Raw genomic sequence first — 40,884 nt, 5'->3', positions numbered from 1 at the left:
TTTGTTGCGGTTTGCAAAATAATATTCTGTATTTTTATCGGACAATAGTGATTTAATATCAATATTTCACTTATAATTAAATAATATTTTGTTATAGAGTAAAATGCATTTGTCTTTTAACGTATCTATTCAATATACAAGTCAGCCACAGCAAGGCTTTCATATCTTTTCAACCACTATTATCTGCCCGCATCAAGGACTAACAATCAGTTTCTTTCACTCAATTTATAGTTAAATCCTTATTTCTAACCTTCTGTATATAAACAATAGTGCGTAGTAGCTGAGGTTTCGACACATATAACAAGATAAAAAATATATTTGCCAAAATGCTTGACTTTGCTTTTTTTAGGTTTTATTTTTGCTTCACGGCAGTCGTTTAGTCGGGAGTCGGGAGTCGCCTGTCCGCCTTTGGCGGAAGAGTCGAGAGTCGAGAGTCGAGAGTCAAAAAAAGAAGTCAGAAGTCAGAAGTCAGAAGACAGAAGCCGACTTCTACTTTCATAATGACAAAGCTTGCTTCAATGATGATAAGGCATGCTTCAAAGATGATAGGGCTTGCTTCGGTAATGACAGGGCGTGCTTCCGTAATGACAAAGCTTGCTTCGGTAATGACACGACTTGCTTCTGTAATGACAAAGCTTGCTTCCGGAATGACAACGCCTGCTTCGGTAATGACAGGACTTGCTTCCACAATGACATCGCTTGCTTCAGTTATAACAGGGCACCCGGAATTTTAGTCAGACAACAGATAAATCCAATTATTCACTAAAACTTAATGTACTATGAGAACATCAAAGAAATTTTCATTCGGCGTAAGATTGCGGAAAGGTCAGGATCTGGTGGCCTACCTCAACGGCTTCGCGAACTACAACCCTCCGCGCCTTCTGGAGAGTCCCGGCGAGGTGAGCTCGCTGGTAAACAACATTGCAGGCTACAATGCTTCCGAAGCCGAACAGCTCGAGATTTACCGTAACGCCACCTTCGAAAGGGCAAAAGCATTCCGCAAAGGCAGCGGAAGCATCGACTCCATGGCAACCGCCATACGCAGTGCCGTCATCGCACAATACGGAACGCGCTCCGCTGAACTGAACAGCGTGAACATCATCCTCCGCAGACTCAGAAGCAACACCGTGATTAAAACCGAAGCCGAAACCGTACCCACCGAGCCGGTAGATTCAACCACCCCCAGGACACGCAGCCACTCCGAGCGCTCGTACGCTGCCACCACACAGATTTTCAACAATCTGGTAAGCACACTCGGAAAATTCAATGCGTATGACCCGGCCATTACCTCTCTTAAACTTCCGGCACTTCAGGCCGTAGGATTGAACCTTACAACACTCAACGATGCCGTGGCCAACAGCGTGAAAGCACTGAAATCGGCACGCGAAGCCCGCGACCTCGCCTTCAACGACTTCAACGAAAGAGTGCTCCGCATCAAAGCATACGTGAAAGCTCAGTACGGCACCAAGTCGGAAGAAGCTAAACTGATAGGAGGACTGGGGATTTGAAGATAGTCGGGAGTCGAGAGTCACGACTTACGACTCTCGACTCACGACTCACGACTATTATCTCACCAGCGTAATGTTCCCATGTTTCTTCACCTCGCTTCCGCCATACATCAGGGCGTTGAGATGATAGACATAAACTCCCGCAGGCATGTCTTTGTTCTTAAAGGTGCCGTCCCAGCCATAGTCTAATGCCGACGACTCAAATACCTTCTCGCCCCAGCGGTCGTAAATAACCAAGGTGAAGCTGGTAATCTCTTCGCCCTTCACAAACAGTTTGTCGTTGATGCCGTCGCTGTTCGGACTGAAGATGTTCGGAAGATAGATGACAGGCGTACCATGACAGTCGACCATTACATTCAGATCGGAGGAATGCATGGCCACACATCCGTGTGCATCGGTTACTGTTACCGCATAGGTTCCGGGACTGAGTCCTGCTGCCGAGGCAGTGGTATCGCCCGTATTCCACACATAAATGTACGGAGCCGTTCCCGAAACTATCTGCAGACTTACAGAGCCATTATCCAATGAAGGACAGGATGGAGCAACATTCGTCGCATTGATGGCAGGAACACTGTACACCGTAATCGTGTTTGTGTCCGCATCGCCGCAAAGGCCGGCAATGGTATAGGTAATGATGAAGTTACCACTGCCTGCCACCCCGGGATCAAAGGTGGGCGGAAGCTGTGATGTAATCCCCGTACCCGACCATACACCGCCACCGTCAACCGCCGACAGCGTCACAGGTGCAGCATTCGCACACATGGGCGTTACGGCAGCTATGGTTGCATTCATGTTCGGAAGTACACTTATATTAATAGTATCGGTGGCAGCACACAGATGCGCATCGGTAACCTGTACATAATAGGTACCGCTCGCAGTGGCAGTAATGGTTTGTGTATTGGCGCTGTTCTGCCACAGATATCCGGCACCCGGGTTTCCCGCGTCGAGCAGCACCGAGCCACCCTGACAGAAGCTTGTATCATTCCCCAGATTAACCACCGGAACAGCATAAACACGAATGCCCGTAGTATCCGTTGCACCGCACAATCCTGCAATGCTGTATGTAATAACGAAATATCCGGGACCGGCTGTCGCGGGATTAAAGGTTCCTGCAGATGCACTGGTGATTCCCGTTCCGCTCCACGTACCACCCGATTGTGCAGCGGTAAGATTAAAGGACGCGGCGCCTGCACATACCGGCGCAACATGCGTAATGGTGGCATCGGCATTGGGCACTACGGTTACATGGATGGTATCGGTAAAGGAACATGTTGTTTCATCGGTAACATTCACAAAATACGTTCCGCTTGCGCTGACGCTGAAAAACTGATTCGTTGAATTATCCTGCCACAGATACGTTGCACCGGGATTTCCTGCATTCAGCTGCAGGTTGCCGCCTGTGCAGAAGGTGGTATCGTTGCCCAGGTTCACCACAGGCAGTGGATTTACTGCAACATTCACAGAGGCAGTGTCGGTACAGCCCAGTGCGGAAACAGTTACCGAATAGGTATGATCTGTAAGCGGATTCACATTGATAAACGAGCCTGAACCGCCTGTGCTCCATGCATACGACGTACCGCCCGATGCTATCAATGCGATATTCTGACCTGCACAGATGGCAGTATCGGGAGTAATTGTTGCCGTTACAGAATTCACCGTTACCGTAACGGAATCGGTGGCACTGCATCCGTTGATACTTTGTATAGTTACGTGATAGGTGGTGGTGACAAGGGCCGAACACACCGGATTGGGGCTGTTTGCATTGTCGAGACCGGTTGCCGGCGTCCACTGAATATTGGAACCGCCTGTTGCATGCAGTGTAACCGATTGCCCCAGACAGATGGCGGTATCATTCGACAGTGCCGGTGCAAACGGAAACATATACACCACGGCAGCCACCCTGTAAGTACCCGGACAGGTTCCGGCATAATAGGTAGTGGTTGTGGTAACATTATTTATGACATAAGGATTTCCCGTGTACAGAAGATTACCGCCCACCTGTGCGTCGTACCAGCTGATAACGGCTCCCGGAGGAACGGTACCGCTGAGTGTGGCAGAGAGTGTTGCGACTTCGCCGGGGCATATGGAATCGTTGACTGTTGTGATTGCGAAGTTTTTCACGTAACCGTCGAGGGTACCTTTTCCACCTTTTGTTGCGCCGTTGGGCGGAAACTCAGAGAGTCCGAAGTCGGCGCCTGTAGTTGCAGTACACACACCGTTGGCACCGCCGTTGGCCTGTATCCATGGAGTACCATTGGAAACGGCAATGTATCCGCCGCCGCCGCCACCGCCCGGACCTTCTGCTTCTCCGTTACTGGTTGCGAGTACTCCTTTTGTTTTGATCTGGTCGCCGCCTTTGCCGCCATCGGCCATAATAGTAATGCCCGAAACGGTTCCCGTGGTACTTAAAAGAATGGTGCCTCCTGCTCCACCGCCGCCTGCGCCGTCAATGCCGGCATGTCCGAGCACGGGAGCATTTCCCTGAGCGTTAAAACCTGCCTGTCCGTTGGCAATAATCTGTCCCGAGCCGGAGATGTTTCCATACGTAACAAGGTATGCCATCCCTGCGCCGGTGCCACCGGCACCACCATAGCTGTCGTCCTGATCGCCGGCGCCGCCGCCGCCGCCCATAAAGAAACGACCGCCGTTATAATCGAGGTTACGGCCGCCCAATCCGCCTGTATTGCGACGGTAGTCGCCGCCCCAGAGGGAAGTATCGGGTTTCATGACCGTAGCATCCTGATTGCTGTATGAAAAAGAATATCCACCGCGGCCACCGCCGTCGGACACTGTTTTATGAAAGAGCGGCGCTTCGAGATTCCATGCCTGAATATACGCAGCCGTAGATGTATCGGGAATACCTCTGCCGCTGTTCCACCCATGGGCGTAACCACCGTTGGCACCTCCGCCCCCACCGGCATTGTGTGCGTTCCCTCCGCCTCCGCCGTTGGCGGGCGGATTGCGTCCGTAGCGTCCGTTACGAATATCGTACTCCGGACCCCATCCGGCAATCCCTTCACCTTTCATGGAACCGAGTGAATTATCGGTTGAAGCATACTGATACACGGCATAGCCGGAGTTGTTATCGGTTTCGAGTCCACCGCGAAATCCTTTTACGGAAACATTGATGGTCCCGCCGGAATTAATCAGCGTATTGCCCAGCACTTCTGTTGCCAGGATACCTCCGGTAGATCCATTCCATGCATCGCAGGTAAGTTCACCGCCTGAATTTATTGTCAGCGAGGTATAACGCGGAACACGGATAACCTCTACTCTTCCCGAAGCGGTATAATTGTTTTTCAGCGGACAGCTTAACTGGATGGATGTTGTGCCCGGCACGGCAAGGACTTCGGCAAACTCATTATTGCCGGTATTCAAATAATTATCGACATAGCCCCAGTTCCACCACCACTCGCCTCCTTGTATTGAAGCGCCCTGCACCTGTATAATAAAGATAAGATCGCCGGGGGCAAGTGTGCCCGGGAAACGTCCGTTGGTATTCAGCTGACTTGAGCCGACCGCCAGCGTGGTACTTCCCGACAAGGCATCGGAGGTAAGCACCGTATATTCATTCACGGCAACCGCCGCAGTGCTGATTACCTTCGCGCCGTCTTTTCCCCTTTGTGCAAAAAGGCTGAAGGAGGATGTGACGATGGCCGCGGCTATTACAAAACTAAAGAAACGCTTCATGGTGTTCAATTTCAAATATTCAAACATACTATTCCGTGACGTATTCATAATCGTACCTGATGGTATAAAACTGGTTCGCACTGTTCCCGTGATTGTCGATGTAGATGGTTGATTCCGCCATATCGCCCTGTTCGTTGTAAGTGCGTTCAATGCGGTGATTCAGCTCTTCGTTATCGTTCATCTCTTCCTGCAGAATGGTGTTGCCTTTTTCATCGTAGGTAGAGCGGGTGTGTTTGATACCGGCTGCATCTTCTTCTGTGATTTCCACTACGTGTCCGTTTTCGTCCTGGGTGTAGGCGGCTTTTTCTATAAGCTGATTTTTGGTATTGTACTTCAGCATTTGAGAGCGGGCACCTTTTTCGTCGTAGCGTAACACAATTCTGGTTTTCATCTTATCCTTCACGTGAACGGAAATGGTTTCCACGTGCCTGCCTTCTTCGTCGTAGGTATGAATATCTTCCGTGACAAGCACATTTCCTTCTTCGTACACGGCCTCGCGGGTCATGTTTTCACCGGCGTATTCGTACACTTCTTTCTGTTCCATTTCACCTTCATCGTCCATGATGACTTTTTCGAGCAGACGATTTTTGTCGTCCCACTTAAAGGTAATATGCGCTTCGCCGCCTTCCTGGTAGGTTATTTTTTCGGAAACCAAAATGCCCTGTTCATCATAGCTGAACCAGCGATGTTCTGCTTCTTCGTCTTCGTCGTAAAACAGCACTTCTTCGGCAACCAATCCTGCCTCATTATAAGTGTATCGATAGAGTTCAACCATATCGCCCTCGGGGTCGAAGGTGGCGGCTTTATCAAGTTTCCCTTCCTCATTGTATTCATTCAGCAGGGTTCGGTAGGCGGTATCTTCAACCCATTCGGAGTTTTCGGAATCGGCAGCGTCTGCCATCTTGTAGTTGATGCGGGTTTGTGTGAGCGATTTAATCTTTTGCATGTGCGCTTGAATGAGGGTTTTATTCTTCGTAAATTATTTTTTCAGCAACTGGTCAATTTGTTTCTGTTGCTGGTCAATGATGGTTCTCATTTCATTTAATTGCTTATCGTGATCTTTGATAATCTCAAGCAGGTAGATGGAGAGGCGATCGTACTTAACGCCTTCGGGTATGAAATCGGTTTTGGAATACTCAATGTTTCCGTCCTTATCTATAACCGGCTTTCCGTCGGCGCCCACCATAGGTTTTGCTTCATAGATAACCAGTGATGGCATTACCTGATCCACTTCTTCCGCAATAAGTCCAACATCGGGCTTACCCGTTGATTTATAATTATAAGAAACCGGACGCAGTTTGAAAATGGATTCTTTGTTGTACGTAATATCTTTAATATTGTCTTTATATCTGCGGCTTGAAGACAATTTATACACCGTGCCGCCCGATACTACCAGCGTGGTACCCGATGAGTTTCCCATACTTGTCGGCACATAGAAGTTCGAAGAACTGCCGACACGCAGACCTGATGAGTTGGGTGTAGTTCCCACGCCCAGACCGCCTGTTATATAAGAGTCACCGCTCACACTCAAATCATAGCTTGAGGACGGTGATGAGCCAATACCGACATTCCCGTAAACGCGCAGGTCGTATGATGATGAAGGTGTAGTACCAATGCCGACATAATCGGTGAAGTGTCCTGTACCGTCGACGCTGAGCGTATATGACGAACTGGGCGAACTTCCGATGCCTGTATTGCCGTTTACTCTGAAGCGGTATGATGATGATGGTGACGTATTCACTGAAACATAACCCGACGAAGAAACCATCAGTGCATCGGTACATTCGTAGGTACCGCCGCCGTTTCCGCGAATGGTGTAATCGGAGTTTGCAGTAGTTGTGCAGCTCAGAATTCCGCCGCCGCCACCGCCACCGCTTGCCCATGAGAGCTGTCCTGCACCATTGGTAGAAAGGAACTGACCTGAGTTACCATCGGCCATAGGCAAAGCATACAATGTTTGTGATGAACCTGTAGGCAGATAAAAGCCTGCATATCCGGGACCGCTGTTGAATTCGGAAATCCGCAGCATGCCGTTGATATCGAGTTCGGCTCCGGGATTTGTTTTCTTGATACCGATGGCGCCGTCGTCGCGGACAAAGAAGATGGAATTGCCCAGACTGTTCGTAACGTTGAATCCGGATGTTCCATTCGTAACGCCGGTACCTTTTACTTCAAGTTTGGAAGCGGGAACGGGAGTTCCTACGCCCACATTTGCGCCGTTATTAAAAATATTATCGCTGTTCACCACCCACGACGTACCATTCCAGTAGGTAGTATTTCCCGCTACGGTTCCGTTCGGAAGTCCTGTTCCTGAACCGGTAGGACCGGTAGGACCTGTGGGACCGGGAGTGCCGCCATTGCCCGAAACATTGGCATACAGTGCATAAGGAACACTGAGCAGCTGGGGTGTACCAATACTTGTATAATTGCTCATGCAGGCAGCATCGAGTTTTACTTCCAGATATTTGTTTCCGCTGCCCCAGTTGATATTATTAAAGACGCCGGCAATGTTTGTTCCGCCGCCAATCTCAAGATTAACAATACCGAACTGGTTGGTGGAAGCCGTATGATATTCGTGATAGATATCTGTTCCACCCGGTGTACCGTCGTGAACGATGAGGTAAAAGCATACAGGCGATGATACGATAACAGCGCCCATATTATCGCGGGCTACAGCCTGATAATTTATCCTTTGCGGAGCTTGTGCAAAAGACACAGCAGCATATAATATAACTACTGCCATTACTGCGGTTTTTGTAAAGTTTTTCATTGCTTTCCCCTTTTGTTTATGTGACAATTTGAAAATGATATTTTTTCTGTTACCTGTTAGTTATTACCTATTACCTGCTAATTAAACATATACTGCCATCCCAGTGTAAGCTGCCACCTCCATTTAAGGGGGCTTACCTCTGTCAGGAATTCTTCTTGTTTGTTGTAATTGAAATTGAGTTTAAGCATTGAATCGTAGCCTTTCATCATATACACGCATGAGGCGTCCACATGTTTGGTAATGCCTTTCACCAGGTCGTTGGCATTCATTTCCTGGTAGCGACCGCTGATTACAGTATTAATAGGCTTGATGTGATATGAGAGTTCGCCATACCATCCGCCCGCTCTGAAATAATCGGTATTGAGTCCGTAGAGAAATTCTTGTGTTTCGGGTTTCATGTAGATTTGATGCATTTCGAAGGTAGCCGACAGACCTTGCCACATGCCGTTCACATCAAAGCCGTAGACGTATTTGTCGCCATTAATCGTTTTGATAGGATAACCGCCGCCCGAATAACTTTGTTTGCGGGCATAGCGACCGTTCACGCCCACCGAGAAGGTTGGTTTTTTCAGATGTTCGGGATCGATATTGCGGTATTTGCCGCCGCCCGGCCAGTTAAATTCAGCGCGTGCGATATATTCGGGATTCCCGCTGAAATCATTCGGTGTTTTTATGCTTGACTCACCCATGCCGCTGTAGATACCCGCATATACATTCAGTTTCTTCTTCCACATTTTTTTCACGAAGGTGACACCTATGTCGCGCTGCGAAAAGTAATCACCTTTACATATCTCTGCACGGCGGAACCAGGGCGAATAGGCAAATGATACCTGCACGCTTCTGGAAAACGGGAGCTTCTGATAGCCTGCCACGATATCCATAAACTTCCATCCTTTATAGGTAACGTTGGCTTCCATCATTCCGGGGCTGTCGGGATCGTCGGTTGCGGAAAAGAGATCGGCAAAATCGACCTTCACGGCGAAGTCCCATTTCTTGTTACCGCCGTCAAGTTCAAGTTGCGCATCACGCAGATAAAAGGAGTTTTTACGGTGGTCGACAATACCCGGTTTGGGGGCATTATAATTATAAAAAGTGGTAATCATGCCTGAGATAAGCAGGTCGTTCTTACCATTCGAAATCTTATATTGTCCAAAACCCTCAATTGAGAATAAAACAAATAAAAACAATATCGCTATATACCGTATTCTCATCACAACAGATATTTATAAATTATTATTTCATGTTAAAAATAATCTCATAATTCAGATTTTACCCTCATCCGGGACTGCACATTATCATTAGCCTGCAGTTGGTTACCGGTAATTATTCATTGCTCATGGATCAAGACTTGAAAATATAAACTGTGGTTCTCTAATCCCTCTGTGTACCTCTGTGAAATTTTTAAAGAACTGACACGGAGAAACACTGAGATATCACGGAGTTACACAAAGAAAATCCAACCCTTGATTCGAATTATTCATTATTCATTGTTTCCGCCAAAGGCGGACAGGATTTTTTTCATCTTTTCATCTTTTCATCTTTTCATCTTTTCATCTTTTCATCTTCAAATTGACTAATTGTTTTATTGTTGAATTGTTTATTCGTTTTTTTCCCGCCAAAGGCGGACAGGCATTGATCATTGTTAATGATTGGGTCCGCCGGGTGTAGGAACAGCAAAAGTCTGCCAGTTATCGGCACCATCGCCATAACGTCCATAGCTGTAACCGCTGATGGTTTGAGCCGGATAGGCAATCTCATCAATTTTCACAAGCGAATCTTTTTCATTTTTAAAAAACAGTCCGATATCTTCACCGCTTGCGCTCAGATTGAAGTTGGTATGAATTTGTGTTGCCACAATATTCAATGTATCGCACCATACCACCAGAAAACCGTTAGCGGGAATTGTCCATACCGGCAGTTCATATTTAAGCGGTTCGAGTGAACCTTTGTCTGTACAGAACCATTTTCCCGATTCAAACGTTATCGGTTTATTGGACGTATTATAGAGTTCAAACCAGTCGGTTGCCTGATTGAACTCGTTCATATTCACCGAGCCTTTGGCAACAATTTCGTTCACTTTTATTACTCCGGGAACAATGGCAGCAGCTGTAGAATCAGCTATAACCGGTATGGGCTCAACATTCCGGTCTTTAGTACATGAGCTGAGGGCCGCAAGCGCGAGTACACAACCCAGCATCCAATTTATTCGAATCATACATTATATTTATTAACTCCCAAAAGTAAAAAGATTTCTGATATCTCTGCGAATAAGACACACCATTATGTACGACTCCATCCTGCATACGCAGGATGGAGTCGTTTATGGCCATTAAACCTTACTGTGCAAAAACAATCGTTTTCGTTCTGTAAAGCCCGTCAGCTGCAGTTACTCTGAGGAAATAAATTCCTCCGTTCAGGTTAGCGCGAGGGATGGAAAAGCTGTTACTTCCTGTAAGTACCCTGTTCATCACTTCGCGCCCGTTGATATCATACAGGCTGAGCACGGCATTATCAGGAGTTCCGGAAGGGAATTCAACAATAAAATGGTCGTTCGCCGGATTCGGATATACAAGCATCGGGCTTCCGGTAACGATTTCTTCAACGCCAAAGTCGCAGGGCTGGTGATACGGGAATCCGGGTGAACCGCCCCAACAACCGAGGAACCAGCTACCCGGTTCGCTCTTGTTCCAGAGAGAATCAATTCCTTCAAGTGTATAACCGGTACCGGCAGCATCGGGCCAGGGCAGGGCAGCATGATAAACCATGGCATTATAAAGAAGACCGGCAGGTTTATAAAGTCTGACGGCATCACGTGATGAACCGAAGCCAAAGCCGAAGGAGCCGCGCCATTCGCCAGCCCACACGTAAACAGCTCCAAACTTAGCAGCATCGCCCACCAGCACCAGGTAACCGTTTGCCGGAATGACCGTCGCGGCAGGAATAGCCCAACCGTGTGCGTCATTATCATCGCTGAGTTTCCAGTTAGAAACATCGATGGGAAGTCCGGTAACATTGTGCAATTCTACCCAGTCGCCGCCGTCAATGGCAACATTTGATTTATAATTCAATTCACTGAAAACAATATCATAGTTGCACGGCACAAAAGGCCCGCCGGGCGATCCGCCTACACAGCCATCGAACCAACTGCTTCCAAGATTCGGGTCAAGCGTATCATTTTTCAGCTCAAGAGTCGTACCTAAACCGTCGGCACACATGGGCCAGGGAATGGTATCATAATACTTCACTTCAAGGTACAGCACGTTTCCATTGTCGAAAAGGCTGATATTCTCGCTTGAATTATTCAGTCCGATACCGGTGGGTCCGAGCACAGGCACACCCGGATGAACCGCATGAAATTTAGTTGTATCTTCAGCCAGCACGAGGTATCCTCCGGCAGGAATAACGGTTGTAGTCGGTATCATAAAATCGTTAATCAGACTGCTGTCTTTAACATGCCAGCCGGAAACATCAATACTTCCTGTACCATAGTTATGCAGTTCAATCCAGTCACCTGATTTACGTGTTGAGTCGGGATGATAGCAAATTTCACTAATCGAAATTTTAGCTACGGTTGCCACTCCGTTAAACCTGGCAATAAGTGAATCGTTATGCGAAATATTATACGTAATGGATTGATTAGAATTTGCTGTTGAGAAGGTGGCACAAGGCTTCCAGTTGTTAAACGTAAATCCGGGATTGGGAATAGCGGTAAGAGTTACCGGATTCCCGTCGAAGTATACTCCTGTCCAAGGCAGTGAATCAGGAATGATAGTACTGATCTTGATTTTTCCGGCATTGGGCGGTTCCACGGCGAGTGTTACATTCTTCTGCCCGTTGAGGTTGAATTCTGCTTCAACAAAATCGCGGGCATAACTGAGCCTCCAGTCCCAGAAATTATGCATACGATTCACAACAGAATCCCATTGTGCCATGGAATGCACAGACAAGGCCGAATCGCCCCATTTTGCAATGGCACGAGGCATTTCGGGTGCAATGGAATCATGGAAGCTGTTGGTAAGCGCATGCATAGGTGCAGGCTGAAAGGTAGTATTCATGATATCGGCATAGCGATTGATGAAGTAATTCTTGTACGTAGAATTATTCAGCATTTTCTTCATCATATAGGTATAGAAATTCGAATCGGCGGGATGGAGGCCGGTGTATAGTTTATCTTTCCATGCAGAAGTGGTGCCCTGATCGAAATCAATAAATAGCATGCGCCAGCGTGCATTCGGTTTGTTCTCGCGCCACAGCTTGATGTTATTGGTCCAGTCGCCAATCCAGTCATCGTTCACGAGATATGTTTCAAGAATAAACCAGTCGGTAAAATTATCGAGATCCCAAACGGTATTCATTTGCTGAATTCCCGTTGAGCCTGAGAAACTATGCGACGACACATAATCAACCATATCATAAAATGCGGTCTGCGTGCCGGCCGGAACGAAATTATCAAGACCAACCACTTTAATAATATCCACACTATCGGGATTAACACTTCTGTTTTCTGCAAGATATTGTTCATCGGCAATTTCGCGGATGTTTCCAATACCCCAGTATGAGCCATTCAAAAAGAGGTTCACGGGATTATAATCCTGGATATCCTGACCAAGACTTGCAACGGCACGGTGGGTTATAGCATCACGGAAGTGTGTATTCATCCAGTCGCTGCCACTGTTCCTCAACCTGAAACTTTTAAATTTATTGATGGGCTTATCGGGAAACAGTTGGTAGTTAAAAGTGGAACTGTCGTAATACGTTTTGGCTTCAACAAGAAATGTTTTCTGCGGCAGAGCGCGTGTATAATTACCATCAATAGAAAGGTTATTGTCCATGGAAAACTTACGCTGATGGTCTTTCCCGAAGTATTCAATATGTCCTTTTACTCTTTTGCTCCACCAGAAATTGCCGCCCCTGTAAGGAAAGGTTGCGGCTGCATAAGGTCCTTTAACGTAAATCCCTTTTTCGGCATTCCAGAGATTGGCCGTTTCTGTTTGCAATGAGACCACGGGAAGTGTGGAGTTAAAATTGATAACATAGGTTCCGGTTGCCACTTCCCCCGACATCAACCCACTGCTTATAACTCTTGCCCGCAGCACCGTTGTAGAAGAAATGCTGACCGGTCCCGAATAAAGATTATCGGAAGTTGTGGGAGTATTTCCACTTTTGGTATAATAAATATTCGCTCCGCTGAGAGAACTTGAAATGCTTACCTGCACTGTGCCGGGATAAAAGCCGGGTGCCAGCGAGAATACCGGTTCCGGAGTAATGGCAGCGGCATAGTTCAATGTTGAATTTGTATAACTTGGTGTGGTTACGCTAGAGTAATTCCATGATGCGGCTCCGTCAGGAATACGCAGATACGAATAATCAACCGGCAGCGAAGGTACATTGACCTGATCGGCAACAACACCGCCTGCATCAGTAAGAGTAAGTGTTTCGCCCGAAGCGTCTATTTTAAAATTGGTCAATAACTGAATTTCTTTATTGAACCATGTAGGAGGAGAATTCCAGTAAGAATTCGCATCTTTTAATCCGATGGCCAGATACGGAATGGCAATCATGTCGGTTGAACTGATATCCGTATTGTGAATTTGCACCGCCAGTACATTGGTTCCATTGTGCAAAGCAGCAATAATATCCTGAGGATTTATCATGTGGCATTCGGGCAAACCTCCCTGCTCAATCATTCCTTCGTGCCTCACATCAGCAGTTTCGTTAAAGGGCGGAATATCAGGATCTACATTGTTGCGGCATATTTCCACATTGTTCAGATAGGCAACATAGCCATCGTCGTAGTCAATGGCAAGCAATGCCATCGCAATTTTTGAGACATCGGTAATGGTAAATGTTTTCCTCATATACAGGCTTACGGTGGCAGGAATGATTGTCACTGCATTGCCATCGCCATATCCAATAGGTGTAACGCCGTCTGTCCATCCAGAATCATCAAAGAATGAATGGCGCCATGTTGCAGGCGGTTCGGATGTACCTACAAAATATTTCCACGTATCACCCTGCGCGATGGGCATTTCCCAATGATTGCACACATAGGGCGTATTGAGTCCTCCTGCCCACACAATCAAATGTTCAGCCGGGTCAATGCTGATATCCGGAAAACGCCATTTATACGGATCGGTAGTATTGTCAGACAAACCCCACTGATTGAGACTCACAGCCGAAGCTCCGCTGTTAAAAATCTCAATCCAGTCATTGCGGCCATCAATGCCGTAAATGGTAGTAGCATTACCGCTTACCACTTCATTTATCAGTACCTGCGACATTGCAGAAGTGCACAGAACCAATAAAAATGCGAAACAAAGGGTAGTTCTTCTCATAAGAAGGGATATAATAGGAAATAATTATTACAAATATAATATGTTTTATACTGAGAAATAGTTAAAATCAATGTAATAATGAATTTGATAAAAGAAAAGTAAATATTTCTAATTGATTATCGTCGACCGCCACGGTATACACATCAAATTCAGGCACAACAAGCGCAACTATTGGGAGTGGATACTTTAAAATAATCACGTATCGCAAATATTTTGTTAAATTGATTGCATCTACTAAATTGGTATAGTATTTTTGAAACTCATTAAAAACATTTAATATGAAAAAATCTACCCTTGTATTATTTGCTGCGATACTTAGTTTCTGCAGTATTCAGATTGCAAGATCACAACCGGTACCTGAGATTTTATGGTATAAATTTGACGTCGCGGGAACCAGTGTGACCAATTATGCGAGCGCACCACCCGCCGGTACGGCAACAGGCACTCTGAACGGTGGTCTTACTCAAGGCGGCACAGGTCAATGCGGCCACACTCTTATTGGCACCGGTGCAGCAAGCAGTACCGACTATGTGAACACGGGATGGGCTACAAGTTTCCCGACCCGGGGATGGACAATTTCCTTCTGGACTTCAAACATTGGTCCGAGCGCTACGCTGTTTTATATTTTTGGGGATGCCAATTCAGGAAGTTTCCGTTGTTTTACCAATGGCGTTGCCGGAGCAAATAACTGGATATTGAGGGGTCCGTTCACAGATGTTCCGGTAACTGGAGCCGCCATTGTAGCACCCACACTCACTACGTTTGTGTATGATTCACTGGCAGGAAATATCAAAGCTTACGTCAATGGAGTACTTGTGAACACCGTAACCGAAGCTCCTATCACAATAAGCGGTGCCGGACCCTACAAGGTTTGCGGTTATGCAACAAATGTGGGACTTCCTGCCGCGGGTAATATGGATGAATACCGTATTTACAACCGTCCGCTTTCGGCAGCCGAGGTTATGCAGCTTATGTATCCTCATACCAGTTCAACGATTAACGTTACAAAATGTAATTCTTATACATCACCCAGCGGACTGCACACCTGGACGAGCCCGGGCACGTATAATGACACTATCCTTAATGTAGCAAACTGCGACAGTATCATCACCATAAACCTGAATATAATTACTGAAATCTTCAGGAATTTAACAGTAACTGAATACTTCTCATACACTTCTCCCAGCGGACTATATACCTGGACAAACAGTGGTATATATAACGACACGATTCCAAGCGTGGGCGGCTGCGACAGTATTATTACTATTGACCTTACTATCCGCACGAATCCTGAACCGGGTCTGCTGTACTACAAATTTGATGAAAGCGGAACCACCGTAACTAATTATGGTGTTTACCAGCCGGCAGGTACGGCAACCGCCACCCTTACGGGCACAATAACGCAAGGCAACAACGGACAATGCGGAGGTGCGCTGATTGGTACGGGTGGTTCAGGAAACGTAGATTATTTGAATACCGGATGGGCAACTTCACTCAACAATACATCCTGGACCATTTCTTTCTGGTCATCTGATATTGGAGCCGTTTCGCCGGCGACCTACATTTTTGGTGATGCGACTGCAGGAAGTTTCAGGTGTTTTACTGGCGGCGCCGCCGGAACAAACAACTGGTTGTTGAGAGGGTCATTTAACGAAGTTTATGCTAACGGTGCGGCAACCACAAGCCCTACACTTACGACCTTTGTGTATGACAAGAATCTGGGTAATATCAAATCCTATGTAAATGGAGTACTTAATTCTACCGTTGCACAGCCACCCCTTTACATCAGCGGTATGGGATTTCATGTTGGCAGTTATAATTCAGGTCCCGGACTTCCCCTGAACGGACTGATGGATGAATTCCGCTTTTATGACAGAGCGCTTTCTCAACCCGAAATTTTGGCGCTGCTTGATTTGTCCACGACAGGCTCAATGTCCACGACCGTATGCGACAGCTATGTATCACCCAGCGGCAACTATACATGGACAGGCAGCGGTATTTATAACGACACCATACCAAACATGGCAGGGTGCGACAGTATCATTACGATAGACCTTACCGTGAAACATGCCACTTCGTCTACGATTAATCCTGAGCAATGCTATAGTTATCTATCACCCAGCGGTAACTATACATGGACCACATCGGGTTTATATAATGATACCATCCCGAATGTTGCCGGCTGCGACAGCATCATTGCAGTGAATCTCACTATTGATAACAGTACTACCGGGGCTATTTCTCCGGAAGTTTGTTTCAGTTATGTTTCGCCCAGCGGGCTGCATACATGGACTTCATCAGGTATGCATGCTGATACTATACCGAATGTGGCCGGTTGCGATTCTATCATAAGTATCAATCTTACTATTAAAACAGTTGACACAGCAGTCACCCAAAGCGGAATAACGCTCACTGCTTCAGCATCCGGTGCAACTTATCAGTGGCTTGACTGCGATGACGCCTTTGCCGAAATAACGGGTGAAAACGCTCAGTCTTTTACACCCGATTCGGATGGCAATTATGCGGTTGCTGTAACTCAAAACGGATGTACGGATACATCAGACTGCCGGAATGTAAGCGGTACAGGTATTTCAACTACAGAAAAGGCAGGACGTATCAGCGTGCAGCCAAACCCAAGTACCGGACTCATAACGATTACGGCAGAATCGACACCTGCCTTAATAGAGATTTCGGATATCCGCGGCAGCAGAATAATGAAGATAGTCCCTTCAAATCAGGCGACCGTCATTGATTTAAGCGAGCTCGAACCCGGGATGTATATGGTAAAAGTACTTCTGGAGAAGAATGTTTATGTAAACAGAATTATCCTCACCAGATAACTTCTTATCTATAAAAAAAAGGCTGCCTGTTGAGGGCGGCCTTTTTTTTGTGCTCACTTCTTCAATTTGGGCTTGATTAATAAAATTCCGGCAATATATTTCGGCGGAATCTGAGTTGGCGGCACCTTGAAATCGAACCAGTCCCGGAGAGGAAAATCGAAGCCGTTGTCGTGAATATAATTGTACAAAGCTTTCGCAAGTCCGCTTCCGAATTTATCATGCGGGCCGCCCGTTTCATCGATGTGATTGCACCCGTTTTGTGTAAACGAATCAGCAGTTCCATCTACTTTTTGAACTCCGAATTTCTCAGGATGCATTCCAACGGTGCTGTGTACCGTCATGGCAAAACGATGCCAGAAGGCACTCTGAATAAGTTTTTGCTCAAATAGCTGACGTACTATTTCAAGTGAGTCTATTGTTTCTTGTGCTGTCTGCGTAGGAAAGCCGTACATCAGGTAAGCATGAATCATAATTCCCGATTTGCGGAAAGCATCTGTAACCCTTGCCACCTGCGCCACACTTACCCCTTTTTGCATTTTCTCAAGCAGGCGGTCGGATGCAACTTCCAAACCGCCCGACACCGCAATGCAACCCGACTTTGCCAGCAGTGCGCACAATTCTTTTGTAAATGCAGTTTCAAAACGAATGTTGGTCCACCATGTAATGCTTAGTTTGCGGCGCAGTATTTCCTCCGCCAGTTTTCGTAAAACTGCAGGCGGTGCCGCCTCATCCACAAAATGAAATCCTCGCTGACCGGTCTGTTTGATGATGGCCTCTATACGATTGCACAATACTTCAGCGTCGGCAGTGCTGTATCTTTTAATATAATCAAGAGAAACGTCGCAGAAGGAACAGCGGTGCCAGTAACAGCCATGAGCAAGTACCAGTTTATTCCATCGGCCGTTGCTCCACAGGTTGTGCATGGGGTTGGTAGTTTCCGTTACCGAGATATAATCATGGATTGGCAGCCCTTCGTAATCGGGTGTTCCACATTCGTTATGTTCAAAATCCTTTTCAGTTGCCGTATTCACAAAAATCACATTTCCCTCTTCAAGCAAAAACGTTCGTGCAAGCGGTTTCTCACCTTTTAAAATATGTTCTAACAATTTCAGTAAGCACAATTCGCCATCATCCAGGCAAACGTAATCAACAAGTTTGAAAAGACGTGCTTCGCTCAGATGTCGCAATTCAGTATTCACAAAGCCGCCGCCCATCACAACAGGAATCTGCGGATAGTGTTGTTTTATGTATGCCGCCGAGCGCAGCGCCATTATCAGATTTCCCGGAAACGGAACCGTGAAACCAATAAGCTTTGGCTGATGCTCTTTAACAGACGCATCGAGCAGTTCGCACATTATTTTGGTAATAAGCGAATCTGCTTTCAACTCATCCAGCACCATATCAAAACTGAATGCATTCAGTCCAATCTGTTCGGCATAGCGGCTGAATCCGAATCGACTGTCGATGCATTCGGCAATAAAATCGCCGATATCTTCAATAAATAATGTTGCAATAAATGTGGCTCTGTCTTGTACACCATCGCTTCCGAAGTGCCATTCAAGATCCTGCTGAATATTGAACCTTCCTGCCTGCGGCAAGATACCATTGTTTATGGCATGTGCAAAAGTGCTGTCTTTCCCCTGCAAATAGGCAATCACAGCGTCAATATGCCGTACATATCCGGCAGAGGAATTCAGTATTTTTTTAGCGTTGGCAGAACATTTTTTACTTTTCACACTTTCAAACATTGCTTGCAAGCCATCAGCAGAAAGCATTTTAAGGATGCATCCGATACCCAGATCGAGCTGTGAAACCTTGTAATTATGCTGTTGCAGAAATCCTTTCAGACAGGGCGTGGCAGGATAAGGCGTATTCAACTGAACAAACGGAGGTGTTATAAGTAACAGGTCTGAAGGTACCAAAGCAGTGCTGTATTGTTTTTGTAAAAGTAGAAAATTAAGTAATAGGTAATTGGTAATTGGTAATAGGTAAAATTATGACTTACGATGCGCGAAAATGGATTTCGGCTACGCGTCAACTTTTGACTTTTGACTTTCGACTTAAGCCTTTGTTTTCTATCTTTGTGTTAAACGATTTCAATCCATGAACAAATCATTGGTTATTATACTTTTGCTTATGAGTATTTTTTCGTCGGGCTGTGATGGCCAGAACAGCAATAAACCAAGACCCGGCGACCGTCTTCCGGCTGTTGCGGGACAATTCTACGAGGCAGATTCTATGGCGCTCATCAAAAATCTGTCTTCACTTTTTGCACAGGCAAAGCCATGTAACAATGAAAATGTTGCAGCCATCATCACGCCCCATGCAGGTTACATTTTTTCGGGAGGTGTTGCCGCAAGCAGCTTCAATCAAATTAATCCCGAAAGAAAATATAAAACCATTTTTATAATAGGCTCAAGTCACCGCATGGCATTCAAGGGTGCATCAATTTATTGCAATGGAGATTTTATAACTCCCTTGGGTCGTGTAAAAACAGACACATCACTTGCCCGAAAGCTAATCAGGGAAAATTCAGTATTTGCAGATTATCCCGAAGCTCACAAAAGCGAACACTGCATAGAAGTTCAATTGCCGTTTCTGCAGTTTCATATGAAGAAGGAATTCAGCATTGTTCCGATACTTATCGGCACCGACGATATTGCAACGGTTAAGAAAATTTCGAGTGCATTGAAGCCCTATTTCAACGATGAAAATCTGTTTGTGATAAGCTCCGACTTTTCGCATTATCCAAAATATACAGATGCCGTTAAGGCTGATAAACTGACATCGGACGCCATCCTGAGCAATTCACCTAAAAAATTGCTGGACGTGCTTAACACCAATGAAGCCGCAGCAATCCCGAATCTGGTTACGAGCCTGTGCAGCTGGACATCCGTACTTACCCTGATGTATCTCACCGAAAACAACAGTGCGGTGCACATTACCGAGCTTGAATATAAGAATTCAGGCGATGCCGGTGTAGGCGATTCATCCAAAGTTGTGGGATATACGTCGATAGTTTTCACGCGCGAACAATCGCAGAACAGCGGTTTCACCATCACCGAGAAAGATAAAAAAGAATTGCTGAATGTTGCGCGCAGCACGCTGACAACCTACATCAAAGAACATAAGCTGCCCGTAATTGATTCATCAGATTTTTCAGGCACCATAAAACAGCAGTGCGGAGCTTTTGTAACACTTAAGAAAAAAGGTGACCTGAGAGGCTGCATCGGCAGGTTCATTGCAGAAAGCCCGCTTTATCTGACAGTTCGTGATATGGCTGTTGCCGCAAGCACACAGGACCCGCGATTTACGGCAGTTACAACAGATGAGCTGAAAAGCATTGACATAGAAATATCTGTACTTTCGCCCTTGCAAAAAATTACATCTATTGACGAAATTGAAATGGGCAAACACGGCATTTACATCGTGAAAGGTTCGTCAACCGGAACATTTCTGCCTCAGGTAGCCACCGAGACCGGATGGACCAAAGAACAATTTCTGGGACATTGTGCACAGGACAAGGCAGGCATTGGATGGAACGGATGGAAAGATGCCGACATTTATATTTACACGGCTGTTGTGTTTGGAGAAAAAGACATTAGACGTTAGACATAAGACTACAGACATAAGACATAAGACAAAAACAAAAAAAGTCATGGGGTTGCCATGACTTTTTTTTGTAGCGCAATCGCCCCTATTTATTCTTTTCGGGGCATTTGCTGCGGTATGTTTTTAAAATCTCAATGGTGTTCTCGTTCTTGGGATCAAGGCCAATGATACGGTCCCAATAGCCTATAGCAGTGCAGGGATCTTTTACAGTAAAGTAGTAATAAGCGGCAAGGTAACCGTAGCAAATTACAAGGTCTTTGGCATTCTTAACGGAGTCAACCTTTGCGTAATTGATGTACGTTTCAAAGTATGGTTTAGCTGTATTGTTCACAGTATCGAGTGTTGAAATGATAAGCGCCCGATAGAAGAAGCTTTTACCACCTTGAAAATCGGGTTTACTCTTCGTTACATATGCAAAGGTAGTATCAGCTTTGAGTAGTATTGTCCGGTCTTTGGTTGTTTGACCAAAGCTGTAATATACCCTACCCAGATTATAATAATCAGCGAATGATGCTTTACATTCAGTGCGCGCGATTTTCATTTCATAATACTTGGCAGCTTCGGTATAGTTTTTCATCTTATTGTAAGCAGCGGCAATATCAGAAAGCACATCGCAGTTTGACGGATCCATGCCGATTACTTTTTTAAAATTCAGGATAGCCAATGAATCTTTACCGTTTTTAGACAGTATTTTGCCATAGTACGAATAATCGGAAACCAATATTTTATCTACAGTTGCCAGCCTGAAGAATTTCTCCATAGCTACGATGGCCTTGTCGTATTTTCCGGTTTCAAAATAGCAATAGGCAAACGCTCTGTTGATATCGTTACTCGAAGAATCTACCATAACAATTTCATTCAGTATCACAATAGCGCCCGCGTAGTCTTTAGTGTCAATTAATACAGAAACATAACGTCTCTTTGCATTCAGATTGCCCGAAAGTTCGAGATACTTTTTAAAGTTCGCTTTTGCTTTCTCATTCTGATTGGCACGCATGTATATTACACCCAGTTCGAGATATGCCGGAGCAAAGGTTGAGTCGATACCAATGGCTTCTTTATAATAGCCAATCGCTTCCTGCCAGTTTTTGGCACGTACCCAAAGCTTACCCAAACGAAGTTTTGCGCTGGGTGATGCGGGATTCAGTGACTGTGCCATTTTATACATGGAGATAGCGTTCGAGCCATCATTGTTTTCCAGATAGACATCGCCATAAATCAGGTAAATATCTGCATTTTTAGTATCGAGCGCAACAGCTTTTTCCATGTCTGACATAGCCGTGGTAACATCTTTCAAACCGGTACAAATGAGCGCTTCTGCAATTTTTGTATACGTAAGCGCCTGCATCTCCTTGCTCAGAGTAGATGTTTTATTCGTCTTGCTCGGGAATTTCGCTATCGCTTTTTCAAAATAGGATTTGGCTCCCGGCATATCGCCTTTAAAGATGGCAATTTTCCCAAGCCCCACGAGACACAATGGATTTGCAATATCCATTTCAGAACCTTTCTGAAACTTCGCCTGAGCTTTATCAACAGCTTCTTTCATGGACACCGTTGCTGTGTCGGCAAGATACGAGCGCAGGTAGTTATCGCCTGCGTAAAAATAATTAACGCCATTGGCGGGTTCTGCAGCTATAAGCTGGTTGAACATTTCTTCAGCTTTGTCAAACAATTCGCTGCGTGTAAGCCGAATGGCCTTGTCGAGTGACTGAGCTTTCAGGCTTATACCCGTAAGTACAATCAAAACGAGCGACATTAAAATTTTAGCGATTCTGCTGGTAGTTGGTTTCATGTTGTGTTCCTCCACTCTCTGGTTCTCAATATTATCTGGTTTGTATAAGTCTTATTGGCATTGTGGCCGGCACCAATCCTGATTTAAGTACGATGCGTTGCCCCTGATCGCCGGCAATAAAAGAGGCAAAACCTGTGCCAAGTCCTGCGAATGATTCGCGGCAAATGATATACACCTCACGGCAAAAGGGGTATGAACCTTCGGCAATGTATCCCTGATATGGTTTCAGGAAGGGGCCAATGCCCTCAGTGTCGCCTTCACCCACAACACCAACGATACGCATTTTTTTCATAAATGAGTTTGATGTAGTATCGTCGCGGTCGCTGATCCAGTTAACGCTGATGATGCCGATGGCATTTTTTGATTTCTGTACATAATTTACCACTTCCTCGTTCGAATTTACAGCAAAGCAATTTGCAGGAAACTTACCGGGCACTTTGAATTTCTCTCTTATATAACGGGGGTTTCCTGATTTGCTGTTATCAAATACAACCGTTAAACTGTCGGACGATGATTTTGGGTTCACCTGATTCCATTTGCTGATTTTGCCAAGAAAAATATCACGAATCTGGTCGTAACGGAGCGTTGAATCAGGATTATCATTATTCACAATGAAAGCAAGCGCATCGTAAGCAATACATGTAGTACGCGGAATCAGTGATTTGCTGCGCAGATATTTATCTTCATCATCGGTAAGTTTCCGGTTTGCAATAATGGTCCGAACCGAATCGTTGAGCAGATCGTTGAAAGCGTCTACTTCTGTTTTATAGGCAGCATTGATAACGGCATATGTGTAGATGCGTTCAAAAACATCCACCTCAGCTTCGATAAGTAATTTATACGATTCATCGACGCTGATTTTAATATTGCCGCGTGTAGGTGTTTCGTCTATTTTGGTACCGCTTCCGCAGGAAAGAAAAAACAGACTCACAACAAAAAGCAGTAAATAATGCATCTTCCGTTCCATCGTCTTAATGTTTATAATTTCTTAATTTGGGCCATGTTCTGGCTAAGCGGAATATCCCGTAAAGCATAAAAAATACAGCGAAAATAACCTTTACTTCTTTCTGTATCTGAACAAATTTGGGTGAAACAAGAAGGTAAATACCAACTCCAATATAGGTAACAACCATCACCAGGCTGAAGATATTCATAAAACTAAAATTCCATTTTCTGCCCATATAAATTTATTGAAGGTACTATTTAGAAAACGGTATTCAACTCAGGATATTTCGCCGTATCCTTATCCAAAGCACCCGTTTACTGATGCAAAACTAATAAATTTAATGAATGTCGGGTAAAATATCCCAAAATCATCATATCTCCTATTCTACGGTTTTCGCTCCACTTTTTCAAGGATATCCTTCATCATTTCGATCTGTACTTTTTGAATTTCGAGCAGTTCCTGTTGCTGATGCATAATCAGATGGTCAATTTTTTCGTGCAGCATGCGTATTTCCAATTCCGATTTCAGATTAATCATATAATCTTTTTTGGCGCGTTCGCGGTCTTTGTCTTCCTGACGGTTCTGGCTCATCATAATTACGGGGGCCTGAATGGCAGCGATGCACGACAAAATCAAGTTAAGAAGTATGTAAGGATACGGATCGAATCCCTTGTTGGCGAGCATAAAAACGTTGAGAGAAATCCATACAAAAATAAAAGTACCGAACATGATAATGAACTTCCAGCTGCCGCCGAATGAAGCAACTTTATCGGCAACACGCTGCCCGAAAGTCGTGTTCTGCTGCTTGTCGACATCAACTTTATCGGTAATGGTGGTTTTATCGGTGAGTGAAGTCAGCACGGTTTGTTCGAGTTCCGTGAGTTCGCCCATTTCGCTCACCAAAGTGTCGGAAATATATTTTTGGCGGTAGTAATTCAGTTCGTCAACAGAAAGATAATTTTCTTCGGTGAATGCCGGTTTATCTTTTTGAATGATGGCAAGCAGCGATGGTCGTATTATTCGTGCCGATACTTTTTCTGTTACCGGAAATTCTTTGTTTGAAATGTCACTGATAAAGGTATTCATAATAATACTGGTTTAAATAAATAACAACTTTGCGAATTGTAACGATTGTAATCAGTTCTCCGATTTTCTCTCTTTGGAATTTTTCTTGTGTCCTGTAAGCTCATCATTCACTTCGGTCTCAATTCCTCTAAGGCTGTTTTCGCAGAATTCTATGAGTTCTTTTGCCTGCTTTACCTTTGAAGCGAGAACATCGAGCTGAATTTCGTCGTCTTCAATCCGGTCAACAAGCTTCAGCAAATCGTTGTAAGCTTTACTATAATTCGGTTTCATTGCTTCTTTTTTTCGTTATCACACTTTCAATAATTTCATTCCTTAAAATAGTCTGTATTTCATCATCCGGATTCAGGTCGGCGGGATTGGTGATAATTGTTCCGTTGACAGTAATAATGGCATACCCTTTATTAAGAATGGATTCAGGACTATAACTTTTAATAATCCGTTTCATATTCTGAAGGCTTTCGCGGGCGCCGTTCAGAAGATTTTCGGCACTTCTGAAAAAGCGGTCTTTCAGCTGAATGATTTCACTTTCAAAATTAAAATTATGCTCAACTATATACGATGCGGCTTCGGTGGGTGTTTTGAGCTGGCGTGCCATCATATCGGCAATGCTTGTATTGCGGTCGTGGCCGATGCCGGTAATTACAGGCAATGGAAAGCCGGCAATCAGGCGCGACAATTCGTAATCGTCAAAAGGTTTAAAATCTGTCTGCGAGCCTCCGCCGCGCACCATAGCCACCAGGTCGAATTGCTCTTGTGCTTCACCAATCAGCTTTAACTGTCCGGCAAGCAATGCACCGGCAGCATCGCCCTGTACCTGTGTCAGAAATTCAGTAACGGAAAATGCGTAGCCATATTTATTTTTTGTAATCACTTCTTTGAAGTCGCGCTGACCGTCGGATCCGGGAGCTGTAACCAATGCTATGCGCTGCACGACCAGAGGCAGTTCGAGTCGTTTGTTTCGTGTAACATATTGCCCGTTCACCAGACTGATGGTTTCCGGATTTTCGCTCACAAGTCGCTCCAGTGTTTTTTGCCGTTCCAGCTCGAGTTCGCCCATGGTATAGGCGTGGTCAATGTCGAGCACATCGAGACTCATACCGTAGCGGTTGTTGAAGCGTACCCTGACCTGACATGTTATTTCCAGCCCGTTCGAGAAGATTCGTCCGCTGAGTTTTTCAAACCGTTCAATGCTACCGTAAGCGTTTGCCCAGAAAACCGCCTTCATTTCGCTTGTAATAAATGCGCCTTCCTTTTCAATGAATTTAAGAAAGCACCAGCGTTTGTCGGGTTGCTTTTTTACGTCGGTAATCTCAGCTTTTATCCAGAACATCTCACCTTCAAAACGGTCGCTGATTACTTCCGCAATTTCATTCACCAGTTCCGAAAGGCGTAAATGCTGATTCATTTTTCCTTAGTTAATTACATTACAAAATAAGTACCGGCTGTGCAGAACTCAGTTTTCACAAAGTTATGGTTTTATGAATTGATAACCTCGAAAAAAAATGCACATCGCACAAGGTGTTGTGTATGCTCATGCAGAATAATAAAAGGGCGTTACGACTGGCAATGACCTGTAAGGACTTCCTTCGCAATACGTTTTTTAATCTTCACATGCTTTTTAACCATTTCTTCGAGCGTAGTTTTTTTCATGTGACCGGTAATGACATCGTTCAGATCCATCCAGTATTCGTTCGCAACGCAGATATGTGAAACAAAGCAGGTAACAGGTTTATTCATACAATGAATAATGGACAGCTCAGGCTCAAATGCGCGGTAGATATCGTATATCCGAATCTCGGACTGAGGTTTGGCGAGCAGGTATCCGCTTTTTTTACCACCGGCATTCTTTATCAGCCCGGAAATCTTCAAAGCGGCAATGATAGGATCAAGATATTTCTCAGAAAGGTTTTGATGTTCGGCAATTTCTTTCTGGTACAGCCCTGTATCGCTTTTGCTGTTTTCGTTCAGCCCCAGTTCTATCATGGTGCGTAAGCCATAGCGGATTTTAGTATTGACTCTCATAAAGCATTCGAGTTAGTGTTGATAACAAATTCACAATGCAAATTTACGCAAAATTGAGCTACATAGTATCTTATCCGATATGATTTATAGCATTCGCAAATCACAACAAAAGCAGTGAATTATAAAATATCTGAAGGCATGGGTTAATTCTTCTTCTTTGCTTTCTTCTTAGGTGCGGGAGTTGCTTCATTCTCTGCAATCAACGAGCGCCAGTCGTGAGGGCTGGCTTCCGAGAAGTCGATGGTGGCTTCGTATTCTGTTTTGTTGATAGACATCACGCTGACCGGGCGCTCGAGAAAATTTTCTATCTCAGTCAGTATTTCTTTTTCGCTGCTGCTGCAGAAAGATATGGCGACACCTCTCTTGTCGCCTCTGCCGGTACGTCCCACGCGATGCACATAGTTTTCGGCTACTTCGGGTAAGTCGTAGTTGACAACATATTCCACATCGGGGATGTCGATGCCGCGCGCGCTCACATCGGTAGCAATCAGAATTTTATTGACACCCTCTCTGAAATTTGTCATAACCTGAGAACGCTCGTCCTGGTCTTTATCGCCATGAATGGTCTGGCTGGTAATATCTACTCTTTCCAACGCGGATGCGACACGCTCGGCTCTTACTTTGGTTCGTACAAACACCAGTATCTTACTGTCGGGATGCGCTTTAATGACCTGTTCGAGGAAAAAGCGTTTATCGTCCATTTCCACAAAAGCTACCGAATGATCGATGTTCCGGGAAACGGGATCCTTGGGTGAAATCTGTATTCTGACGGCATGGCGCACCAGTCCATAAGCCAAATCTTTAATATGTTCGTTGATAGTTGCCGAAAAGAATAAGGTTTGCCGTCCTTTGGGAATGCGGCGTATGAGCTGCTGCATATCGGTGATGAATCCGAGTTCAAGCATATGGTCGGCTTCGTCGAGTACGAGTATTTCAACACCGGTAAACTTCAAAAATCCCTGGCTGGCGAGGTCGAACATGCGTCCGGGTGTGGCAACCAGAATATCAACGCGCTGCTTGAGCATGGCAATCTGAGGTGCCTGCTCCACTCCTCCTATTAATCCGAGCACGGTAAGCGGAAGTCCGAAAATTAATTCTTCAATGACGCCGGCAACCTGTATTGAAAGTTCATGCGTAGGAACCATGATGAGACAACGAACCGAGAAGGGTTCGGTAATGGCAGGGCGGGTAGTTAACAACTGTATAACCGGAATAGCATAGGCGGCGGTTTTGCCGGTTCCCGTCTGGGCAATGGCCAGCACATCTTCACCTTTCAGAATAGGCGAAATGGATTTATACTGAATATCAGTAGGTCTGCTGAAACCAAGCCTTTTGAGATTAATCTTCAGCGGTGCAACGAAATCGTATTGTGTGAACTTCATAGCTGCAAAGGTAGGAAATAAGTAAGAGTGAAGAACTAAGAACTAAAAATGGCTGTCGGAGGGGAGTCGGGAGTCGAAAGTCAAGAGTCGAGAGTCGAGAGTCGAGAGTCGAGAGTCGGGAGCCGTAAGTCGAAAGTCAAAAGTCGAAAGTCAAAAGTCGAAAGTCAAAAGTCAAAAGTCGAGAGTCGAGAGTCGAAAGTCGAAAGTCAAAAGTCGAAAGTCAAAAAAAAGACTGAAGAAATATTACCCCGGAGGGGTTTAAGGCCTGTAGAACGAATGAATGGTTTTAATCCGGCGGCTCACGGATAATGATTGTTTTATGTGGTGATGATACATGAGCCGCAATTGATGAAAGTCGTATAACAAAAGAGGTTTTAAACAGGTTAAAAGTCCTGCGGGGAAGCACGCGTTCCTGCCTGAAATAACAGGTCTTTTGTGCCTTTCATTCTATAGTATAATTGTCGTAATTTCACATGCATATTAATTATTAAAATCTTCTTAAAATGAAAGCAATCTACTCTACAGCAAAGTAAACAGCAAACAAACCAACATACGGTGCCATGAGCCTGCCGCTTCTCCATACTGCGCGCATACCAAAAGGATTCTTCATCCTGACGCTCATTGCTGTGTGCATTATCATTTCCTCAGGTTTCACCCATGCTCAGATTGCCGGCGACTACCGCTCGGCAGGAACAGGTAACTGGACCACCCTCGCCTCATGGCAGCGTTACAACGGAAGCAGCTGGCTTACTCCTACCGCCGGGCAAGGATATCCCGGGCAATACAGCGGAACCGGCAGTGTGCTTGTAAGCGCAGGACACACCATCACGATCGGGAATACGGGCATCAGCACACAACCCATGACCAAAGTTACGGTTGCCAACACCGCCACGCTTTACCTGAACGGGGGAACAAGCAGCATCGTTACCTTTTATCTCAACACACCGACTATTCTGGTTAACAGTACAACGGGAACCATCTATTTCAACAACAAGGTAAGCCTGAAGCTTCCGGTAAACGGTATTGTTTATGTTGGACTGGGCGGCCTGACAGGTACCTGCAACAACAATGTTGCCATCTGGATTGGAACGGTGGATTTTGCCAACTGCTCGGGAGCGCCGGGAAATATCTTCACTTTTGCACAGCTTATGGCCGCCGGCGCCGGCGGTACACTGGGCGCTGTTCCCGCAGCTACCGCACCCGACTGCGCGGGAGGAACCATAGGGCTTACAGGGAATTTTACAGGTGCCATCGGCGCCGCGCCCACCTACCATTGGGACGTTACAGCTCCCGGAGGCGCCGTTACAGGCTACAACACTCAAAATGTATCCATTCCTTCTGCAGCAGGCGGAACATGGATGGCCACCCTTACCGTATCAACAAACCTGAACGGGACTGTTTATACCAATGCTCAAACCATCCCGGTAACGGTAAACCCCTTACCGTCCCTAACAGGCGCAACTCAGGCAACAGCCGTTTGCGGCGGCTCGGCAGCCTTTATCAATGTAAGCGGACTGGTGCCGTCAACCACCTTTTCTCTTGAATATATGATTAACGGTGTTGCTCAGACTCCATTGACAGGATTGGTTTCGGGACTGTCGGGAACATCATCATTCACGACACCGGCTCTCACCACCGCCAATAACGGGCAGATTCTTCGGATTACACGATTAACGATTACCAGCTCACCGACCAATTGTACGAATACGTTTACTCAGGATGTGGTGCTGAGTGTTCTGGTTGACGGCAGCTGGCTCGGGAATACAAGCACCGACTGGAACAATGCGGCCAACTGGTGCGGCGGCATTCCGACAGCTTCTACCGATGTCATAATCAGACCGGCAGCTCTGTTTCAGCCGGTCATTGGCGTAGCCGGAGGTGTATGCCGCAAGATATCCATTAGCAGCGGAGCATCGCTCACGGTAAGTGGCTCAAATACGCTGAGTGTTCGCGGTGACTGGACCAACGACGGCGCATTTACGAGCGTTGCCGGCACCATCATTCTAAACGGCACTGCGCTTCAGACTATCGGCGGAAGCGTAACAACCAACTTCAGTAATCTGGAAATAGCCAACGCCGGGGGTGTGAGAACAACCGTCAATACGAGAGTTGAAGGAATGCTTACTTTAACGCTGGGTAAACTGAACCTTTCGGGAAAACTGCTTACGATAGGCACCCCATCGGCCAACGGAACAATAACAGGAGGAAGCGGTACGTGTTACATCGTGGCTTACGATAACGGAAGTACCAAAGGGACGATACGTTACAGAATCAACGATAAAAATGATGTTACTTATTTCTTCCCCATGGGCGACAATGATGATTACTCACCCTTCACCTTCACACTGAACGCCATAACCACCTCCATATCGGGCGCTTACATTGATGTTTTTGTGAAAGACAGCAAGCTTCCGGGTCTTAACCCCGGCTTAATGGATTATTTGACGCGCTACTGGGATGTTACACCCGGCGGCTCGTTCATTGACCCGAATTTTGATATACGTATGCAATACACAGATACCGATATTGAAGGTACGGAATCGAGTTACTACCCGGTAAAAACCAATGGAACAGATTGGTACACCTGCATTGAGAATGCGAACTTTGTTGCCATCAAGGTGGGAAGCGGCTATGTGGTGGAATCATCAAATGCCCTGATATGGAGCGGGGTGACACGCTTCAGCCAGATGAGCGGCGCAGGTTCTACTATTAATACACTTCCGGTTAAACTGCTGATGTTTGAAACGATGTGCGAAGAAGAATCAGGGCTGACAAATCTTGTATGGTCAACGGCTACAGAAACCAATAATGATTATTTCACCATTGAACGCAGCACCGATGCCATTCACTGGGATATTATCGCCACTGTTGACGGTGCAGGAAACAGCATCAGCACAATTACATACCGTTATGCCGACCGTTTACCGAATGAAGGTTTCAGTCCGGGAACCTGTATTTATTATCGTCTGTCGCAAACAGATTATGACGGCAGCTCGGAACAGTTTAACATTATCGGCACGCATAGCTGCGAACTTGCCGACAGCCCCGATAATATAAATGTAATGCCGAATCCGTTTACCGGAGAGCTGAAAGCCACTTTTAATTCGAAAACCAACGGTGTTACAGATATTTATATTAAAGACATCACAGGCAAAACCGTATATAAAGGTTCAATAACAACGACCGGCGGAACCAATACCTATCTGATGAACCTGAGGGCGCTTGCGCCTTCGGTGTATTTTATTCAGATTACAATCGGGAATAAAAGCCGGGTACGGAAGATTGTGAAAACAGGGAAATAAGTCGTGAGCCGAAAGAAAAAGCCACCATCCAAGTCCTTCCCCCCTAAGAAAGGGAAGGAAGTGGCGGCAACACCAAGTATCGAATTGACAGAAATATGCTAATATTGAAAGGCCCGAAATTCATAAAGTTACCGTAAAATTGTAAAGGAGAAATTGAACAAGAAAAGCACGAAGGCATAACATGGGTATGGCAAAAGTGCTGGTTCAGTACTCTGCAAATAGTTTTGCGTTTAAAGTCGTCGCATTCGCCAAGTCCGAGAAAATTCGGTCCGCCGAACAGCACGCCCTCATACACAATAAAAAATAAGATATAAATGTTGCGACAGGCACGTCAGGAAGTAAGGCCCGGAACGACCCATTTACGGCATGATTGTTGTTTTTTAATATAATTCATTAGCTATTGCATACAATAAATCTCCGTAACATGAAAAAAATTATCATTGCATTTGTTGTTGTTGCAATGTTCATGACAGCAAAAGCACAAACCCTGTCTCCCGTTAAGGACACCACAGCGAAAGTTGAAATAGCATTGGGCAGAATCGTAAATGGTACTGCTGTGATTCTCGCCAATGACCGTGGCCGGAACATGAAATTTACAACATTTGATTCACTCACAACGTTGATTGCATTTTATAAAACAGCGGCTGGGGAAATCGCAATCGACAGTATTTGTTATGATGTTACCTTTTATAAAAATACCGAAATTGTTAGAAAAAGCTTTTGCGGATTCACGTTTGCTACAGATTATATTAAAGACATTCTGCTAAGTCGGGAGTCTGTATCATTCTATGTGAAAGTAAACAGGATTGTGTTAAAGGACGGACGGACTATTCTAAACCCAAAAGTTGAAAATGAAAGAAGCATCAAATCAAAAGATGCCATGATAATGCAGGGTGTATTATTTTCTGTCGAATGATTGTAAGCACCTGCTTCGCATGCTTACAACATAATACGGCCGGGCAGGAAAACCACGAATGACATTGAACAGACTACATTTGGTTGATAAAGACTATGGTTGTAAAAACCACTGAACCAAACCTGACCAAAAAGCGAACTCCAACTTCCCTTAAAGCTTAAATATTATATAAGTTTTAGGATTTTGCTATATTTACAATCACAAACTGCCCTCGCCTTAAGCGGGGTTGCTGCTTGTAAGCAGGCAGGGGACAACTTTCAAATTTCAATTCAAGCTGTTCTTCAAATCTGAGTCTCCCGAATACAACTAACATCTAAATTCATGAAAAAACCATCAGCATCCTTCCGCAAAATAATGATTGTTGTGTTTTGTATAATAACGCTACCAACTGCTTTGTCCGCACAAACCGTTAAAATTAAACAGGGCAAAGTTACCATTAACGAAAAAGAAGTTTTTATCTATAAAGCTGCCAAATATGGCTTCAGTCTTTGTGATATGAAAACCAATGAAGAGCTTATTTTTATAAAAGAAAACCAAGGCACTATTAAGGAAGGACCTGACGCAGATAAAGATAATTTCATCATCTATAATTTCCTGAAACAAAAAATTAAAGTTGAAATTGCCAGGTACTACAGCCCTAAAACATGTATTTCGTTTTTGTTTAATGAAGGTGTATTTGACCTGGATGGAAATTTGAATTTAGAAAAAATTACCTTGTTTAAAGAAAAATATGATGAAGCTATTTCAGATAAAATAGTAATTCCAAGGTAACAGCGCGTTCAATACTGAATTTACTGCAAAAGAAATGAGTACAAGGCTGAGGAGCTCAAAGGCAGACGCGCCTGTTATTGCTCAACAAAGCGGGCGCCCAGCAATAATCCATTACAAATAATGCCGTTCCGTTATTCAAGAGAAATTATGAAAATGAGATACACTAAACTTCTAACAATACTATTCTGTATTTTTTCTTACACTTTATCCGCTCAGGTTTTAATAAACGAAGTTCAATCGTCTGATACGAACACCATAAAAGATGAGGATGGCGAGTATCAGGGCTGGATAGAATTATTTAATACCGGTAATGCTGCCGTTGATTTGAATAATTACGGTTTGACTGACGATCAGGCAAAGCCCTATAAATGGACCTTTCCCGGTGTTTCAATACAGCCTCATGATTACGTATTTGTATTCACATCAGGTAAAAATCGCAAGAAAATAATTAACCACTGGGAAACATCTGTATTTTCTTATGATTACTGGCGCTATTTTATTGGAACATCAGAGCCACCGTCGAACTGGAAAGACATTAATTTTAATGACAGCGGATGGCCACTGGGAAAAGGCGGTTTCGGTTATGGTGATGGCGATGACAGTACGTTGGTTCCCGTTGGGACACTTTCAGTATATCTGCGCAAAACATTTAATATTGCTGATACTTCAAAAATCGGCAGCGCAATTTTCAGCATTGATTATGATGACGGTTTCGTTGCTTATCTTAACGGAACGGAGATTGCCCGAAATAATGTATCAGGAACACCTCCACCCTATAATACCAATGCCACTGCTTCACATGAAGCACAAATGTACCAGGGCGGCACTCCTGAAAACTATACGATTAATCAAACGCTACTGAAAAGCCTTTTAGTAAACGGCAATAATGTTCTCGACATACAGGTTTATAACATTGACACGAATTCTTCGGACCTGTCAGCTATTCCATTTTTGAGTTTTGGGATAAGCGATAATTCTGTTTTGTTCAGTCCGCCACCGGTATGGTTCAGCGATTCTGCTTACGGATATCTGCATACCGATTTCAAAATTGATATTAATGGAGAAACCATAGTATTGACAACGCCCGCAGGTGTGATTGCAGATCAAAAATTCAGTGGATATATTGCCACCGGAAACGCTCTGGCCAGAATCCCTGACGGATTTTCTTCATGGTGTATAACAGATATTCCAACGCCCCATCAAAGCAACAATTCGAGCAGCTGCTATTCGGGATATTCACCAAAACCAACATTTTCTCTTGCCCCGGGCTTTTACAGCGGAGCACAATATATCAGTATTTCCTCATCCCTGGCGGGAGCCGAGATACATTATACAGTCAACGGAAGTATCCCTAAAGTGACAGATCCTTTATATACCGCTCCCGTTGCGGTGGACACAACAACCGTGCTGAGGGCAAAAGGTTTTGGACCTTCAGGGTATCTGCCCGGACTAACCGCGACCAACACGTATTTGATAAACGAAAACACCACACTGACCACTATTTCAATCAGTACCGATTCTACCAATCTGTGGGGTCCGACAGGAATATATGATAACTATTCGGAGAACTGGCAAAGGGAATGTCATATCGAATGCTTTGCCCCCATGGGGAAACAGCGTTTCGAACTCGAAGCAACCATGAATATGTACGGTGGGTATTCCTGCAGCTTTCCTCAAAAAAGCTTCCGCATGCAAACAGATTCATGGCTTGACAGCTCCTACATCAATTACCCCTTATTCCCCGATAAGGATATTCACTCATTTAAAAGTTTTGTTCTCAGGAATTCGGGAAACGACTGGTTTTACACCTATTTCAGGGATGCGCTGGAGCAAAAAGCGGTTCGCAACACAGACGCAGACTGGAATGCATACAGGCCATGCATAGCCTATATTAACGGGGTATACTGGGGAATTTATAATATCAGAGAGAAGAACGATAAATATTTTCCAGAAGAAAACCATGGAGCCAATCACGATAGTGTTGATATGGTCAGAAATGACTACAATACCGGGGTATTTGTCGAGTCGGGCAACATGGATGCCTACAGCAATATGTATAATTTCATTGCCAATAATGATATTTCTACATCTACAAATTATAATATTGCCAAATCAATGCTGGATGTTAACAATTTTACTGATTATTTCATTGCAGAGACATATTATATAAACGACGACTGGATAGGCTACTGCATAAATAATATAAAACTGTGGCGGGAGCGAAAGCCCAATAGCAAGTGGCGTTATATATTATCGGACCTTGATATAGCACTGGGATTCAACTGGGCGTGGATCAGATGTAATTATGAAAGGGATAAGCTTTCAGAGGCGGTGAATACCACGCTCACAAATGATCATTCGACCATGCTAAAAAAGCTTCTTCAGAATAATGAATTTAAAACGTATTTTATCAATCGCTATGCTGATTTGATAAATACCATTTTTCTTCCGGCCAACATGAACCAGCTTATTAATGGTATGAGGGATTCCATTGCAGCCGAAATGCCACGGGCACTGCTGAGATGGCAGGGCAGCGGATATGGAAGTGCGTCCATGTCGGAATGGTACAGCAATATTGATACTGTGGTTGAATTTGTAAACAACCGCCCACTGTATGCCAGAAATTATATTCAGGACCTTTTCAGCTTGACCGGACAGGTAAATGTTACGCTAAACACAAATCCTCCGGGTGCAGGAAAAATAAAAATCAGCACCGTGATTCCCGATTCATTACCATGGACAGGAGTCTATTTTAATGGCAACCCTGTAACAATTACAGCTATCCCAAATCCGGGATATACCTTTTTAAACTGGCAACCCAATACCTCTATTCCTTCGGGTAATACCAACCAGTCAATTACATTGAATATTGCCTACAGTGAACCATTCGTTGCAAATTTCGCGGGTAGTCCGGCGCAGGCAAAAATAACATTCAGCGAAATAAATTATCATTCAGATCCAGGCAGGAATGCCGGTGACTGGATTGAACTGCACAATTATGGCTCAACATCATTGGATATTTCCGACTGGTATTTTCAGGATGAAAATTTTTATAATAAATACATATTCCCGACTGGAACTGTTGTCCCTCAAAATGGCTACTTTGTACTTTCTTCTGACACGTCATTATTTATTTCCCGTTTCCCAGCATTACACCCTGATGGATATTTAAGTTTTAATTTTAGTAATTCAGGAGAAAAACTTTCGCTTTTCGATAATTTTGGCAATCCTGTAAAGGTTGTTATCTATGACGATTCCATTCCATGGCCCAAATGTGCTGACGGTTATGGCAGAACCCTTGAATTGAAATCAGACTCGGCTAATCTGAACGACGGGCATAATTGGTTTGGCGGGTGCATAGAAGGCTCGCCCGGAGCACCATTTTCAGCCTGCAACGAACCAATTATATTCAGTGAAGTCAATTACAATTCATCATCAACAGCCGATGCCGGAGATTGGGCAGAAATACATAATACAACGGCCTACCCCATTGATTTATCCGGATGGAAATTTACAGATGATAATGACCAGCATATTTTTACGATACAACCAAACACAGTGCTTCAAGGAAAAGGATACTTAGTGCTGTTCAGGGACAGTTTAAAATTTACTTCTCAGCATCCGCTTGTCACTGACAAATGCGGGCCTTTTTCATTCGGATTAAGCAGCGCCGGTGATATTTTAAGACTCTATAATCCATTGAGCGGAATTAACTTTTCTATGGCTTACGATGTAATACAACCATGGCCGGTTCTTGCCAATGGTGGTGGCTATACCTTAGAGCACGATACCACAAAAAATGATTTTTCTGATGGCACTTCATGGTTTGCAGGATGCCCCGGAGGAAGTCCGGGTGAGCCTTATTCTTCGCCGTGTAGCGCATCAGTTCACGAACAGAGCAGCATCATATCTATCCGAATTTATCCCAATCCTGCTCAGGAAAATTTAATGATTGATTACACGCTCGACAAAGATTCTTATTTTATTCTTTGTGATATTTTAGGAACACAAAGAAAATCCATAACGCTTGATAGCGGCGCAAAAACAGAAAGAATAATTTTAACCGGATTACCTGATGGATTCTATGTATATTCAATTTGTGATAAGAATGGTAATAAGATAAAAACGGGAAAACTAATTATTCAGAAATGACAGGCAGCGGGGGAATCCGGCGCAACATATAAGCACTTCCCGCCACGGCGGGGCAAAACATGCACCACAAGAAAGAAACGCGCATGACGTTAAAAAGACATCAATAGTGAATTAACTAATAATAAAAAAAGGAGAACAAATTATGCCTATTGTACAAATTTCAATATTGCCGCAGTCAGCAGAAAAGAAAGCTGAAATGTCGAAAGTAATAACCGACGAAATCCATCGCATCACGGGAATCAGAAAAGAAGCCATGATAATTTTATTTTATGAATTGCCCGCCGAGAATTGTGCTGATGGCGGCGAAATGCTTTCCGAAAAATTTAAAAGAATGGAGCCCAAAGGATAAGACATTGAAAAAATTCAGAAATATTGTTACAACAGATTAATAAAAAACTACTTCCCGGAAATTATTTTTTTGCTCCCAATTGGATTATCCTTGGCGTAAACAATGCTTGTAATCTTCATTGTAAAATGTGTGATGTGGGCACAAAAAGCAATGAAACAATTTTTGCGCAAAACCTGATGGGTACTGAGCCGTTGAACATGCCATCAGAGCTGATCAGGAAGGTTATTGACCAGACTGCTCAACATTTTCCAAAAGCAAAACTGGGTTATGCTTTTACAGAGCCGCTGATATATCCACATCTTGAAGAATCGCTACAATATGCCTTTAAGAAAAACATTAAAACTGCAGTAACAACGAATGCGCTGACATTAAAACAAAACGCAGCCAAATTGGTATCGGGTAATCTGGGCGAATTGTATATTTCGCTGGACGGGCCACAGAAAATCCACAATGAGATAAGAGGAAATCAACAATCATTTCAAAAAGCTATCGAAGGCATCGACGAAATATATCGGTTAAACCCGTCGTTACCCATTTCTATTTTTTGTGTAATTACTGAATGGAATATTGGCCATTTAAATGAATTTGCACGCTTCTTTAAAGATTATCCCATACAAACAATGGGGTTTATGCATACAAACTTTACCCCACAATCCGTTGCCGACCATCACAATACGTTATGGGGAAACGCCTACAAAGCGACCTCTTCCAATGTTGACTTCACAACTATTAATAATTATAATCTTGAGCTATTGTGGGAAGAAATACAACAACTGAAATCACTGAACTGTAATTTCCCGGTTACGTTCTCACCTGAAATAGCCACCAAAGAGAAACTGGTCGAATTTTATAAAAATCCTGAAATAAAAATCGGAAAAAGTTGCAGTAATATTTTTGCTACTATAATGATAAAATCTGATGGCAGTGTTATTCCTGCTCACGGCAGGTGTTATAATCTGCAAATAGGAAATCTATATTCCGACAACTTAAAAGAAATCTGGCATTCAAAGGTTTTAGCCAGATTCAGGTCTGATTTAATGAAAAACGAAGGACTGCTCCCCGCTTGCAGCAGATGCTGCAGTGCTTTTTAAAATTTCGATAATGTTGCTTAATTGCACCCCGTTCCATGTGTCATTTCATAAACAAATTTATTTGTATATTAGCACAGCTCAGAGTCGGCAATGCAGTATCGGCAGATTCGGTAAGGACAAATAAAATAATTTCTTCTAAACAAAACAGCCATGAGAACAATTGCATTTACAATTTTGTTTATCGGCAGCTGTCTGACCATTCAGGCACAAAATTATCTGATTGATTTTTCGGGCACGGGCGTTAGCAACAGCGTTGACTCGGTCAAAATTGAAAATCTGTCGCAGTGCACAAGTCTTACCATTGCAGGAAGCGATGTATTGAATCTGAACCCGCTCGTTGGAATGGATGAATCCGGCAATCGTCAGGATTTTGGAATATCTGTATTCCCCAATCCTTCATCGGGTCATTGTTCGCTGGTGTTTGATGCCACTTCAGACAATGATGTCAGTTTCGGATTACTTGACATGAACGGAAAAACAGTTCTTCAGCAAAAGGAGTTTCTGTCTTCAGGGCATCACACATTTCAGCTGTCGGGCATTCCCGGGGGTGTGTACGGCCTGACCATCGAATCGGGTAAATGCAGGTATTCGGTAAAGTTAATAAGCAATGCAGCCTTACAAGGCAACCCGATTATTAAAAAGACAGAATCAACAATGAGTATAAATAACCTGCAAGCGGGTTCCGGAAACGGTGAAACGAGGAAAATGAGTGCATCAAAATCAATCATAGGAATGCAATTTAATGCAGGCGATACCTTAAAACTCACCGGTAAATCAGGAAACTGCAGGACGATAAGCATGCTGTTCCCGACACACAACCAAACAGTGACTTTTAATTTCGTGAAATGCGCGGATGCAGACAGTAACTATTATGCCGTAGTGCAGATAGGCAATCAGGTATGGATGCAGGAAAACCTCAAAGCCACGCATTACCGCGACGGTTCCCCTATTCCGAATGTACCTGACAGCGCCACATGGACAAACCTAAGTAGCGGAGCCTATTGCAATTACCATAATGATACTGCCGAAGGAACCTATTATGGGCGGTTGTACAACTGGTATGTTATAGCCGACAGCAGAAACATTTGTCCGGTCGGCTGGCACGTGGCATCCAATCCCGAATGGAATATAATGGAAAAATTTCTCGATCCTACGGTCGATACATCCGCATGGATGGGCAGGGGTCAGAAAATTGGACGGATACTGAAAGAAGGCTGCACGACACGCTGGGCCTATCTGGATACTACCCGTGGATGGAACTGCGCAGGCTTTACGGCGCTTTGCACCAATTTCAGGAATAATACCGGTGCATGGAGTCTGGCGCCCAACAATGATCATGATGACGCTTTCTGGACATCAAGTTCTTATTCCGCAACAACAGCCTGGGGACTGAGTCTGCGCTGGTGCTTCGGCGACATCTATGCCATACCACTATTGAACAAGAAAACAGGCCAGTCGATCAGATGTATCAAGGATTAATAAAATAAGGAAACAGCACCGTTGCAGAACAGAATCCGTGCTAAAAAAAGCGACACAAACAATTCATCATGAAATTTTCCGACATAGCAAATATACGGTTAGCCGGCCAGCAAATTTCAGGGACACAACATACTTCTGCAGGCGAATTGCTGCAATGGATGGGTGCCATGCAGGCACAGGATTATGCCATGGCAACATGGGCTGTCGGAGTCCGGTTAACCAATACAACACTTCAGCACATTGAATCAGCCATAAATGAAGGCGAAATACTGCGTACACATTTGATGAGGCCGACCTGGCACTTTGTATCATCAGCAGATATTGATTGGATGCTTGATTTAACATCACCGCAGATTAAATCATCGATGAAATCAAGAAATAAACAACTGGAATTAACCGATGCGTTAATAGCAAAAAGTAACCGAGTCATAAGTAAGGTTTTGGAAGATGGCAGACATTCAACGCGTGAAGAGTTGATAACAGCATTAAATAAGTCCAAAATACCCACCGATGAAAACAGAGCATCTCATCTGTTTATGTGCGCGGAATTGGATAAAGTAATTTGCAGCGGTTCTCTAAAGTCGAATAAACAGACCTTTGCGCTTTTTGATAAAAGAGTCAAAAAAAGACCTGCTCTGCACAGGGAGGAGGCAATAACAAAGCTTGCCGCAAAATATTTTCAGAGCCACTGCCCCGCAACATTACAGGATTTCATCTGGTGGTCGGGGTTATCAGCCAAAGATGCAAAATCAGGATTAGAGAATAATAAGAATGGATTAATCTCAGAAACCACTGTTGTCCGGTAAAAGTTTGAAAGAAGCCGAAGCATAAGCCCGGCTTC

The 40,884-nt window shown here is 44.5% G+C and carries 27 protein-coding genes; 12 read left to right on the top strand and 15 right to left on the bottom strand.

Annotation, left to right across the window (positions count from 1 at the left end):
• The first annotated feature begins 500 nt into the window (after window positions 1-500).
• Entirely contained in the window at window positions 501-734 is a 234-nt protein-coding gene (locus WCM76_12330; GenBank protein ID MEI6766422.1) for a hypothetical protein, read from the top strand.
• 45 nt (window positions 735-779) lie between these two features.
• Complete coding sequence (locus tag WCM76_12325; protein MEI6766421.1) at window positions 780-1,508, top strand: hypothetical protein; 729 nt, start codon at window positions 780-782, stop codon at window positions 1,506-1,508.
• Window positions 1,509-1,565: 57 nt separating this feature from the next.
• Here the strand turns inward: WCM76_12325 and WCM76_12320 are convergent, their stop codons facing one another.
• The 6 genes from WCM76_12320 to WCM76_12295 all read right to left on the bottom strand — a co-directional run bounded on the left by WCM76_12320 (window position 1,566) and on the right by WCM76_12295 (window position 14,303).
• Complete coding sequence (locus WCM76_12320; protein ID MEI6766420.1) at window positions 1,566-5,198, bottom strand: gliding motility-associated C-terminal domain-containing protein; 3,633 nt, start codon at window positions 5,196-5,198, stop codon at window positions 1,566-1,568.
• Window positions 5,199-5,226: 28 nt separating this feature from the next.
• The gene (locus WCM76_12315) at window positions 5,227-6,144 is read right to left on the bottom strand and encodes a hypothetical protein (GenBank protein ID MEI6766419.1); all 918 of its coding nucleotides are present in this window, start codon (window positions 6,142-6,144) and stop codon (window positions 5,227-5,229) included.
• A gap of 33 nt (window positions 6,145-6,177) precedes the next feature.
• Complete coding sequence (locus WCM76_12310; GenBank protein ID MEI6766418.1) at window positions 6,178-7,941, bottom strand: tail fiber domain-containing protein; 1,764 nt, start codon at window positions 7,939-7,941, stop codon at window positions 6,178-6,180.
• A gap of 104 nt (window positions 7,942-8,045) precedes the next feature.
• A complete protein-coding gene (locus WCM76_12305) occupies window positions 8,046-9,179 on the bottom strand; it encodes a porin (GenBank protein ID MEI6766417.1) in 1,134 nt (377 codons plus the stop codon).
• A gap of 431 nt (window positions 9,180-9,610) precedes the next feature.
• Window positions 9,611-10,183 carry a hypothetical protein gene (locus WCM76_12300; GenBank protein ID MEI6766416.1) on the bottom strand — a complete coding sequence of 191 codons (573 nt, stop codon included), beginning with the start codon at window positions 10,181-10,183 and terminating at the stop codon, window positions 9,611-9,613.
• Between the two features lie 121 nt (window positions 10,184-10,304).
• Window positions 10,305-14,303 carry a lamin tail domain-containing protein gene (locus tag WCM76_12295; protein ID MEI6766415.1) on the bottom strand — a complete coding sequence of 1,333 codons (3,999 nt, stop codon included), beginning with the start codon at window positions 14,301-14,303 and terminating at the stop codon, window positions 10,305-10,307.
• Window positions 14,304-14,581: 278 nt separating this feature from the next.
• On the opposite strand from WCM76_12295, the gene WCM76_12290 reads away from it, so the two are divergent.
• On the top strand, window positions 14,582-17,143 hold the full coding sequence (locus WCM76_12290; protein ID MEI6766414.1) for a LamG-like jellyroll fold domain-containing protein: 2,562 nt from the start codon (window positions 14,582-14,584) through the stop codon (window positions 17,141-17,143).
• A gap of 53 nt (window positions 17,144-17,196) precedes the next feature.
• On the opposite strand, the gene WCM76_12285 is transcribed toward WCM76_12290, so the two are convergent.
• Window positions 17,197-19,065 carry a radical SAM protein gene (locus WCM76_12285; GenBank protein MEI6766413.1) on the bottom strand — a complete coding sequence of 623 codons (1,869 nt, stop codon included), beginning with the start codon at window positions 19,063-19,065 and terminating at the stop codon, window positions 17,197-17,199.
• Between the two features lie 181 nt (window positions 19,066-19,246).
• Between WCM76_12285 and amrB the strand changes: the two genes are divergently transcribed.
• On the top strand, window positions 19,247-20,755 hold the full coding sequence (gene amrB, locus WCM76_12280) for an AmmeMemoRadiSam system protein B (protein MEI6766412.1): 1,509 nt from the start codon (window positions 19,247-19,249) through the stop codon (window positions 20,753-20,755).
• Window positions 20,756-20,840: 85 nt separating this feature from the next.
• Here the strand turns inward: amrB and WCM76_12275 are convergent, their stop codons facing one another.
• From WCM76_12275 to WCM76_12240, 8 genes are all read right to left on the bottom strand, one after another.
• Window positions 20,841-22,547 carry a tetratricopeptide repeat protein gene (locus tag WCM76_12275; protein ID MEI6766411.1) on the bottom strand — a complete coding sequence of 569 codons (1,707 nt, stop codon included), beginning with the start codon at window positions 22,545-22,547 and terminating at the stop codon, window positions 20,841-20,843.
• A gap of 31 nt (window positions 22,548-22,578) precedes the next feature.
• Window positions 22,579-23,514, bottom strand: a complete 936-nt coding sequence (locus tag WCM76_12270) for a substrate-binding domain-containing protein (GenBank protein MEI6766410.1) — start codon at window positions 23,512-23,514, stop codon at window positions 22,579-22,581.
• A 4-nt stretch (window positions 23,515-23,518) separates the two neighbouring features.
• Window positions 23,519-23,701, bottom strand: coding sequence for a hypothetical protein (locus tag WCM76_12265; GenBank protein MEI6766409.1), 183 nt, complete (start codon window positions 23,699-23,701; stop codon window positions 23,519-23,521).
• A 176-nt stretch (window positions 23,702-23,877) separates the two neighbouring features.
• Window positions 23,878-24,579, bottom strand: a complete 702-nt coding sequence (locus tag WCM76_12260) for a DUF1003 domain-containing protein (protein ID MEI6766408.1) — start codon at window positions 24,577-24,579, stop codon at window positions 23,878-23,880.
• Window positions 24,580-24,630: 51 nt separating this feature from the next.
• Window positions 24,631-24,849: an exodeoxyribonuclease VII small subunit gene (locus WCM76_12255; GenBank protein ID MEI6766407.1), complete on the bottom strand. Its 219-nt coding sequence runs from the start codon at window positions 24,847-24,849 to the stop codon at window positions 24,631-24,633.
• The gene (xseA, locus tag WCM76_12250) at window positions 24,833-25,984 is read right to left on the bottom strand and encodes an exodeoxyribonuclease VII large subunit (protein ID MEI6766406.1); all 1,152 of its coding nucleotides are present in this window, start codon (window positions 25,982-25,984) and stop codon (window positions 24,833-24,835) included. The genes WCM76_12255 and xseA overlap by 17 nt, the downstream gene beginning before the upstream one ends.
• A gap of 149 nt (window positions 25,985-26,133) precedes the next feature.
• A complete protein-coding gene (locus tag WCM76_12245) occupies window positions 26,134-26,601 on the bottom strand; it encodes an Rrf2 family transcriptional regulator (protein ID MEI6766405.1) in 468 nt (155 codons plus the stop codon).
• 143 nt (window positions 26,602-26,744) lie between these two features.
• Complete coding sequence (locus tag WCM76_12240; protein MEI6766404.1) at window positions 26,745-27,983, bottom strand: DEAD/DEAH box helicase; 1,239 nt, start codon at window positions 27,981-27,983, stop codon at window positions 26,745-26,747.
• A 560-nt stretch (window positions 27,984-28,543) separates the two neighbouring features.
• On the opposite strand from WCM76_12240, the gene WCM76_12235 reads away from it, so the two are divergent.
• From WCM76_12235 to WCM76_12200, 8 genes are all read left to right on the top strand, one after another.
• On the top strand, window positions 28,544-31,285 hold the full coding sequence (locus WCM76_12235) for a T9SS type A sorting domain-containing protein (GenBank protein MEI6766403.1): 2,742 nt from the start codon (window positions 28,544-28,546) through the stop codon (window positions 31,283-31,285).
• A gap of 424 nt (window positions 31,286-31,709) precedes the next feature.
• A complete protein-coding gene (locus WCM76_12230; protein ID MEI6766402.1) occupies window positions 31,710-32,201 on the top strand; it encodes a hypothetical protein in 492 nt (163 codons plus the stop codon).
• A 321-nt stretch (window positions 32,202-32,522) separates the two neighbouring features.
• Entirely contained in the window at window positions 32,523-32,972 is a 450-nt protein-coding gene (locus WCM76_12225; protein MEI6766401.1) for a hypothetical protein, read from the top strand.
• 153 nt (window positions 32,973-33,125) lie between these two features.
• Window positions 33,126-37,124 (top strand): lamin tail domain-containing protein, encoded by a 3,999-nt coding sequence (locus WCM76_12220; GenBank protein MEI6766400.1) that lies wholly within the window; start codon window positions 33,126-33,128, stop codon window positions 37,122-37,124.
• Window positions 37,125-37,266: 142 nt separating this feature from the next.
• Entirely contained in the window at window positions 37,267-37,473 is a 207-nt protein-coding gene (locus WCM76_12215) for a tautomerase family protein (protein ID MEI6766399.1), read from the top strand.
• Between the two features lie 23 nt (window positions 37,474-37,496).
• Window positions 37,497-38,564 carry a radical SAM protein gene (locus tag WCM76_12210; GenBank protein MEI6766398.1) on the top strand — a complete coding sequence of 356 codons (1,068 nt, stop codon included), beginning with the start codon at window positions 37,497-37,499 and terminating at the stop codon, window positions 38,562-38,564.
• A 150-nt stretch (window positions 38,565-38,714) separates the two neighbouring features.
• On the top strand, window positions 38,715-40,043 hold the full coding sequence (locus WCM76_12205; protein ID MEI6766397.1) for an FISUMP domain-containing protein: 1,329 nt from the start codon (window positions 38,715-38,717) through the stop codon (window positions 40,041-40,043).
• 68 nt (window positions 40,044-40,111) lie between these two features.
• Window positions 40,112-40,849 carry a winged helix DNA-binding domain-containing protein gene (locus tag WCM76_12200; GenBank protein MEI6766396.1) on the top strand — a complete coding sequence of 246 codons (738 nt, stop codon included), beginning with the start codon at window positions 40,112-40,114 and terminating at the stop codon, window positions 40,847-40,849.
• Window positions 40,850-40,884 lie beyond the last annotated feature (35 nt).

The organism is Bacteroidota bacterium (assembly GCA_037133915.1).
Classification (GTDB): domain Bacteria; phylum Bacteroidota; class Bacteroidia; order Bacteroidales; family CAIWKO01; genus JBAXND01.
The sequence above is the reverse complement of the archived record's forward strand: the minus strand, read 5'-3'. Positions and strand labels throughout refer to the sequence as shown.

Excerpts from the sequence above, each read along its gene's own strand:
- WCM76_12330 (MEI6766422.1), top strand. The coding sequence starts at position 501 with ATGACAAAGCTTGCTTCAATGATGATAAGGCATGCTTCAAAGATGATA.
- WCM76_12325 (MEI6766421.1), top strand. The coding sequence starts at position 780 with ATGAGAACATCAAAGAAATTTTCATTCGGCGTAAGATTGCGGAAAGGT.
- WCM76_12320 (MEI6766420.1), bottom strand. The coding sequence starts at position 5,198 with ATGAAGCGTTTCTTTAGTTTTGTAATAGCCGCGGCCATCGTCACATCC.
- WCM76_12315 (MEI6766419.1), bottom strand. The coding sequence starts at position 6,144 with ATGCAAAAGATTAAATCGCTCACACAAACCCGCATCAACTACAAGATG.
- WCM76_12310 (MEI6766418.1), bottom strand. The coding sequence starts at position 7,941 with ATGGCAGTAGTTATATTATATGCTGCTGTGTCTTTTGCACAAGCTCCG.
- WCM76_12305 (MEI6766417.1), bottom strand. The coding sequence starts at position 9,179 with ATGAGAATACGGTATATAGCGATATTGTTTTTATTTGTTTTATTCTCA.
- WCM76_12300 (MEI6766416.1), bottom strand. The coding sequence starts at position 10,183 with ATGATTCGAATAAATTGGATGCTGGGTTGTGTACTCGCGCTTGCGGCC.
- WCM76_12295 (MEI6766415.1), bottom strand. The coding sequence starts at position 14,303 with ATGAGAAGAACTACCCTTTGTTTCGCATTTTTATTGGTTCTGTGCACT.
- WCM76_12290 (MEI6766414.1), top strand. The coding sequence starts at position 14,582 with ATGAAAAAATCTACCCTTGTATTATTTGCTGCGATACTTAGTTTCTGC.
- amrB (MEI6766412.1), top strand. The coding sequence starts at position 19,247 with ATGAACAAATCATTGGTTATTATACTTTTGCTTATGAGTATTTTTTCG.
- WCM76_12275 (MEI6766411.1), bottom strand. The coding sequence starts at position 22,547 with ATGAAACCAACTACCAGCAGAATCGCTAAAATTTTAATGTCGCTCGTT.
- WCM76_12270 (MEI6766410.1), bottom strand. The coding sequence starts at position 23,514 with ATGGAACGGAAGATGCATTATTTACTGCTTTTTGTTGTGAGTCTGTTT.
- WCM76_12265 (MEI6766409.1), bottom strand. The coding sequence starts at position 23,701 with ATGAATATCTTCAGCCTGGTGATGGTTGTTACCTATATTGGAGTTGGT.
- WCM76_12260 (MEI6766408.1), bottom strand. The coding sequence starts at position 24,579 with ATGAATACCTTTATCAGTGACATTTCAAACAAAGAATTTCCGGTAACA.
- WCM76_12255 (MEI6766407.1), bottom strand. The coding sequence starts at position 24,849 with ATGAAACCGAATTATAGTAAAGCTTACAACGATTTGCTGAAGCTTGTT.
- xseA (MEI6766406.1), bottom strand. The coding sequence starts at position 25,984 with ATGAATCAGCATTTACGCCTTTCGGAACTGGTGAATGAAATTGCGGAA.
- WCM76_12245 (MEI6766405.1), bottom strand. The coding sequence starts at position 26,601 with ATGAGAGTCAATACTAAAATCCGCTATGGCTTACGCACCATGATAGAA.
- WCM76_12240 (MEI6766404.1), bottom strand. The coding sequence starts at position 27,983 with ATGAAGTTCACACAATACGATTTCGTTGCACCGCTGAAGATTAATCTC.
- WCM76_12235 (MEI6766403.1), top strand. The coding sequence starts at position 28,544 with ATGAGCCTGCCGCTTCTCCATACTGCGCGCATACCAAAAGGATTCTTC.
- WCM76_12230 (MEI6766402.1), top strand. The coding sequence starts at position 31,710 with ATGAAAAAAATTATCATTGCATTTGTTGTTGTTGCAATGTTCATGACA.
- WCM76_12225 (MEI6766401.1), top strand. The coding sequence starts at position 32,523 with ATGAAAAAACCATCAGCATCCTTCCGCAAAATAATGATTGTTGTGTTT.
- WCM76_12220 (MEI6766400.1), top strand. The coding sequence starts at position 33,126 with ATGAGATACACTAAACTTCTAACAATACTATTCTGTATTTTTTCTTAC.
- WCM76_12215 (MEI6766399.1), top strand. The coding sequence starts at position 37,267 with ATGCCTATTGTACAAATTTCAATATTGCCGCAGTCAGCAGAAAAGAAA.
- WCM76_12205 (MEI6766397.1), top strand. The coding sequence starts at position 38,715 with ATGAGAACAATTGCATTTACAATTTTGTTTATCGGCAGCTGTCTGACC.
- WCM76_12200 (MEI6766396.1), top strand. The coding sequence starts at position 40,112 with ATGAAATTTTCCGACATAGCAAATATACGGTTAGCCGGCCAGCAAATT.